Origin of the sequence: Niveispirillum sp. SYP-B3756 (assembly GCF_009495745.1) — a bacterium.
In the GTDB taxonomy this organism is placed as follows: domain Bacteria; phylum Pseudomonadota; class Alphaproteobacteria; order Azospirillales; family Azospirillaceae; genus Niveispirillum.
On record NZ_WIDQ01000007.1, the window covers coordinates 228,687 to 282,316 of the forward strand.

Consider the following 53,630-nt stretch of genomic DNA (forward strand, 5'->3'; position numbering starts at 1 on the left):
CGTTTCGCCCGCCTGTCCACCGAATCCGCCAATGCGGTGGCGGAGGCCTGCCTGGTATTCAACCGCCCCCTGAACAGCACCCGTGCCGTCAATTATGCCGATTATGTGCAACTGCCGGAGGGGGTGACGGCCGGTTTCCGGGTGGAGGGGCCGAAGCTCTGCCTCTCCGGTCTGGCCTTTGGGGCGGAGCATGAGGTGACCTTGCGCGCCGGCCTGCCGGCGGCTGATGGGGCCAAACTGGCCGATGATCAGAATGTCACCGTCAGCCTGTCCGACCGCGCGCCGGCGGTGGCGCTGGGCCAGGGCTTCATCCTGCCGCGCGAAATGGGCGATGGCCTGCCCATCACCACCGTCAATGTCGACCGGCTGGAGGTGAAGCTCTACCGCGTCGGCGACCGGATGCTGGCCCGGATGCGGCAGGATTTCGTCGATGAACGCACCTTCTATCCCTATGCCGCGCGTGAGGTGGAGGAGGATACGGGCAAGCTGATCTGGCAGGGGGAAATCCCGGTCAAGGGGCCGCGCAATGCCGCCGTCACCACCTTGTTTCCGCTCGCCGATGCCATCGGCAGCCGCGAACCCGGCGCCTATCTGCTGACCGCCCGCAATCCCGATGCGCCGCGTAATGACGGCGAGGATGAATATTATTACTCCGACAGCTATCGCCCGCAGGCGGGGCAATGGGTGGTGCAGTCCGATCTGGGACTGACCAGCTTTCGCGGTGATGATGGGTTGACGCTCTCCGTCCGGTCGCTGGGCAGCGCCAAGCCGCTGGCCGGCGTGCGCCTGTCCCTGATCGCCCGCAATAATGAGGTGCTGGGGGAGGCGCGGACTGATGCCAAGGGCATGGTACGCTTTGATGCCGGGCTGCTGCGCGGTGAAGGCGGCATGGCCCCCGTCATGGTCATGGCCTATCAGAATGATGGCGATTTCAATTTCCTGGATTTGCGCCGTCCCGGCTTCGACCTGTCCGACCGGGGTGTGGAAGGCCGCCGCCCGTCCGCCGCCGTTGATGCCTTTCTTTATACCGAACGCGGTATTTATCGCCCTGGCGAGACGGTGCAATTGACCGCCTTGCTGCGCGACCGGGAGGCGATGGCCCTGCCGGGCCGGCACCTGACCGTTCGCATCCGCCGTCCCGACGGCAAGGAACATCAGCGTTTCGATCTGGCCGACAAGGGCGGGGCGGCGGGCAGCCTGTCCGTGGTGCTGCCGGTCAGTGCCAGCCGGGGCCAGTGGGAAGCCACCGCCCATGCCGATCCGGAAGGGCCGGCGGTGGGGTCCGTGCGCTTCCAGGTGCAGGATTTCGTGCCCCAACGGCTGGCGCTTGCCATCAATAACAAGCCGGAACGGCTGGCCCTGGGCGGTGACCTGAGCCTGAATGTCAATGCCCGCTTCCTTTATGGCGCGCCCGGTGCCGATCTGGCCGGTGAAGCGCGCCTGACGCTGGAGCCGGACCCGGCCCCCTTCCCGGCCCATAAGGGCTTCACCTGGGGCATCCAAGCCGACCGGTTTGATGTGGAGCCGGTAGACCTGTCCATCGACAATACCGATGAAAAGGGTGACACGCAGGTCACCGGCACGCTGCCCGCTGGCCCGCTGGGCACCCAGCCGCTGCGCGCGGCGATTTCCGTCGCCATCCGTGAACCGGGTGGGCGCGCCACGTCGGAGCAGGTTTATGTGCCGGTGCCGGTGACGCCGGTCAGCATCGGCATCCGCCCCCGGTTCCAGGATACGGTGCCAGAAGGGGCCGAAGCCGGCTTCGATATTATCGCGGTGGATGAGGCGGGCACGATTGTGCCGGCCAAGGGCCTGTCCTGGCGGCTGGTCAAGGATACCTCCACCTGGCAATGGTTCCGCAGTGGCGGCACATGGAAATATCAGCGCGTGCCGCGTGAAAGGGTGATTGCCAGTGGCGCCCTCGATATCGGCACGGACCAGCCCGCCAGCGTGGCGCAGAATGTCAGTTGGGGCAGCTATCGCCTGATTGTCACTGATGATGCCAATGGGGCGGCAACCGCCTATAATTTCTACAGCGGCTGGTACGGCGAAAGCGGGCCGGACCGGCCCGACCGGCTGAAGCTGGCCGCCGACCGTGCCGGCTACAAGCCCGGCGACACAGCGCGGCTGCGGATTGACAGCGAGGCGGCAGGCGAGGCGCTGATCGTCATCGCCAATGAAACCGTGCACGAAACCCGCAGCGTCAGCGTCCCGGCGGGTGGCACCGACGTGGAAATCCCCATCGGTGCCGATTGGGGGCCGGGTGCCTATGCCCTGGTCACGCTCTACCGTCCGCTGACGGCGGAGCTGGGCCATGCGCCGGTGCGCGCCGTGGGGGTGGCCTGGCTGGGGCTGGACCCGGCGCGCCGCACCCTGGATGTGGCCATCGGCGCACCGGACAAGATCCTGCCGCGCCAGACCATCCAGGTGCCGGTGACGGTGAAAGGGGCCGGCAAGTCGGCTTATATGACCCTGGCGGCGGTGGATCAGGGCATTTTGCAACTGACCCGTTTCCCCACGCCCAAGCCGCAGGATTATTATCTGGCCAAGCGCGAACTGGGCGTGTCCATGCGCGATGATTATGGCCGGTTGATCCGCGCCCAAGGCCAGGGCGATGACCAGGGCGGCGACGGGTTCGGCGGCAAGGGGCTGGATGTGGTGCCCACCCGCACGGTGGCCCTGTTCTCCGGCATCGTGGCGCTGGATGGCGATGGCAAGGCCCTGATTCCGCTGGATATCCCCGATTTCCAGGGGGAATTGCGCCTGATGGCCGTGGCCTGGGATGCGACCAAGCTGGGCTCGGCCGAAAAACGCCTGACCGTGCGTGACCCGGTGGTGGCGGAATTGATCCTGCCGCGCTTCCTGTCGCCGGCCGACCAGGGGCGGGCGACGGTGCTGCTGCATAATGTGGAAGGCCAGCCGGGCCCCTATCGCCTGACCATCACCGCCAAGGATGCCGTTTCCGGTGGGCAGGAGACGCGGGAGATCGATCTGGCTGCCGGCCAGCGGCAGGTCTTCACCGTGCCGCTGACGGGCACCACAGCCGGCATCGGGACGGTGACGCTGGCCGTCAGTGGGCCGGGCGGCTTCCAGGTGCAGCGGAGCTGGCCCATCCAGGTCCGCCCGCCGCAATTGCCGGTGACGCGGGAAATGGTGGCCACTCTGGCACCGGGGGAGGTTTCCAACCTGCCGCCTGACCTGTTGGAGGGGTTGGTGCCGGGGACGGAAAAGGTGGCGCTCTCCATCTCCCGCTGGCAGGGCATGGATGTGCCGGGCATGTTGCGCTGGCTGGACCGTTACCCGTTCGGCTGTCTGGAACAGACGGTCAGCCGCGCCATGCCGCTGCTCTGGTTCAATGATCTGGCCTTGTTGACAGACAGGAAGCAGGACAAGGCCATTGGTGACCGTATCCAGGATGCTATCGACCGGGTGCTGACCATGCAGGATCCCGAAGGCGGTTTCCGCATGTGGGGCCAGTATGGTGATGCGGCCAACCCGTGGCTCTCCGTCTTCGCGCTGGATTTCCTCAATCTGGCCGCTGATCAGGGCTACGTGGTGCCGGGCGATGCGCTGGCGCTGGGTCGGCAATGGCTGACCGCGGCCACCACCCGATCCTATCCGACGGCGGTTCAGGCCTATGCCGCCTGGGTGCTGGCCCGCAAGGGGCAGGCCAATGCCGGCGACCTGCGTTATTTCCATGACAGCCGGATGCCGGATCAGGCCCTGGCCTCGGCCCATCTGGCCGCCGCCCTGGATGCCGTGGGCGAACGGGCCCGCGCCGGACAGGCGTTTGACACCGCCCGCAAGCAGTTGGCGCAGTGGGCAGCCAGGGCGGAGGCCGACCAGCAGGCGCTGGAACAGGCCCGCCGCACCGGCAAGAAGGCCAACCTGCCGGCCCGTACCGATGCCTATGGCAGCCGGCTGCGCGATACCTATGCCATCGCCTCCCTGCTGGCGCTGGATGGACGGGGGGCGGCCGTGCCGGCCCTGCTGGACACGGCCCAGTTGTTCGACACGCGGGCGGAGGAGACCAACACCCAGGAAAAGGCCTGGATGCTGCGCGCCGCCTCTGCCCTGGCCGGCAAGAATGCCAAGCTGGCGGTGACAGTGGATGGCAAGCCGGCCGGTGCCGGTGACCCGGTTTCCCTGCCGGTGTCGCTGGAACGGCTGCGCACCGGGCTGGTGGTTGCCAATCAGGGGGAGACGGGGCTTTACCGCACCTTGTCGGTGGAAGGCGTGCCGGTGGAACCGGTGCCGGCCCAGGCCTCGGGCATCAGTGTCAGCAAATCCTTCTTCTCCATGAGTGGGGAGGCGCTGGACCTGTCGCAGGTGAAGCAGAATGACCGCATCATCGTGGTGCTGGAAGGCGATGCCGGAGAGGCGATGGCCAGCGGCGATTATGCTCTGCTGGACCTGCTGCCCGCCGGGTTGGAGGTGGAAGGCGTGATCCGACCGGAACAGGCCGGCTATGGCTGGCTGGGGCGGATATCCTCCACCAACATCGCCGAGGGCCGCGACGACCGTTTCGTCGCCGCCATCTCTCTGCCGACATATGAGGATAATGAGACGACACCCGGCCCCAACGGGGTGCGGTTGAATGGCAGATGGGGCTTCCGCATCGCCTATGCGGTGCGGGCGGTCACCCCCGGTTCCTATGCCGTGCCGGCGGTTGTGGCCGAACATATGTACCTGCCTAAGATCAAGGCCCGCACGGCGATGGGACGGCTGGAGATTGCGGAGTGAAGAAAAGGCGGGTGGCGATAGCGTCAGCGGGTGTGCTCGCGCTGGGGCTGCTCGCCACCGATCTGGCCTTGCCGCCCGACCTGTCCCGCTGGGACAGTCGGTCGGTGGAGATACTGGATCATGAGGGCCGCTTGCTGCGCCCCTTTCCCACGAATGAGGGGGCGTGGCGGCTGACCACCAATCCCGATCAGGTGGACCCGCTCTATCGCGCCATGCTGGTGGCGGTGGAGGATCGCCGCTATGGCTGGCATCCCGGTGTCGACCCGCTGGCCATTGTGCGGGCGGGGGCGCAGGTGGTGCGGCATGGGCGGGTGATTTCTGGTGCCTCCACCCTGTCCATGCAGGCGGCCCGCCTGCTGTCCCCCAGCCCGCGCACCCTGGGGGCCAAACTGGCGGAGGCGGGGCGGGCGTTACAGTTGCGCCGGCGGCTGGGTGCCGATGGGGTGCTGTCGATCTATCTGACACTCGCCCCCTTTGGCGGGCCGTTGGAAGGGGTGCGCGCGGCCAGCCTTGCCTGGTTCGGGCGGGAGCCGGGGCAATTGACCCCGGCCCAGGCGGCGTTGCTGGTGGCCCTGCCGCAATCGCCCGAACGGCTGCGGCCCGACCGTTTTCCGGCAGCGGCCCAGGCGGCGCGGGCCAAGGTGCTGGACCGCGCCGTGGCCGCAGGCCTGATTGCCACCGATGTGGCCGATGCCGCCAAGGCCGAACCGCTGCCATCCTCAATGCTGCCCTTGCCCATGCTGGCCCCGCATCTGGCGGAAAAGCTGGCGGCGGATCAGCCGGGCGGTGCCCGCATCCGCAGCACCCTGCACAGCGACCTGCAGCGCGCCCTGGAAGGGGTGGGGCGGGCGGAACTGGCGCGGTTGGAAAAGGGCGGCGACCTTGCCGTGCTGGTGCTGGACAATGAGGATGCCAGCGTGCTGGCGCAGATCGGCAGCGGTGATTGGAAACAGCGCCAGTTGGACCTGTCGCGCGCCGTCCGCTCCCCCGGATCGGCGCTGAAACCCTTCATTTATGCCGTGGCCTTTGATGATCTGTCACTGCATCCCGGCACCTTGATCGACGATACCCCGCAGCGGTTCGGCGACTGGCTGCCGAACAATTTCGATGATGGCTTCCATGGCGTGGTGACGGCGCGGGAGGCGTTGCAGCGTTCCCTGAACATCCCCGCCGTGCGGGTGCTGGAACGGGTGGGGCCGGGGCGGCTGGCCGCATTGCTGCGCCTGTCCGGTGCCGAACTGGCCCTGCCGCCTGCCGCTGAACCCGGCTTGCCGCTGGCACTCGGCGGGGTGGGTATCCGGCTGGGCGATCTGGCCATGCTTTATGCCGCCTTGGCCGATGATGGCGTTGCCCGGCCGTTGCGCCTGCGCGCCGACCAGCCAGCCCCGACGCCTGTGGGCCGGCTGGTGGGGGCGGATGCGGCGCGTGCGGTACTGGCGGTGTTGCGTGACAGCCCCATGCCGGACGGGCTGGCCGGTGGGGCGGGGATCGCCCGGCGGCGCGTGGCATTCAAGACCGGCACGTCCTTCGGCTTCCGCGATGCCTGGACGGTGGGTGTGTCCAATGATTACACGGTGGCCGTCTGGGTGGGCCGGGCCGATGGCGCGCCCCGGCCCGGTGCGGCGGGGCGACAGGCCGCCGCCCCCATCATGTTCCGGGTGTTCGACCTGCTGCCCCCGGACGGGCCGGGCAGGCCGCTGCCCAACCCGGATCACGCCCTGTTCCGCAACCCGCCGCCGCCGGCATTGACCCGGTTGGATAGCGGCGGGATGGCGGCGAATACCCGCACCGAACCGCTGCGCATCCTGTTCCCGCCCGATGGCGCGGAGGTGGAGGCGCTGGCCGACGGTGTGTCGCTGTCGGCATCCGGGGGCCGCCCGCCTTACCGCTGGGTGGCGGACAATGTGCCGTTGCCCGATGACAGCCGGTTCTGGCAGCCGTTGGGTGCCGGCTTCTCCCGCCTGACCGTGATGGATGCGGCGGGCCAACGGGCCAGTGCCGCCATCCGTGTGCGTCTGCCGGGGGAGTAATGGCCCGGCCCCCTTGATCCCGCCTTGCCTGTTGCGCTGAAACATGGGAACTCCCTCGCTTCGCTGGCGGATTAGGGCGGTGGGACAGGGGGGGTGATGATGGATCGTGACAAGATCATATTGCCGCAGCAGCCGATATCGGCCTCACCGGAACAGGCGGCCCTGACACGGCAGCATCTGCTGCCGGCGCAGGACGCGATCTATGAATATCTGATGGGGCTGCGCGCGGAGATCGATCCGGTTTTGTCCCAACGCTTTCCCATGCGTTTCGGCAAGCCCTATCCGCTTGGCTGCTGCCTGGAAATCAGCAATATGGTGGTTGACGAACTGAACAAGCGAATCAACAACCCCACCCATGCCGGTCTCGCGGCCATCCGCGCCTTTGTGACGGCGGGGGGTAAGGTGCGCAGCATCTGGGGGGTGCTGCGCGAGTCTTATTTTCAGAACGCCATGCAGTTCGGTGATCTCTATGTCGATGTCTCCAACGACACCGTCACCCCCACCAAGCCGAAGGTTGAGATATTGCCGATGGCCGAATCCGGATTGGTGGCGATCCGCGATATCGACCATTTCATTCGCACAGCCGATAATTATTGGCAGATGAAAATTTACGCCAACCACGCGCTGCCGGGGCTGGCCCCTTTCATGCCGATGATCGGCATTTACAAGAATGGCGAGCCCAGCCTCCAATCAGCATCGGATTACATGATCGCCTTGATGTTGCTGGATCGCTTTCAGATGGCGGAAAGCTGGCTGCGCGATGGCCCACCCGCGCCAGCCCCGATCGTCGATGCGTTTCGGGATGCAGCCACCCCTCATTTACGCCCCTTGCCGGGGCAGGATGACCGGGAGGCTGCGATCCAGGCCTGTCAATTGTTGCGCGCGGTTCCCAGCAGCGATCTGTGGCATCAACGCGATGATCGCGTCCGCGATTATCTCCGGTTGATGGACGAGCTGGTCAAGCGGGGCATTGTCTCCGCGTCACCGCCGGGGGAGTGATGGCGGCCACATTGCGCCCCACGGACAACGGGCATCATCCGGGCTTTACAACTTCATCCTATTGAGGAATCCCCCCTATGAGCCTGTCCTTCTATGAAGCCTCCGTGCCTGCCCTGCGCCGGGGGCTGCTGGTGCTGGATAATCTGCTGGCCAAGGCGGAAGCCCATGTGGCCGAAACCGGCATCGATGCCGCCACGCTGCTGAATGCCCGCATTTCCCCGGACATGCACCCCTTTACCCGTCAGGTGCAGATGGTCAGCGACAGTGCCAAGGGCGCCGTGGCCCGCTTGGCTGGCATCGCCGCCCCTGCCATGGCGGATGAAGAACAGACTCTGGGCGAGCTGCGCCAGCGCATTGCCCGCACCATCGCCTTTCTGGACACGGTGCAGCCGGCGGACATTTCCGATGATGCCGGGCGGACGATTGTGCTGAAGCTGCCCAACGGGGAAATTCCGTTCACGGCCCAGACCTATCTGCTGGGTTTCGCCCTGCCCAACTTCTATTTCCACCTCACCACCGCCTATGATCTGCTGCGTCAGCAGGGGCTGGCGATTGGCAAGCGTGACTTCATCGGCCCGCTGGGCTGAGGGGGAAGGTCGTCAGCGACGGGCGGCAATATACGCTGCTCGTCGCTGGTCTCATCGGTGGTGGAGCGAATTGATGGATATAGCGGATTTCTTCACCGCGATGACGCTGGTGTTCGCCGCCTTGAAATTGCTGCCGCTGCCCTTGTTGCTGAAGGCGGCCAAACAGCCTGACATGCTGGCCCGTGCCCCCTGGCACAGCGCCCTTTACTTCACGTCCAAACTGTCGGGCGTTCTGGCTGTGGCCTTCGCGCTTGCCGCCGCCGCCAGTGCGCAGAGGGCGGGGGAGGTGGCGGGCCTGTCGTTGTTGCTGGTGCTGGGCACCGCGCTGACGGGATGGAGCATCTGGGCGCGGTTGCTGGGTCGCCCCTTTGGGCTGGCGGCATTGCGGCACCGCCAGCGCTGAACGGCCTCCACCGGTCTTCCTCAATCCCGCCAATAACCCCAGACGCTGGCCGGCGGTACATTGGCGATGGTGAAGCCCACCCGCTCGCCCTGGATGCCCAGTTCCTTGCGCTTCAGGGGGGAGCGGGCGGAATAGGTATAGGCGTAAAAGCGCCTTCCCTTGGGCATGATGGCGAAAATCTCGTCCACGATGGCGCGCTGCCCCTCTGTGGGGATCAGGATCATCGGGATGCCGCAGATGACGCTGCCCACCTTGCCCACCAGATGCGGCGGCAGCATCTTGCGCACATCCACCACATCGCCTTCCAGGATGTTCACCGTCGGAAAGTGGCGGCGCAGATAAGGGGCCAGTTCCGGGTCACGCTCCACCGTGTAGAGCCGGTTGGCCGGCACGCCATGTTCCAGCAGGGCGCGGGTGATGGCCCCGGTGCCGCCGCCAAATTCCACCACCACCTCATCCGGGCCGAACACAGCCTCGCTGGCAATCAGCCGGGAAAGCTGCGGCGAGGATGGCGTGATGGAGGCCATTTGCAGCGGCCGCGCCATCCAGCGCTTGAAAAACAGCCAGGCGGCGTTCGGCTCCTTGGGCGGGGCGGCTGCCTCGGCGCGGTCTAGCGGCATTTCGGGTCTGAACCCTCGTGGTTGAACCGTTTGGACAGCACACATGGCATGTGCCCTGTCGCAATGCAATGACAAGGCTGTGCGTTATCTTGAAGGGGCAACACATCCCGGCGATCGCCGGCTGTGCGTGCCCCCTTTTTGTCTCAACCCGCCAATCCTTCGGCCATGGCTTTTTCCATCTGTTCAGACAGATCCAGCCATTCCATTTCCGCCTCTTCCAGCTCCGCTGTCACGGTGCCCAGTTCGATCTGGATCTTGGTCACCTTGTCGGACGGGCCTTCATACAGTTTCGGGTCGGCCAGCTTGGCCTCCAGTTCCGTCTTGCGCTTGGTCAGCTTGGCCATGCGCTTGTCGATATCTTCGATCTTGCGGCGCAGGGGGGCCAGTTGCTGGCGCAGTTCGGCGGCAGCACGGCGTTCATCCTTGCGGTCGCGCGCCGGGGCCACCGCGGTCACCCCGGCGCTTTTCTCGGCCGCCCGCTCCGCCCGGCTCTTCTCCAACAACAGGCGCTTATAATCCTCCAGATCGCCCTCGAACGGCTGGCAGGTGCCTTCATTGACCAGCCACAGCCGATCCGCCGTCAGTTCCACCAGATGCGGATCGTGGCTGATGACGATGACGGCCCCTTCATACTCGTTCAGCGCCTCCACCAGCGCCTCGCGGCTGTCGATATCCAGATGGTTGGTCGGCTCGTCCAGCATCAGGATATGCGGCGCGTCGCGCGTCATCATGGCCAGCAGCAGCTTGGCCTTCTCCCCGCCCGACAGGCCGGAGATTTTGGTGTCCGCCTTGGGCTGGGTGAAGCCGAATCGGCCCAGATGCGACCGCGCCTGCCCTTCCAGGGTGCCCGGCGGCATCACCGCCTGCATCTGCTGCAGGGCCGTCCAGCCCAGGTTCAACTCATCGGACTGGTGCTGGGCGAAATAGCCGACGCGCAGCTTGCCCGACCGGAACACCTCGCCCGACAGCGGTGCCATGCGCCCGGACAACAGCTTCACCAGGGTGGATTTGCCATTGCCATTGGCGCCCAGCAGAGCGATGCGGTCATCCCCGTCAATGCGCAGATTTAGCCGCTTCAGAATGGCCTTGTCGCCATAGCCGGCCACCGCATTATCCAGCCGGATCAGCGGCGGGGCCAGTTCCTCCGGCGAGGGGAAATTGAAATTGACCGGCGTGTCGTCGATCACCTGGATGCGTGGCCCCAGCCGTTCGATGGCCTTCAGCTTGCTTTGCGCCTGGGTGGCCTTGCTGGCCTTGGCCCGGAACCGGTCGACGAAGGATTGCAGATGCGCGCGCTGCGCCTCCTGCTTGGCGGCCATTGACCTGGCTTGTTCCATCCGCATGGTGCGGACCTGCACGAACGTGTCGTAATTGCCGCCATAGGAGGTCAGCTTCAACTGGTCCAGATGCACGATGGTGGTCGGCACCTTGTTCAGCAGGCCGCGATCATGGCTGACGATCAGCATCGTGTGCGGATAGTTCTTAAGGTACTCCTCCAGCCACAGGGTGGCTTCCAGATCCAGATGGTTGGTCGGTTCGTCCAGCAGCAGCAGGTCGGGTTCGGTGAACAGCACGCCGGCCAGCGCCACGCGCATCCGCCAGCCGCCGGAGAAATCCGAACAGGGGCGCTGCTGCGCCTCTGCATTGAAACCCAGGCCGGACAGGATGCGGGCGGCTCGTGATTCGGCGGAATGCGCGCCGATATCGGCCAGCCGCGCGTGAATCTCGCCAATCCGCTCCGGGTCGGTGGCGGTTTCGGCTTCGGCCAGCAGGGCGGTGCGCTCGGTATCGGCGGCCAGCACCGCCTCAATCAACGTCGTCGACCCCGCCGGTGCCTCCTGCCGCACCCAGCCCATTTTCAGGCCCGAGGGCAGGAAGATGGAGCCGGCATCAGCATGGACTTCGCCAGCGATCAGGCGCAGCAGGGTGGATTTGCCCGTGCCGTTGCGGCCCACCAGGGCCACGCGGTGGCCGGCGGGAATGGTGACGCTGGCGCCTTCCAGCAAAAGCCGGCCGGCGATACGATAGGTGAGGTCGGTGATCTGCAGCATGATGGGGTGGGCTTTACCACAGGCGCGCCCTGTGCAGAAGCGGCACGCATATATGCTCTCACAGATTGGACATTGTAGGGTGACCTATACATCGGTATAAGGCCGCCCAAGTTTAACCGCTTAGGCCCAGGAGATTCCCATGGCTGTCGAACGGACGCTGTCGATCATTAAGCCCGACGCGACCCGCCGCAACCTCACCGGCAAGATCAATGCCCGCTTCGAGGAAAACGGTCTGCGTATCGTTGCGCAGAAGCGCGTTCAGCTGTCGAAGGCGCAGGCCGAGCAGTTCTACGACGTTCACCGCGAACGCCCCTTCTTCGGCGAGCTGGTGTCCTTCATGATCTCCGGCCCGGTGGTGGTGCAGGTTCTGGAAGGCGAAGACGCCGTTGCCAAGAACCGTGAGATCATGGGCGCCACGAACCCGGCCAACGCTGCCCCCGGCACCATCCGCAAGGATTTCGCCGAGAGCATTGAGGCCAATTCCGTTCACGGCTCCGACAGCCTGGACAACGCCAAGATCGAAATCGCCTATTTCTTCGCTGGCACGGAGATCGTCGGCTGATTTCAGCCTGACGAAAGGTGCGTTTTGGTGAAAAGCCCGCTGGGGAGCATCTCCCCGGCGGGCTTTTTGCTTTTGGAGGGGCACATGCGGGTATTGGTTACCGGAAGCAGCGGGCGCATCGGCAGGGCCATCTGGTGTGCCCTTGTGCGGGCTGGGTACAGTCCTGTCGGACTGGACAGAGCACCAGCCTCTACCACAGCCTTTGTTGGGGACGTTGGCGATCCGACGCTGGTAGCACAGGCGTTGACAGGTGTGCAGGCCGTTATCCATACGGCGGCCCTTCATGCCCCCCATGTCGGGTTGGTGACCGACGAGCATTTTCGGCGCATCAATGTGGATGCAACGGTTGCGCTTGCGGAAGCGGCTCGCCAACGGGGCATAGCTCCCTTCATATTCACCAGCACCACCGCCCTTTACGGCTCCGCAGTGCCGAGCAAAGGACCGGCGCTGTGGATTGATGAGAATACGGTGCCACAACCCCGTAGTATCTATCATCACAGCAAGTTGCAGGCGGAGGAAGCCTTAACAGCAATGGCCCAAGATGGCGGGCTGACAGTCACGATACTGCGCATGTCCCGATGTTTTCCTGAAAGCGCACCGATTATGGCGGTTTATCGTTTGCATCGGGGCATTGATGCACGCGACGTGGCCAGCGCCCATGTCGCGGCTTTGCATCGAACCGGGACTGACGTCGCGCGTTACATCATATCCGGTCAGCCGATATTCGAACCTGGGGATATGGCGTCATTGGGCAGCGACGCGGCTGCTGTATTGACCCAGGCGGCCCCTGATCTCGCAGCCGCTTTTTCCCAACGCTGTTGGCGGCTGCCGCTTCGGATTGACCGTCTTTATGATCCGGCCAAGGCCATCAGCGAATTGGGCTGGACGCCCCGCTATCGGTGGGATGAAGTATTGGCAGAACTGGATCGGGCCAGCTCGGAAGTTCTTCCCCCCGGAGCAGAGGGAAATGTTACATCAGAGTAACCAGGGTTATTGCTCATACCAAGATCCCGGCAACCGCTCTCCTCTGTGATACCAAGTGCCGGTTATCCCGCCTTGCTCTGTAACAGCCCGAACAGCGCCGAGATCGAAATCGTTTACCTCTTTTCCGGCACGGAGATCGTCGGCTGATTTCAGCCTGACGAAAGGTGTGTTTTGGTGAAAAGCCCGCCTGGGAGCATCTCCCCGGCGGGCTTTTTGCTTTATGGCCAGCGGCTTCCCTGGGCAACAGCCTGCCCCAGCGCCAGGGCGGCTTCCAGCGTATGCGCATGGGGGGAGGTGCCCAGCCGGGGATCAGGAACGTGGCTGGTATAGAAACTATGGTCGGCCCCTTCATATTCCATCACCTGGCAGGTGCGCCCCTCAGCCTGCGCATTGGCGCAGAAATGGCGGATGCTGGCGATGGGTACCTTACTGTCGGCGGTGCCATGGAAAATCAGCGTCGGGGGCAGGGCGCCCACATCCATGGCGATGGGTGAAATCCACCAGGCCAGCGGTTTCAGATAGAATGGGGCGGGCGTGGCCAGATCAACCACCGGGTTGAACAGCACCAGGGCGGCCGGCTTCTCCCCTTCATCCGCCTGCAGGGCCGTGGCCAGGGCCAGATGCCCACCGGCCGACCCGCCCGCCAGGATCAGCCTTTTCGGATCAATGCCAAGGCTGGCGGCATGATGGCGCAGCCATTCATAGGCATCTTCCGCATCATTCAGCGATTGCAATGCGTTGCTGCCATCCCGGCATTTCACCCGGTAATCGGCCAGGATGGCAGCGAATCCGGCCGCCACGAAGGCATCGGCCTGTTCTTGGAAAGCCGTGATCTCCCCCACCCGCCAGCTGCCGCCGAAGAAAAACAGGATAGCCGGGTGGGGGGCAGGCCCTGCATCTTCGGCCGGCTGGAAAATATGCAGCCGCAAATCCCGGTTGCCGGGATGGGCATAGGTGACACTGAAGGCGCCATCCAGACTGTCCGGCTGCGGGCGCACGCCCTCGCAACTGCCGGCCAGCACGCCGGCCACCGCCGCCTGCTGCTGTTGGGCTGTCACATTGTCTTCTGCCCGACGGCAGGCTGCCAGCCCCGTGGTGAGCAACAAAAGCCCCATAAAAGCGACAGCCCGGCTCTGCATCATTGTTTCCGAATAACATCCGCCCGTATGTATTGATCTTATTAGCAGGGCAGGGGATTTTTCAGCAATGTTTCCGATCCAGCGTCACGCCATCCGGGTTGTCCGGGGGATTGGCGGCGGCGGTGGGTGATGCCCCGTAGGGGGACGCCTCACGATGATCATGGATAAGCGCGGTTCCCAATTCAACGCCTTCTGCCTTGTTGTATCAACCGGCATTAATCGGGATCTACGGTCCTGATCAATGCTCCCGTCATGCTGCCTGGCCCATGCGCGCTCAAGGCAACTGAGTATTAAGTGACTGGAAAAGAATAGAAAGTTTCGAACGGACTCTGACTCTATCCTCACCGTCAGCCATGCTGCGGACCGGGGTCCAGTTCATAGGGCAAGGCGCTTGTCATTCTGAACCCCGGCCGCAGCATGGGTGAAGGCGATACTGAAAATAAAAGTGTGTAAAACACTGAAATTACAAAAATTATCTAGACAATTAATAAATTAAAATTATGTAATAATATTTTTTGGTTTTCATGAGTTAAAATATTATTTTTCTTTCTTTATGAATTTTATTAAAAATTATTATGAGTTATATAAATTTAAATACTTAATTTCCTGTAGTTTTTCTGGATTTATTTAACAGAATCCATATTTTTCTTTATGAAAACATTCAATTAACGCATGTGTGACCTTTATAACCACGAACATTATGGGCCGGGGGAATTAAATCAGGTTCCCCAACAACACGCCGATGGTGTGCCATGTCTCCACGTCTTGCAGTCGCTTTCACATCCTTGATGTTGACCTTTGCCGCTCCGGCCTTTGCCGAGGGGGCGCATACCCATTGGACTTATGAAGGGGCGGAAGGCCCTGTCGCCTGGGGCAAGCTTTCGCCCGATTTCGCGGCCTGCGAAGCCGGGCAGGCGCAATCACCGATCGATATCACAGGGGCCGTGCCGGCCCAACTGGGACCGATCGGCATCAGCTATCCCAAGGAAACGGCCAGCATCGTCAATAATGGCCATACCATTCAGGCCAATATCCAGCCCGGTGCCTCCATCGACCTGGAAGGCCAGCGTTATGATCTGGTGCAGTTCCATTTCCACCACCCAAGCGAGCATGAGGTGGCGGACAAGAAGGCACCGATGGAGCTGCATCTGGTTCACAAGAATGCCCAGACCGGCCAGTTGGCGGTGCTGGGGGTGATGATCGTGCCGGGCCCGGAAAATACCACCCTGACCCCCGTCTGGGCCGCGATGCCGATCAAGGAAGGGAAGGCTGACAAGGAACTGGCTCTGGACCTGGCCAAGCTGGTGCCGGCCGGCCATGATTATTTCCGTTATGAAGGCTCCCTGACCACCCCGCCCTGTTCGGAGGTGGTGCATTGGGTGGTGCTGAAACAGCCCATTACCCTGTCGCAGGCGCAGATAGACAAGTTCGCCGCCTTGTTCCCGGACAACGCCCGTCCGGTACAGCCGCAAAACCGGCGGTTCGTGTTGCAGACGGCGGAAAAGAAATAATCGGGGGCGAAGGGCCGGCATCCGTCATGCGGTGCTGGCCCTTCGCCTTAACATGGCCTTGCGCCGCCTCAGCCCGGCTTCACCTCAATCTTCTTGACCGTCTTTTCCGGCAGGGCAGCACGGGGGATGGTGACGGTCAGCACGCCCTTGTCGAATCCAGCCTCCACCTTTTCCTCGTCCGCCAGGAAGGGTAAGGTGAAACGGCGCAGGAACGTGCCGTAGGACCGTTCGACCAGATGATATTGGGTCTTCTCGTCCTTTTCCTCCCGTTCATCCTTGCGTTCCGCCTTCAGGGTCAGCATTCCGTCGGTGATGTCCAGGCTGATATCCTTGACCTCTATGCCCGGCAGTTCGGCGGTCAGCACCAGCCCCTTGTCATTTTCCACGACATCGACCTTGGGGGTGATGAAGCCGGTACCGGCGGTGGGCGGAACCGCCCATTCACGGGTGAAGCTGTCGAACAGCCGGTCCATCTCCCGGCGCAGGCTGGTAAATCCGTCTTCGGCGCGCTGCGCGACATCGTGGCGGCCGAACGGCATCAGGGATTTGAAATCCATGGCGGCACCTCTCGCTCTGGCAAATGGCGGAAAACCAGCCGGGCAGTGAAAAGATACCGGCACCCGGCCGATCTATCGGGACGAGAGTGATACTATGACGGGCTTTCCAGGGACGCTTTGATATGCGTCAAATCGGAAACGTTGGGGCAACGGTCAGGTCGGCCCCGCACGCACGCAGGGCAGCCGCGCTGTGCCGGTCTTCCTTTGCGTTTGCGTGAAGGCGGGGTGTGGGCTAAGACCGGTTACCGGTGTTGGGGGGCCACCCCCGGCCATTGGCATGTATGAAACATCGGTTCCTGCCCCATGAGCGATACGCCCACCAAGGCGCTGGCCGCCAAGGCATTGCTGCCTACCGGATTGCGTGACCTGCTGCCGCCGGATGCGGAGCATGAGGCGCAGATTGTTGGCCGCCTGCTGAAGGAATTTCATCGCCATGGTTATGAGCGGGTGAAACCGCCGCTGGTGGAATTTGAGGAGGGGCTGCTTTCCGGCTCCGCCGCAGCATTGGCCAACCAGACGTTCCGCATCATGGACCCGGTCTCCCAGCGCATGATGGGTGTCCGGTCGGACATGACGCCCCAGGTGGCGCGCATCGCCGCCACCCGGCTGCGCAAGGCTGCCCGGCCGCTGCGCCTGTCCTATGCCGGCCAGGTGCTGCGCGTGAAGGGCAGCAGCCTGCGCCAGGAACGCCAGTTCGGCCAGGTCGGCGTGGAACTGATCGGCCCCGACCGGGCCGAGGCAGATGCCGAAATCGTCCTGCTGGCCGCCTCGGCCCTGGCTGCCGTGGGCGCCAAGGGCGTTTCCATTGATCTGACCGTGCCCACCCTGGTGCCGGCCGTGGCCCAGGCCCTGAACCTGACCGGTGATGATTATGACCGCCTGCGCGCGGCCCTGGATCACCGGGATGCCAAGGCGCTGGCGGAGGCTGCCGGCCCCCATGCGGACCTGTTCAGCGCCATTCTGGGCGCCAGCGGCCCGGCCCCGGCGGCCGTCGAACGGCTGGCCGCCATCGAGCTGCCGCCGGTGGCAGAGGCCGCCCGCCAGCGCCTGACCGAGGTGGTGGCGCTGATCGGCAAGGCGGCACCACATCTGGCCGTGACCATCGATCCGGTGGAAATGCGCGGCTTTGAATATCAAACCGGTGTCAGCTTCACCCTGTTCGCGCGCGGTGTGCGCGGCGAGGTGGGGCGTGGCGGGCGTTACCGCACCGGCGGTGACAACCCCGTGGGGGAACCTGCCACCGGCCTTACCATCTTCACCGACACGGTGTTGCGTGCCATCCCCGGCCCCCAGCCGGTGCGTCGCGTGCTGTTGCCGCTGGGCACGGATTATGCCGAGGCGTCGGCCCTGCGCGCCCAGGGCTGGCACACGGTTGCCGCCATGGATGCCAGCGATGATCTGACGGCGGAGGCGAAGCGGCTGGGCTGCTCCCACCTGCTGCGCCAGGGCGTGCCGGAAGCGTTATAACCTGATTTAATGTCCATGGAGCGGTCCCCTCCCAGGTGCGAGGGGGCTGTTCCCTTGCGAAAAGAGCGGAGAGAATCATGGCCAATGTGGCGGTCGTCGGTTCCCAGTGGGGCGACGAGGGCAAGGGCAAGATCGTTGACTGGCTGTCCAGCCGTGCCGACGTGGTGGTCCGCTTCCAGGGCGGCCACAATGCTGGCCATACGCTGGTGATCAACGGCGTCGTTTACAAGCTGTCGCTGCTGCCCAGCGGCGTTGTTCGTCCCGGCAAACTGTCGGTGATCGGCAATGGCGTGGTGGTCGATCCCTGGGCCTTGCTGCGGGAAATCGACGCCATCCGGGAAAAGGGCGTGGAGATCACGCCCGACACGCTGCTGGTCGCGGAAAACTGCGCCCTGATCCTGCCGCTGCACAGCGCTGTGGACAAGGCGCGCGAGGAAGCGCGCGGCGTCAACAAGATCGGCACCACCGGTCGCGGCATTGGACCTGCCTATGAAGACAAGGTGGCCCGCCGCGCCATCCGCGTCTGCGATCTGGCTGACGAAGCCGTGCTGGAACAGAAGGTGGAACAGCTGCTGTTCCATCACAATGCCCTGCTGCGTGGCCTCGGGGCCGAGGAGTTGAAGCAGGAAGAGGTGCTGGCCCAGCTGCGCGAAGTCGCTCCCCGCCTGCTGCCCTACAGCGCCGTGGTCTGGAAGCGGCTGGATGAAGCCCGCCGCCAGGGCAAGCGCATCCTGTTCGAAGGCGCCCAGGGCGCCATGCTGGACGTGGATCACGGTACCTACCCGTTCGTCACCTCCTCCAACACGGTGGCCGGCAATGCCGCCGCCGGGTCGGGCATGGGGCCGGGCTTGGTCGGCTATGTGCTGGGCATCACCAAGGCTTACACCACCCGCGTCGGCTCCGGCCCGTTCCCCACGGAACTGCTGGATGAGACGGGGGAGAAGCTGGGCATCCGTGGCCATGAATTTGGCACCGTCACCGGTCGCAAGCGCCGTTGCGGCTGGTTTGACGCCGTGATGGTGCGTCAGGCGATCAAGACCGGCGGTATCACCGGCATCGCCCTGACCAAGCTGGACGTGCTGGATGGGTTCGATGAGCTGAAGGTCTGCGTCGGCTACGACTATCAGGGCGAGGTGATCCAGCACCTGCCCGCCGGCCAGACGGCACAGGCCGAGGTGAAGCCGGTCTATGAGACGTTCGAGGGTTGGAGCGAAAGCACCCAGGGTGCCCGTTCCTGGGCCGACCTGCCGGCGGCGGCGGTGAAATATGTCCGCCGGATCGAGGAACTGATCGAAGCGCCGGTGACGCTGCTGTCCACCAGCCCGGAACGCGACGACACGATCCTGATGAAAGACCCGTTCGAGGGCTGATACCAAGCCGCCCAAAGGTTGACCTTTAGGCGGCTTTGAAGCCGGCGACCGCCGCTCAGCACCTCGTGCCCGCGTGAGCCAAGGGCGCGGATGCGCCCGCCCGGCGCCCGAGGAAACGCAAAATCTCCCTTGATCGGTCACGATCAAGGGAGATGGGTGTTACTGCACCTCTTTTTCGACCGTGGCCCCGGTCGGCACAGGCGTTGCCACAGCGGCCGGGGCGGCCTTGGCCTGGGTGATTTCCGCCAGACGGTTGCGATAGCTGGTCACCGCCCCCCGCACTTCCTGTTCCACCACGGCAATGTTGGACCGGCGGGAGGTGGCGGCGGCGATACCGATAGCGGCGGCCAGCAGAGCCGGCATCCCGCCGGCCGGCTTGTCCGGTGCCGCCTTGAAGGCCTCCAGCGTGGCGCGGATGGTGGTGGCGTAGGTTTCCAGCGTCGGCCGCAGGTCCGAATCCGGCCGCAGCCGCCGCATCAGATCATCCAGCACCGGGCCGATGCGCAGCAGGTGGTCGGCCGCCATCTTGTCGCCGCCGGCACCGGCGCCCGGTGCGGCGAATTCAGCCAGGAAAGCCAGCTGGAAACCGCCGCGCACCACCTTCTGTACATTGATGGCCTCCAGCGCGTCGGCCACAGCATCATTGATGCGGGCCTTGTCGAACAGGCCCGTTACTTTCAGGCGCAGGCTGTTGGGCACGTTGAACAGGGGGATCTGCAGCCCTTCCCGCGGCTGGCGTCGCCGGTCCGGGCCGATATAATCGGCCGTGACGACAAAGCCCTTGCGCCCGTCGATCAGGTTGGTCAGCCGGTCTTGCACCTGCTTGGCGCTGAACGGCTTCACCATCAGATCATCGGCCCCCGACGCGGTGAAGCGCATCATCAGCGGCTGGGTGGGCTGCCAGGTCATGGCGATGATGCAGAGGAAGGGATTATGCGGCTGCTGCGCATGGCGCAGATTCTGCACAAAGCGCAGCCCCTCCGGCTCTGCCGCGTCGGCATCGATGAACAGCAGGTCCGGTGGGCTGGCCAGCAGCGCTGCCGGCACATCGGTGGTGTTGGGCAAATCGGTGATCTTGTCGATACCCAACCGGGACAGAATACCCCGCAGCAGACGGCGCGTATTGCTGTCCTTGTCGACGATCATCACCTGGATGGGACGGAAATCAATATCAGGCATGGGCCGACCCTTCCGGACCGGTATCGGCTGCAACTGCCGGGTCCGCGATATTATCCACCAATTGATAAAGCCAGCAGCTGCGGCCGGGCAGGGTGACCGGCTGGCCGGTCACGGGCAGCAGCGGGCCGGGACTGGCCGTCGGTTCCCCCGTGGCGGAACCGGTATCCAGCAGACAGTGCCAGGCATTGCCCCCTGGCACGGAAGGCAGAATGAAGGGCACGGGTTCCGGCGTGGCATTAACGATCAGCAACAGCACCTCATCCAGCAGCGGCGCGCCATCATGGCCGGGATGCACCCCCGCCCGCCCGTTCAGCAACAGGCCCAGGCAGCGGGCCTGGCTGTCGCGCCATTGATCCGGCGCCTTTTCCGTGCCCTGCGGGTTGATCCAGGTGACATCCTTGACGCTGTGGGCCGAGACCTCCCGCCCATGCAGGAAGCGGCCGCGCCGCAGCACCGGGTGCTGGCGGCGCAATGTTGTCAGCCGCGCGACAAAGCGGGTCATCGCTCGGCCGGCAATGCCGGTGCCCTCCCAGTCCGTCCAACTCACCGGGTTGTCCTGGCAATAGGCGTTGTTATTGCCCTGCTGGCTGCGCAACAGCTCATCCCCTCCCAGGATCATCGGCGTGCCCTGGGAAAACAGCAGGGTGGCCAATAGGTTGCGGGCCTGCCGGTGGCGCAGCGCCAGGATGGCGGGGTCATCCGTCGGCCCCTCTACCCCGTAATTGGCGGAGAAATTGGCATCGTGCCCGTCGCGGTTGCCCTCCTGATTGGCCTCATTGTGCTTCACCTCATAGGCGTTGAGGTCGGCCAGGGTGAAGCCATCATGCGAGGTGACGAAATTGATGCTGGACCAGGGGCGGCGGTGCCCATGGTCGAACAGGTCGGCCGATCCGGTCAGGCGCGCCGCCAGTTCCGGCAACATCCCTTCATCCCCGCGCCAGAAACGGCGGGTGGTGTCGCGGAATCGGTCGTTCCACTCGCTCCAGCCTGACGGGTATTGCCCGACGCGATAGCCGCCGGGGCCGATATCCCACGGTTCCGCGATCATCTTTGCGCCGGCCAGCAGCGGGTCTTGCCGCACGGCATCCAGAAAGCCGCTGCCGGGGTCATAGCCATGGGCCTCGCGGGCAAGGGTTGTCGCCAGATCGAAGCGGAAACCATCGACATGCATTTCCCCAACCCAATAGCGCAGACTGTCCATCACCATCTGCAACACGCGGGGGTGGGCAAGGTTCAACGTGTTCCCCGTGCCCGTATGATCCTGATAGAAGCGCTTATCCTGCGGTTGCAGCAGGTAATAGCTGGCATTGTCGATACCGCGGAACGACAGGGTGGGGCCCAGATGGTTGCCCTCGCCCGTGTGGTTATAGACGACATCCAGAATCACCTCGATCCCGGCATCATGCAGGCGGGCCACCATGCTTTTGAATTCACGCGTCGACCGCCCGGTCATATAGCGTGGTTCGGGTGCGAAAAAGCCGATGCTGGCATAGCCCCAGTAATTATGCAGCGACCGTTCCACCAGATGCCGGTCATCGGTGAAGGCATGGACGGGCAGCAGCTCCACCGCCGTCACGCCCAGCCCCTTCAGATGGTCGATCATGGCCTGGCTGGCCAGGCCGTTGAAGGAGCCGCGCATTCCCGGCGGCACATCGGGATGGTTCAGCGTCTGCCCACGGACATGCGCTTCATAGATGATGGTGTCGGTCCAGGGGATGTTGGGGCGGCGTTCGCTGCCCCAGGTGAAGGCCGGGTCGATCACCCGGCATTTCGGCATCCCGCGCGCATTGTCGCGCCGGTCCAGCGAGAGATCTTCCTTGGCCGCCCCGACGCGATAGCCGAAATGCGCATCCGACCAGCGCATCGGTCCTTCCAGCGCCTTGGCATAGGGGTCCAGCAACAGCTTGTTGGGGTTGAACCGGTGCCCGCGCGACGGGTCATAGGGCCCATGCACGCGATAGCCATAAAGCTGGCCGGGCCGCGCATCAGGCAGATAGGCGTGCCAGACATCATCGGTGCATTCCGGCAGGGTGATCCGTTCAATCTCCCGCACGCCATCGCTGGCGAACAGGCAGAGTTCCACCTTTTCGGCATGGGCGGAAAACAGGGCGAAATTCACCCCGAAACCGTCCCAGGTGGCCCCCAGCGGATGGGGACGACCCGGCCAGACGGTGCTTCGCGCAGCCCCTGTTGTTCGCATCCCCGACCCTGCCCCTTTATGACGCCGCTCTGCCGGCCTTGATACCGGTAGCTCTTCGCTCTGCACAATGCCAACAGCCGGGGGCTGCGCCAAGCCCTGCTTATGCAAGTGCCGCATAACCGCGCTTCAACCCAGGGGAAGGGGAGGGGGTTACCTTCCCGTTTCCCCAGCGGGGCGGCTGTTGCTGGTGATCTGCCGGTGCAGCACGGTTTCGCGGTGGATGATGTACAGCCCGGCCGCCACCACGATGGCGCCGCCGATCCAGATGGCCTTATCCGGAATATCACCGAACAGGAGATAGCCGAACAGCACGGCCCAGATCATCGCCGTATATTCGAACGGGGCCAGCAGCGACGGGCTGGTCAGTCGGAAGGCCTGGGTGAAAGCGATCTGTGCCACGCCGCCGATCACCCCCACCATGATCAGCAGCAGCCATTGCCAGCCCTGCGGCGTGCGCCATTCCGGGATCATGGCGATGGCGGCCATGGCCGACATGGTGGTGACGAAATAGAAGGTGATGGCGGCATTGCTTTCCGTCCGCGCCAGCACGCGGACATAAAGCATGGTCAGCGCATAGAAGGCGGCAGCGGCCAGCGGCACCAGGGCCGTCAGCGTCAACATGCCCTGTCCCGGCCGCAGCATGACGATGACGCCGGCAAACCCCACCAGTACGGCCAGCCAGCGCCGCCAGCCCACCTTTTCCTTCAGCACCGGCACCGACAGGGCCGTCATGAACAAAGGCCCGGCAAAGCCGATGGCATAGGCATCGGCCAGCGGCATGATGGAATAGGCATAGAAGAAGCAGAAGGCGGCAGCGATGCCGATCAGGGCCCGGCCAACATGCGATAAAAGGTGGCTGGTGCGCAGCGTGCCCAGCCCGCCCGACCGTACCATCAGCACGGCAATGGGGATCAGGGAGAAGAAACCCCGGAAGAACATGATCTGCCAGGTGCCGAAATCTGCCGTCAGATACTTGATGACAGCATCCATCACCGCGAAGCAGAGAATCGCTACCTGAAACCAGGCGATGCCGATCAGTGACTTGCCGCCCATGGTCAGGCTCCCTCGGCCACCGGCTGGGCGGCCACCTGCCGGCCCAGCCGCGTTTCACGGTACAGGATATAAAGGCCCGACGAGATCACGATCGCCACGCCGATGAACAGGGTATGGTCCGGCATATCCCCGAAGAAGGTATAGCCATAGAGCACGCCCCAGATGATCTGGGTATATTGGAAGGGGGCGGCCACGGCGGCCGGCACCTTGCGGAACGCCGTCAGCAGGCAGACAAAGGCGATGCCGCAGACGGTGCCGCCCAGGGCCGACAGGCCCAGATGCGGCCATGTCGGCATTTTGCCCAGCCAGGGCATCATGCTGCCATAGACCAGGGTGCTGGCCAGCGTGGAATAAAAGGCGAAGGAGACGCTGCTTTCCGTGCCGCGCATCAGCCGGGAAATCAACATGCCGATGGAATAGAAGAACGCCCCGCCCAATGCTGCAAAGGCCGCCGGGTTCAACAGCCCGCTGCCGGGCCGCAGCATCACCATCACCCCCAGAAAGCCAATGCCCACGGCCGTCCAGCGCCGCCAGCCCACCTGTTCCTTCAGCACCGGCACGGCCAGGGCGGTGATGAACAAGGGTGCGGTGAAGGCCAGCGCATAGACATCGGCAATCGGCATCTGGGAATAGGCATAGAAGCCCAGAAAACCCGAACAGATGCCGCAGAGCGCGCGGGCGGCATGGAAGTGCGGCCGGCGGGTGCGCAGGTTGCGCCACAGCCCGCCGGTTTTCAGGGCATAGAGGATGATGGGGATGAAGGCAAACAGGCTATTGAAGACAATGACCTGTGGCACGGCATAATGCTTCACCAGCATCTTCACCGTCACATCCATGATGCTGTAACCGGCAAAGGCCAGGAAGGCCAACAGGATACCCAACGGAAAATTCTCCTCCTGGGAGAACCCGGCGGATGCTGTGGAAGGTGCGGCGGACATGGGGAAACAGACCAGACGGCAGGGGTGGAGGCTGGCGATGCTTGCCAGCGCCTCTGCCTGAAAATACGCTGCGCCGGGGCAGGGGGATAGCGGGACTGCCGCATGTCGCCCCTGCGGGCGAAGGGGGGCTACCGGCTTGGGCCTAACCGCCGGTTGTCGAAAATACCCAAAAACATGCTTCATGCTCTTGATATCATGATGGTGGCATCATGAAAAACCCGCCGAATTTCTTCGGCGGGTCATATCGTTGGTATGGTGCGCGAAAATCAGACCACCAGTTCTTCCACCTTGTCTTCCTGTTTGCCGCCCTTAGGCTCGGCATAATCGAAGGACAGGCCCTTGCCTTCCTTGTTCAGCACTACCCACACGGCACCGCCCTTGGACAGGCGACCGAACAGCAGTTCCTCCGCCAGCGGTTTCTTCACATGTTCCTGGATGGTGCGGGCCAGCGGACGGGCCCCCATCACCGGATCGTAGCCTTCCTTGGCCAGCCATTCGCGGGCATCGTCCGACAGGTCGATGGTCACGCCACGGTCGGAAAGCTGGGCCTCCAGCTCCATGATGAACTTGTCCACCACCCGGGTCACCGTTTCCGGGCCCAGATTGCTGAAGGGGATGATCGCATCCAGGCGGTTGCGGAATTCCGGCGAGAACGCCTTGTTGATCGCTTCCTTATCCTCACCCACCCGCGCCTCCCGGCCAAAGCCGATGGCGGGTTTGGCCATGTCGGCAGCACCGGCATTGGTGGTCATGATCAGGATGACGTTGCGGAAATCGACGATCTTGCCGTTATGGTCCGTCAGCTTGCCATGATCCATGACCTGCAGAAGGATATTGTACAGATCGGGATGCGCCTTCTCGATCTCATCCAGCAGCAGCACGCAATGCGGATGCTGGTCGATGGCGTCCGTCAGCAGGCCGCCCTGATCAAAGCCGACATAGCCCGGCGGGGCACCGATCAGCCGGCTGATCGTGTGGCGCTCCATATATTCGGACATATCGAAGCGGACCAGTTCGATCCCCAGCGTGCGGGAAAGCTGCTTGGCCACTTCTGTCTTGCCCACCCCGGTGGGGCCGGAGAACAGATAATTGCCAATCGGCTTTTCCGCATCACGCAGGCCGGCGCGGGCCAGCTTGATGGCCGACACCAGCGCCTCGATCGCCGTATTCTGCCCGAAAACCATCGTCTTCAGGTCGCGCTCCAGGTTCAGCAGCGTCTCCTTGTCGTCGCGGCTGATGGATTTCGGTGGGATGCGGGCGATCTTGGCCACCACCGCTTCCACATCCTTCTGGGTGATGGTCTTCTTGCGCTTGCTTTCCGGGATCAGCGCCTGGGCCGCCCCCACCTCATCAATCACATCGATGGCTTTGTCGGGCAGCTTGCGGTCACCAATATACTTGGCCGACAGTTCCACCGCCGAGCGGATGGCATCCTTGGTGTAGCGGATCTTGTGGTACGACTCGTAATAGGTCTTGATCCCTTCCAGGATCTTGATCGCATCCTCAATCGACGGCTCATTGACGTCGATCTTCTGGAAGCGCCGCACCAGGGCGCGGTCCTTCTCGAAATAGGAGCGATATTCCTTATAGGTGGTGCTGCCGATGCAGCGCAGCGCACCCGATGCCAGGGCCGGCTTCAGCAGGTTGCTGGCATCCATCGCCCCGCCGCTGGTGGCCCCGGCGCCGATGACGGTGTGAATCTCGTCGATGAACAGGATGGAGCCTTCCAGCGCCTCCAGCTCCGAGACCACGGCCTTCAGCCGTTCCTCAAAATCCCCGCGATAGCGGGTGCCGGCCAGCAGGGAGCCCATATCCAGCCCGAAGATGACGGCATTTTTCAGCACGTCGGGCACTTCGCCATGGACGATGCGGCGGGCCAGCCCTTCGGCGATGGCCGTCTTGCCGACGCCGGGATCGCCGACATAGAGCGGGTTGTTCTTGGAGCGGCGGCAGAGGATCTGGATCGTCCGCTCCACCTCCTGCTCCCGGCCGATCAGCGGGTCGATCTTGCCGCCGGCGGCCTTTTTGTTGAGGTTGACGCAATAGGCTTCAAGCGCTTCAGTGCCTTTCTTCACGACCTTCTCCGCCTGGGCGTCATCGTCGGCGCCGGAAACGCGCTTTGTCTCTGCGCGTCCAGGGGCTTTGGCGATGCCGTGAGAGATGTAATTGACCGCGTCGAAGCGCGTCATTTCCTGCTCCTGCAGGAAATAGACGGCATGGCTCTCGCGTTCGGAGAACAGGGCGACCAGCACATTGGCACCCGTCACTTCCTCACGGCCGGAGCTTTGCACATGAATGGCGGCGCGTTGCAGCACGCGCTGGAAACCGGCGGTGGGCTTGGCATCCTCCGACCGGCTGGTGACAAGGTTGGACAGCTCGCTGTCGAGATATTCGATCAGTTCGGCCCGCAGCTTGGTGACATCCACCCCGCAGGCCCGAAGGACGGCCAACGCGTCCTGATCCTCGGTCAGCGCCAGCAGAAGATGTTCCAGGGTTGCGTACTCGTGACGCCGCTGGTTGGCGTTGCCGAGAGCCCGGTGCAGCGTCTGTTCGAGATTACGCGACAGCATGAGGCGCTAATCCTTCTCCAGGGTACATTGCAGAGGATGCTGGTGCTGGCGGGCGAAATCCATCACCTGCGTCACTTTGGTTTCCGCCACTTCATAGGTGAACACACCACAGACGCCGACGCCACGGCGATGCACCTGCAACATGATCCGCGTCGCCTCGTCCCGGTTCTTGTTGAAGAACCGTTCCAGCACGTCGACCACAAACTCCATGGGAGTGTAGTCGTCGTTCAGCATCAACACCTTGTACATCGAGGGTTTTTTCGTCTTGGGCTTGGCCTTTACGACCACGCCCGTCACGGTCCCCTCATTCCCGTGCTTGTCATGATCCGCCATGATGCTCAACAATCACTTAAAATCCCCGGGTATCCTGAAGGATCATATGAAATGAACAGGCCCGGTTGGAAGGGCTGAATCGCAGCTCTGACACTCCTTTCGCCGATTCTTTTTCCCCTTGAAATGATGCCCGGAGACACCAGTGCCGGATAAACACCCGGCAAAGCCATTTGGCCCCTGGCATTAAGGCAAAAAAACGGCCCGGCGACGGGGTGTCGCCGGGCCTGTCCCAAAATGCGGGAAGAACTATACCAATCTGCCTTGATCGTGACCGAGCCAGGGAGAGTTCGCGTTCCCTCATACGCCGGGCGGCGGCATCCGCCGCCTTGGCTTACGCGGGCATGAGCCCGCGGGCCGGCGGTCGCCGGCCTCCAACCCGCCGAAAGGTCAACCTTTCGGCGGGTTGGTATTATTTTTCCGCTTCCAGCGGCAAAGCCAGGAACTGCTGTTCACCCTTGCGGTCGACCAGCAGCAGCACCGCCTTCTGGCCGGCCTTGCGGGCGGCATCCACCTTGGCCTGGACGTCCGCCGGCGTTGCCACCGCCTGCTGGCTCACCTCCAGCAGCAGATCGCCCGGCCGCAACTGGCGGGCCTGGGAAGCGCTGCCGGGGGTGACCTTGGCGATGACCACACCCTTGGCATCTTCGGCCAGTTCATACTGGCGGCGCAGGGCCGGCGTCACCGGCGACAGGGTCAGCCCCAGCGCTTCCACCTGGGTCTGCTGTGCCTTGGCTTCGGGCTTGGCCTGTTCTTCTTCCTCGGCTGCCTCCGGGTCCACGACGCTGGCCGGCAGCTCGGCCAGCGTGACGGTGACATTCTGCTTCACCCCCTTGCGGGAGATGGCGACCGTCACCTTCTTGCCCACCGGGGTTTCGGCCACCATGCGCGGCAGGGCGCGGTTATTGGCAACCTCCTTGCCATCGAAGCTGAGGATCACGTCGCCCGGCTTCAGGCCGGCGGCAGCGGCGGGACTGCCATCGCTGACGGTGCCGACCAGGGCGCCCTTGTCGCTGGGCAGGCCCATGCTTTCGGCGATGGCGGGCGTCACGCTCTGAATCTGCACGCCCAGCCAGCCGCGCCGCACCTTGCCGCCCTTGCGCAATTCTTCAATCACGGTGCGGGCCATGTTGGCGGGGATGGCAAAGCCGATACCCACGCTGTCGCCGGTGCGGCTGAAAATGGCGGTATTGATGCCGACAATCTCGCCCTGCACATTCACCAGCGGGCCACCGGAATTGCCCTGGTTGATGGCGGCATCGGTCTGCAGGAAATCATCGAAGCGGCCGGCCCCGATATCGCGGGCGCGGGCGGAAATGATGCCGGCGGTGACCGTGCCGCCCAGGCCGAACGGGTTGCCGATGGCCACCACCCAGTCGCCCACCTTCAATTCATCGCTGTTGCCCCATTTCAGGGCGGTCAGCTTCTGCTTGGATTCCACCTTCAGCAGGGCCAGATCGGTCTCCTTGTCGGTGCCGATCAGCTTGGCCTTCAGTTCCGTATGGTCGGCATCCTGGAAGACGACGGTAATCTCGTCGGCGCCATCGATCACATGGTTATTGGTAACGATATAGCCGCTGGCATCAATGATGAAGCCGGAGCCCAGCGATTGGGCGCGGCGCGGCTTGCCCTGGTTCTGCTGCTGGCGTTCGTAGAAATCCTTGAAGAATTCCTCGAACGGGGAACCGGGCGGGAATTCCGGCATCGGGATGGGGGAGCGCCCGCCCGGCTTGGCCTGGATCGTCTGCGAGGTGGAGATGTTCACCACCGCCGGCAGGGTCTTTTCCGCCAGCGGCGCAAAGCTTTCCGGCGCGCCGCGTTGGGCCAGCGCCACGGAGACATCACCAAAAATCAGGGCCGCCGCCATGAAGGGCAGGGCCACAGCCCGCCGGAACGACAGGCGGCCGAGGGACGGGGAAAAATGCGTCACGTCAATCTCCATGGGCATGTATCCAGCGCCCCGGCCGATGGAATAACCGGCCCTGTCAGGGACACCCCGGCAGCCCCGCCCTGACAACCGGGCTACCGATGCGCAGGAATATAGGCTGCAATGGCCCAACAGGCGAAGAAATCCTTGCGGGGTAGGCGAACTGGCCCCAAGGCCGGGTTCTGGGGTGGCGCCCTCGGCTCTTTTACGCTATATCCATTCAAGCATAACGGAACCCTCTTGCCAGGATGTTGCCCGCCATGTCGCTTCTTCGCTGCCCCGTGATTGCCGGCCTGCTGGCTGGGTTGCTGCTGATGCTGTCGCCCGTGCCCAGCCCGGCACAGGAACGGCCGGTCACCATCTTCGCCGCCGCCAGCCTGAAGACGGCGCTGGATAATGCCCTGGCCGATTACAAGGCCAAGGGCGGGGCGGCGGCCACCGTCTCCTATGCCGCCTCCTCCGCCCTGGCCAAGCAGATCGCAGCAGGGGCCCCGGCGGATATGTTCATTTCCGCCGATCAGGATTGGATGGACCATCTGGCCAAACAGAACCTGATCCGCCCGGAAAGCCGGGTGACGCTGCTGGGCAACCAGCTGGTGCTGGTGGCAAAGGCCGGGGCCAAGCCCGGCACCATTGCCGACCTGCCCGCGCTGTTGGGGGCCGATGGCAAGCTGGCCATGGCCGATACGGCCGGCGTGCCCGCCGGTAAATATGGCAAGGCGGCACTGACCAAGCTGGGCCTGTGGGACAAGGTGCAGGGCCGCATTGCCCAGGCCGAAAATGTGCGTGCGGCATTGGCCCTGGTGGCGCGGGGGGAGGCACCGGCCGGCATCGTCTATCTCAGCGATGCGCGGGCCGAACCGGGCGTGTCTATCGTTGCCACCTTCCCGCCCGCCAGCCACGCCCCCATCGAATACCCCGCTGCCTTGCTGGCCAGCAGCCAGGGCGGGGCAGCCAAGCTGCTGGAATTCCTTTCCAGCCCGGCGGCACGGCGGCATTTTGAGGAACAGGGATTTACGGTTCTGGTGAAGTGAAACCAAAGCGGCGAAGGGCGCCCGGCGTTTGAGGGAGATTAGGACAAACCTTGGCGGACTGGTTTACAGCAGAGGAATGGACGGCCATCGCGCTGTCGCTGAAGGTGGCGGCCTGGGCCACGCTGGTCAGCCTGCCCCCCGGTATCGCGGTGGCCTGGCTGCTGGCGCGACGGCCCTTTCCAGGGCGTATCCTGCTGGATGGGCTGGTGCATCTGCCGCTGGTGCTGCCGCCGGTCGTCACCGGCTATATCCTGTTGATTCTGTTCGGGCGGCAGGGGCCGATTGGCAAATTGCTGGCGGAAATCGGCATTGTGCTGGCCTTCAACTGGACCGGGGCGGTGCTGGCCTGTGCCGTCATGGCCTTTCCCCTGCTGGTGCGGGCCATCCGCCTGTCGCTGGAGGCGGTGGATACAAGGCTGGAGCAGGCCGCCGGCACGCTGGGGGCCCCGCCCTGGGCCGTGTTCGCCACCGTCACCCTGCCGCTGGCCTTGCCGGGGGTGGTGGCCGGCGCCATCCTGTGCTTTGCCAAGGCATTGGGGGAGTTCGGGGCCACCATCACCTTTGTGTCCAACATTCCCGGTGTCACCCAGACCCTGCCATCGGCCATTTACAGCCATTTGCAGGTGCCGGGCGGCGACGGGCCGGCGCTGCGCCTGACCTTGGTATCGGCGGCGATTGCCATCATCGCCCTGGTGGCCAGCGAGTTGCTGGCCCGCCGGGTACGGCGGCGGGTGGAGGGGACGGATGCTTGATCTGGACCTGACCTATCGGCGCGGCGATTTCACCCTCGCCGCCCGTTTTGCCGCCGGGCCGGGCCTGACCGCCATCACCGGCCCATCCGGGGCCGGCAAGACCACCTTGTTGAACCTGATCGCCGGGCTGCTGCGCCCGCATAGCGGTGACATCCGGCTGGACGGGACAGCGTTGACCGATCTGCCGCCGCATCGCCGCCGCATCGGCTATGTGTTTCAAGAGGCGCGGCTTTTCCCGCATCTCAGCGTGCGGCAGAACTTGCGCTATGGAAGGCTGTTCACCCACCACCCGGCCCCGGCCCCGGCCCCGGCCACGCTGGCCGACATTACCGACCTGCTGGATATCGGCCCGCTGCTGGACCGTCGCCCGCGTGACCTGTCAGGCGGGGAGAAGCAGCGGGTTGCCATCGGCCGCGCCCTGCTGGCCGCCCCGCGCCTGATCTTGCTGGATGAACCGCTGGCGGCGTTGGACGCGGCACGCAAGGCCGAACTGCTGCCCTATCTGGCCCGGCTGCACGATCAGACACGCCTGCCCATGCTTTATGTCACCCACCATCCGGGGGAACTGCGCGGACTGGCCGGCGGCTGGTTGCGGGTGGAAGGCGGCATGGCCACCCCTGCACCCGCCCCGGATCAATAACCAGCGCTGCCCACTTGCGGACCGGGGGCCACGCCCAGCGCGCCCAAAATAGCATCCAGCAGGCCGGAGGCACCAAAGCGGAACGTGTCCGGCCCCACCCAGCTGGGCCCGCAAATCTGGTCCGCCAGGGCCAGATATTCCGCCGCCGTTTCCAGATCGCGGATACCGCCCGATGCCTTGAAGCCGACGCGGCGGTCAGCGCCCTTGGCCGCTTCCAGCATGATGCGGGCGGCACTGGGCGTGGCCCCCGCCGGCACCTTGCCGGTGGAGGTCTTCAGGAAATCCGCCCCCGCCGCCACGGCGATGGCGGCGGCCCGTTCAATGAAAACCGGCTTGGCCAGCGACCCGCTTTCCAAGATCACCTTCATGGTGGTCTCGCCACAGGCCGCCCGGCAGGCGGCCAGATGCTCGGCCGCGCGGCGGCCGTCGCCCATCATCACATCGGCATAGTTCATCACCACATCGATCTCATCCGCCCCGTCGGCCAGGGCACCGGCGATCTGGGCCGCCACCTTTTCGGCGCCGAAACTACCGCCGGGGAAATTCACCACGGTCGCCACCTTCACGCCTGTGCCGGCCAGAATCTGTTTTGCCTGCGAAACAAAGCTTGGCCACAGGCAAACAGCGGCAACATTGCCCACCGACGTCACCGCCTTGGCACAGAGAACCGCCGTGCTGTCGGCATCGTCGGTATCATTCAGGCTGGTCAGGTCCAGCAGCGGCAGGCAACGGCGGGCAATGGCGGCGGAATCTATTCCGCTATCGAAATCATGCTTCATTTGTTTAGAAACCCAGATTGTCGGGGCCGAAGCTGAAGGGCAGCAACTGCCCCAGCGTGAAGCTCTGGCGGAAAGCGCCGGCATCAAAGACATGGATGGGCGTGTCGGGGCCGGCGGCGAATTCGCGGATGCGCTGGCGGCAGCCGCCGCAGGGCGTGCACATCACGCCCGATCCAGCCTCCCCGCCCACCACTACCAGTTCGATGATCTTGCGGTCGCCCGATGCGATCATCAGGCCGATGGCCGTCGCCTCTGCGCATTGACCCTGCGGATAGGCCGCGTTCTCCACATTGCAGCCGGCATGGATGCGGCCGCTTTCAGAGCGGATGGCCGCCCCCACCTTGAACCCGGAATAGGGCGCATGGGCATTCAGGCGGGCGGCCCTGGCGGCCTGGAACAGATCATCGGCGATGGCGATCATGGGCATGTCGGATGGCTGGTGGCTGGATTTTTGCCCAGCATAGGGCCAAGCCCCTGGCATCACCATCTTTAATCCCAAAGTCGGGGCTGGCGGGCAGCACCGGCTTGGCCCACACTGGAAAAAAAGCCCTGGGAGAGTGCCACGGCACTTGGGAGGAACCATGATTGCCACCATCCTGACGCCCGCCATCATGGAACTGGGCGGGGGTGCCATTGCGCGGGCGGCGTCCGTGCTGCACCGGCTGGGCGTGCGCCGGCCGCTGATCGTCACCGATCCCTGGATGCGGGACAGCGGCACGGTGGAAAGGCTGCTGGCCCCGCTGCGCGATGCCGGCTTCCAGCCCGGCCTGTTTGCCGACACCGTACCCGACCCCACCGTTACGGTGGTGGAACAAGGGGCTACCATCCTGCGCGGGGGTGGTTATGACGGGATGCTGGCGTTGGGCGGCGGATCGCCCATCGATACGGCCAAGGCCATGGGCGTGCTGGCCGCCAATGGCGGGGCGATGCGCGATTACAAGGTGCCCAACCTGATCCCGCTGGCCGGCCTGCCGCTGGTGGCCATCCCCACCACCGCCGGCACCGGATCGGAGGTGACGCGCTTCACCGTCATCACCGATGCCGCCACCGATGAAAAGATGCTGATCGCCAGCCCGCTGCTGGTGCCCAGTGCCGCCATCATCGATTATGAACTGACGCTGAGCTGCCCGCCGCGCCTGACCGCCGATACCGGGATTGATGCGCTGACCCATGCCATTGAGGCCTATGTCAGCGCCAAGGCCAACCCGTTTTCCGACAGCATGGCGCTGGCCGCCATGGGCCGCATCGCCCCGCATATCCGCACGGCCGTGGCCGAACCCGGCAACCGCCCCGCACGGGAAGCCATGATGCTGGGCGCCACGCTGGCCGGCATGGCCTTTTCCAACGCATCGGTTGCTCTGGTGCATGGGATGAGCCGACCCATCGGCGCCTTTTTCCATGTGCCGCATGGGCTGTCCAACGCCATGCTGCTGCCCGCCGTCACCCATTGGTCACTGCCGGGGGCGCCCACCCGCTATGCCGATTGCGCCCGCGCCATCGGGGCCGCCGATCCGGCGGACGGTGACGATGTGGCGGGGGAAAAGCTGGTGATGGCGCTGCGGGCACTGAACGCTGACCTGAAGGTACCCAGCCCGAAGACCTATGGCATCGATCCCACCCGCTGGAATGGGTTGCTGGAAACCATGGCCGCACAGGCCCTGGCCTCCGGCAGCCCCGCCAATAATCCCCGCGTGCCGGATGTGGCGACCATGGTGGCGCTGTACCGCGAAAGCTGGGGGTGAGGGGATTTTGGCCTTTCTGTGCAAGAAACCCTCAACACTCCCCGTCACCCCGGGGAAGGCCGGGGTCCAGAATCAGGGGCGCTTCGCTCTACGAACTGGACCCCGGCCTTCCCCGGGGTGACGGTAAATTACCGACTCTCACCCCTGCCGTGGCGGGATCAGGCCCTTGGCGCGGGCGGCGTTGGCGGCCTGCACGGCAAAGCCATAGACGGCCGCACTGAACGGGGCCTGGACCTGGGGTGTCTGCCACTGGTCCATTTCCTGATACATGCGGCTGGCCTTGTTCCAGACCTCCACGCCGACCTTTTCCACCAGCGGCTTTTGCAGCTCATACCAGCGCAGGGCCAGCCGCTGGGCGTGTTCATCCTCCGGGGCTACCTTGCAGGCGATGGCCGCCTCAATCTCCGCCACCAGATCGGCCCATTGACGGGCATAATCAGCCTCCCCTTCCGGGCCAAAGGCTGCCTTGGCTAGTCGCCATTTCTCCTGTTCCTCCGGCGTATAATACCGATCCAGCACCGGCTTCCAATTCTCTTCACTCATGCTCTGCTCTCCCAGCTTGATCAGGTCGCACAGGGCATCAACGGACAAGCATTCCCCATCAGAAAGCCGGCGGCGCGCGGCACGCAGCAGGCCCAGGCTCTGGGCCAGATTGCGTTCGGTCTGTTCCAATGCGTCGATTTGCGCATCAATCAACCGCGCCGGATCAAAGGGCCGCCGGTCCAGCAACTGGCCGATCTGGCCCAGCGTGCAGCCGGCCTTTTTCAGCAGCAATATCTGCTGCAGCCGCGCTACGTCGCCCGCCTGATAAACCCGCCGCCCGGCCTGGGTCCGCACCGGGTTGATCAGCCCCTCAGCCTCATACAGCCGCAGGGCCCGCACCGATATGCCGGACCGTTCCGCCAACTCACCAATGGATAATGCCTTGTCCATCTTCATGCTCCTTGCCCGTCCCTTGTCGGACCTGACGCTGCGTCAGGAGCAAGCGGGAAAATGCAGGCGGCGGAAAAGAAAAAGCCCGCCGCTGGTTTCCCAGGGCGGGCTCTGTTTCTCACACGGGGCTGGATTAATCCGCCGTCACGATCTTCGGCTTCGGCAGGTCCAGCTTGATGTGCAATTCCTTCAGCCGATCCGGGGTGGTGGCGTTGGGGGCCTGCATCAGCAGATCTTCGGCGCGCTGGTTCAGCGGGAAGACGATGACCTCGCGGATGTTCGGCTCATCGGCCAGCAGCATCACCATGCGGTCGATACCGGGGGCCGAACCACCGTGCGGCGGGGCCCCCAGCTTGAAGGCCGACAACATGCCGCCAAACTTGGCTTCCAGCACCTCCGGCGGGTAGCCGGCGATTTCGAACGCCTTGTACATGATTTCCGGCTTGTGGTTACGGATGGCGCCGGACGACAGCTCCACCCCGTTACACACAATATCGTACTGATAGGCGTTGATGGTCAGCGGATCCTGGTTCAGCAGCGCGTCCAGCCCGCCCTGCGGCATGGAGAACGGGTTGTGGCTGAAGTCGATCTTCTTCCGCTCTTCATCATATTCGAACATCGGGAAATCGACGATCCAGCAGAACTTGTAGGTGTCCTTCTCGATCAGGTCCAATTCCTCGCCGATGCGGGTACGGGCCAGACCGGCCAGCTTGGCGGCGGGGCCGGCCTGATCGCAGACGAAGAAGACGGCATCGCCATCCTGCAGACCCACCACCTCGCGCAGGGCCGCCTGTGCGGCTTCCGGCACGAACTTGGCAATGGGGCCCTTGCCGCCGGCGGCTTCAAACAGGATATAGCCCAGGCCGGGCGCACCCAGGCCACGGGCCCAGTCGTTCAGCTTGTCGAAGAAGCTGCGCGGCTTGTCGGCCACAGACGGGGCGCGGATGGCGCGGACAACGCCGCCATTGGCGATCACGCCCTTGAAGGCCTTGAATTCCACATCATCGCGCTGGAACACCGCCGTCACGTCGGTGATCACCAGCGGGTTGCGCAGGTCCGGCTTGTCATTGCCATATTTCAGCATCGATTCGGCGTAGGGGATACGCACGAACGGGTAGGAGGAGACGGTGCGCTTCACGCCGGTGAAATCGCTGAATTCCTCGAAAATGCCGTGGATGACGGGTTCGATGGCGGCGAACACATCTTCCTGGGTGACAAAGCTCATCTCAAAATCGAGCTGGTAGAACTCACCCGGCGAGCGGTCGGCGCGGCTGTCTTCATCGCGGAAGCAAGGCGCGACCTGGAAATAGCGGTCAAAGCCCGACACCATCAGCAGCTGCTTGAACTGCTGCGGCGCCTGCGGCAGGGCATAGAACTTGCCGGGATGGTTGCGGGACGGAACCAGGAAATCGCGGGCACCCTCTGGGCTGCTGGCCGTCAGGATCGGGGTCTGGAATTCCACGAAACCCTGTTCGATCATGCGGCGGCGGGCCGACGCGATGACGTGGGAGCGCAGCAGAATATTCTTCTGCATCTTCTCCCGGCGCAGATCCAGGAAGCGATAGCGCAGGCGCAGTTCTTCGCCGGCATCCTGTTCGCTGTTCACCTGCAGCGGCAGCTGGTCGGCGGCGGACTGAACGTCCAGGTCGCGGACCTTCACCTCAATATGGCCGGTCGGCAGCTTGTCATTCACGGTGTCATCGGTGCGCACCACCACTTCACCAGTGATGGTCACCACCGATTCCAGGCGCAGACCGTCCAGCACCTGGAAATGCGGGGACGAGGTGTCGACCACGCACTGGGTGATGCCGAAATGATCGCGCAGATCGATGAACAGCAACTGCCCATGGTCGCGTTTGCGGTTGATCCAGCCGGACAGGCGGACATTCTGGCCGGCATGGTCCGGGCGGAGTTGGCCACAATTATGCGAGCGATAGGCGTGCATGGTGGGTCGACCTTGGGTGCAGATGGGCAATAGAAAGGGTGGCCGTCCGGCACGGGGCCGGCACGGTTTGCGCCACACCACACCGGACGGGGCGTGCTTGTCAAGCACCACCCGCGCGGCGCTGCTACCCTGTCAGCCGCCAGCGTTGAATGATGGCGTCCAGGCTGCCATCCGCGACCATGGATTGGCGCGCCGCCTCCAGCCGTTGCGCCTTCTCCCCCCGATCGCGCGGCAGGGCGATATAGTGGGGCGACACCGACAAGGGGGTCGCCAGGAACCGTATCTTGTCGCTGATACCCTCCTGCTTCGCCTTCCAGGCCAGGGCCAGCCGGTCCCCCACCACCAGATCGACGCGCCCCGCCACCAGTTTCAGCAGGGAAAGCTGATCGGTGCGGGCGGGATCGCGGGTAAAGTGGGTGGCGTTGTCGAAGGCCGCCCCATAATGGTTGCGCAGCGTGGTGCCCACCGTCAGCCCGGCCAGATCGTCCAGCGTCTGGAAGGTGATGGGGTTGTCCGCCCGAACAGCAAAGGCAATCTCTCCGTCGCGGAACGGCCCGACCATCAGAAAATCGCGGAAGCGCTGTTCGGAGGGCACCAGCCCGAACAGAATGTCACAGCGTCCCTGTTCCAGCCCCACCATGGCGCGAGACCAAGCCATCTGCTGAATGTCATAGGGGGGGCCCGCCCGCTCCAGCATGGCGCTGACCAGTTCCACATCCAGCCCGGCCGGCCCCTTGCCCGGCATGTTCCAGCAATAGGGCGGGAAATCATCGGTACAGAAGACAATCCAGGGGGCCGTGACGGCTCTTGTCTGACCACCACCGGCCAAAGCGAACCCTGCCGCTGCGATCAACAGATCTCGCCGCTGTAAACGCCGCCTTCCCGCGACTGCTGATGGCTCTGGCCCTGCGTCCGGCATTGATTATCGCCTTTCACGCGCACCGTCCGGGCCATTCTATACGCATGTCGGAGGGGCGGATACCTATACGCATGACCGCTTGCTGAATATCGCTGTTCGACAGCGGCAAAGGGCTGTTGTATCAATGGCTCCCATGACTCTGATCACGACCACCGACGACCTCGCCGCCTTTATCGACCGTATCCGTGACGAAGAATACGTCACCGTTGATACGGAGTTCATGCGGGAAAAAACCTATTATCCCCAACTCTGCCTGGTGCAGGTGGCTGGCCCCAACGATGCCGCCGCCATCGACCCGCTGGCACCGGGGATCGACCTGCAGCCGCTATTCGCGCTGATGGATGATCCCAAGGTGTTGAAGGTGTTCCATGCCGCCCGGCAGGATCTGGAAATCTTCTATAACCTGACCGGCAAGGTGCCCGCCCCGCTGTTCGACACGCAGGTGGCGGCCATGGTCTGCGGCTTTGGCGACAGTGTCGGGTATGAGACGCTGATCACCAAGCTGACCCCGGCGCGCATCGACAAATCCAGCCGCTTCACCGACTGGTCGCAACGCCCGCTGACCGACCGGCAATTGACCTATGCCTTGTCGGACGTGACGCATCTGCGCCCGGCTTATGAGAAAATCCGCGCCAAGCTGGCCCGCACCGGGCGGGCGGAATGGCTGACGGATGAAATGGCCATCCTGACGGAGCCGGCGACATACCGCACCGAACCGGAAGACGCCTGGAAGCGCCTGAAGGTGCGGACGGAAAAGCCGCGCTTCCTGGCCATTCTGAAGGAAGTGGCGGCCTGGCGGGAGCGGGAGGCGCAGCGCAAGGATTTGCCGCGCAACCGCGTGCTGCGGGATGAGGCGCTGGTGGAAATCGCCGCCCACGCCCCCACCAATGCCGACGATCTGGGCCGCACGCGCGGGCTGGGCAGCGGCATGGCACAGGGCCGCTATGGCACGGAAATCCTGGCCGCGGTACAGACGGCACTGGCCATCCCCGACGCCAACCTGCCCCGCCCGGACCCGCGCCCGGAACCGCCCCCCGGCATCGCCCCGATTGTGGAGCTGTTGCGGGTGCTGTTGAAAATGGTCTGCGACGATAATGAGGTGGCCAGCCGTCTGGTCGCCAATTCCGCCGACCTGGAAGCCATCGCTGGCAATGACGATGCCGATGTGACGGCCCTGAAAGGCTGGCGCCGCGACCTGTTCGGGGAGGCGGCGTTGAAGCTGAAACGAGGGAAACTGGCGCTGGCGATCACCGGGAAAAAGGTGAAGCTGGTGGAGTTGGAGAAGTGAGGAAAAGGGGCTGGGTGATCCGACTTTAATGCATGGACAAAAAAAGCCCGCCACGGTATGATGGGGCGGGTTTCATAAATCTCGGGCAAAGATATTTTATTGTATTTTTATTATTTCATGCTCATCAAGATTGCTATACAGTTTATATGTTGTGCTTCTGCAGAAGCTACCCGTTAACACTCCATACGCCACCGTTCGAGTTTTGGATGATCTTGATTGCATCCGATTTACTAAAACTTAACGAAAATGCATGATGCACACTAAGTATGCTTTCCTGAAGCTCCTGATCATCTTCAATTAATTGGACGTTAAGCCCGATATCTTTGCAGTCATCGAACATGAAATGATAGCCATGGCTGCTCGTTTTTCTCATATCCATTAACTTGTCAACCACTGACTCAGCTGACAGGCTTGGATTCGAAGCGGATTTTAGCATACCATTTTCTAGCCATGACTTTACGAAGCCGCGAGTTACATCTCGCGCCCTCTCACAGTTCCCTATAAATCCGGGAGGGTACTTAGAAAACACGTGCTGCCAAACCATCTGCTTCAATGGCTCATGCTTAATTTCCTCGATAGCACGGTCAATTTCTTGCAGCACAACAAGAGCGGGCAAACCGTTAACTTGTGGGTCGGTCGGGCCAAGGCATGCGTGCTTGGCCATCAAGACCGTATGGCTTGCACAGGCAATCATTGTTCCGGCAGACAGAGCGATTTGAGGAACAATAACCCTGATATCACGAGAGAACATCTTAAAGAGATATTCTACGATTGCTCGTGTAGCCTCAATATCTCCGCCGGGAGTATGGAGGACAATATCTAATCCACGATCTCTATCTAGCCCATGAATAGCCGACATGAAGCCATTCATATCTAGGTCGGAAATCGGCATCTCCGCGTGATACAAACCCTCAGGGCTACGCCTCTGAAGCCAACCAGAATAGTATGCTATGACTGGGCGCTTAACTTTAGCCTCTAGAGCGTGAAGGTACTTCTTCCGAACATCGTCACAGGCAGATTTTCCTGCTGTCGAATCAATCTCGTGATTGATCTCGTTCCACGTCGGCATCCTTCCCCCTAGTTACTGTATAAGAAGAAACAGTGACAGGGGTGTATAAACCAAACGGGGAGAGAGAGGAAATTGAATTATTCCATCCGGTAGCGCCTTTGAATGGAGATGCATGAACGCCAGCGGCATTCGCAACCATTTTGCCATTGGCTATGACCATCCCTGCGAATGTTTCGCGGTCAATCACGGTTGATCTCCAGCGTCAAGAGAAATCCTTATTCTTACCTACGTCGTTATACGGTCAGGTTGCACAAAAGGGCAATAGGCCTGTGGGTTATGGGGATAATTGTCAACAGGTTTCTTGGGGAATTTGAAAATTGTCCACAATTTATCCACAGACACTCACAAAGTTATCCACAATTCGGATATCTTCATGTCCGAAGCTATGACCGTTGGCATGTGGGTCCACCAATCCCCTGTCGGCGAAGGAAACGCCCATGGCCGCCACGTTTGAAGCATGGATGCGGCAACTGTGGAAAATCTCCGAATACGAAGGCGTCCCTGAACTTGTAGGTGATGACGAAGACCATTGACCCGCTTTCGACGCTGTGAGTACGCCGGTCGAGACTTGGCGCGGGCTTGCCGAGAAGCTAGATCCCCCCAGCTGCTCTCACGCAACGCTCGAAGAGATGGCCCCGATAGGAACCCCACCAGTTACTGGCATATCCGCTTTCAGGTACCCTGGACGCCCATGTGAACGACCATATTGGGACACAAAGCAGACACCAGAAGGGGCAATTGGTATGGATGCGCCGGTAGAGATGCGAATGAAGCATTATGCTGTAACGCCTGCGCTCCTCCTCCCTCCACCCCCAAGTAAGGAAAGCCCCCTACCCGCCCCGCCCCTTTCCCGATTCCTCGCCCCTGTCACCACCACCCCCGATAGGGCTGCGGAGAACGTTCCGGAATCATCTGCGGAACGAAGCTGAATCAACGCGGACTCCCCCGTCGGGGCACGTCCCCGCCGCCGCCCCGCCTATCCTTACTTGGCCCCCACAGCATCACCGGAAAAACCGGCCCCGGTGGTGACACCGGGGCCGGCTGTCCTCACAGCTTGGCGGACAGCGAGATGCCGAAGGTGCGCGGCTCGCTCACCACCGGGGCCATGAAGTTCTCGATCACGCCCTTCACATTGGCCTCGTCCGTGATGTTGCGGACAAAGGCGGTCAGTTCATAGGCATTGTCCGGCGCCCGGTAGCCCAGACGCAGACCACCTTCAAAATCATTCTTGCTGCAGAATTCGGCCGGTTCATACAGCACGAAATTGGTTTTGCCGGTGAAGGCGAACAGCGTGCATCCCCGGCCCCGGGGCGATTTCGCTGGGGCGCAACCCCCCATGTTTGCTTTCTGCATCGCCCCCCCAAATAATCCCCCCTTGCCAGCCCCCCGGCGCTGAACGATGGTGAGCGCCGATATCACCCCAGCCAGGTTGCCCTTTGGTTCGCCGCACCCGCCCCGTTCCCAGCCCTGCCAAGCCCCCGCGCAAACGCGCGGGATTGGTGCCGGCTGACGGGTCGGCGCTGCTGCTGGCCGCCGCCGCTGCCCTGGCGGCACAGCAGCGCCGGCATGTGGCGGCCATTGCCGGGCTGGTGGTGCAATCCTATTGGGCCGCCCTGGAAACGGGGCTGCCCATTGCGTCACCACCGCCGGAACTGCCGGCCCGGCTGCCGGCTGGGCTTGATGAGGCGATGCGCGAACAGGCAACCCGTTGGGGGGCCGATCTGGCGCCGTTGCCCGTGCCGCTGGTCTGCGAAAAGCTGGGCAATCTCTATGCCGGCCTGTTGTCGTCCGAACATCGCGCCCGGCATGGCGTGTTCTACACCCCCGCCGCGCTGGCCTCCTGTCTGGCGGATCAGGCGGAAGGGGCGGGGCTGGATTGGGTATCGGCGCGGGTGCTGGACCCGGCATCGGGCTGCGGAGCCTTTCTGGTGGCCTGTGGGCTGCGCATGGCCGGCGCCCTGCGCAAGGTGGAGCCGGCCCTGGCCGCCCGCGCCATCGCTACCCGGCTGCGTGGCTGGGAACTGGACCCGGTGGCCGCCTGGATTTCTGTGGTGATGCTGGAGGCGGCCTTGCTGCCGCTGCTGCATGGCACCGGCCAGCGGCTGGGCGATTGCGTGCAGGCCGGCGACAGCCTGGAGCGGGGGGAGGAGCCCTGCTTCGATCTGGTGATCGGCAACCCGCCCTATGGCCGTCAGGTGCTGCCCAAGCCGGTGCGTGCCCGATTCGCCCGCAGCCTGTTCGGCCATGCCAATCTTTATGGCGTGTTCATGGATCTGGCGGTACGGCTGGCCCGGCCCGGCGGGTTGGTCTGTTTCCTGACCCCCAGTTCGTTTTTGGGCGGTGATTATTTCAAGCATCTGCGCCGCACCCTGGCTGAGGAAGCGCCGCCCCTGCGGCTGGATTTCGTCGAACAGCGCAAGGGCGTGTTCGACAATGTGCTGCAGGAAACCGTGCTGGCAACCTATCGCCGGGCCGGTGGCGGTGTGCGGCGACCGCGTCGGGCGGAAGTGCGGATGATCCAGATCGCCCAGGGCGGCGGCATCGGCCTCTGCCCGGCTGGCCATTTCACCCTGCCGGCGGATGTCACCGCGCCCTGGATTCTGCCCCGGCACGCGGGGGAAGCGGAATTGGCGGCCAGCCTGCGCGCCCTGTCGCACCGGCTGGCCGATTGGGGCTATGGCGTCTCCACCGGCCCGCTGGTCTGGAACCGGCACAAGCCGCAGATCGGGGAGGTGAAGGGCCGGGGTGCCATTCCTCTGGTCTGGGCGGAAAGCATCACGTCGGATGGGCGCTTTGCCTATCGCTGCCAGAAGGCCAATCACAAGCCCTGGTTCACCCCCGGCCCTGGCGATGATTGGCTGGTGATCCGCCGCCCTTGCGTGCTGTTACAGCGGACCACGGCCAAGGAACAGGCCCGCCGGCTGATCGCCGCTGAAATGCCGGCCAGCTTCATCACCCCGCATGGTGGGGTGACGGTGGAAAACCACGTCAATATGCTGGTGCCGCGTGTGGCCCGCCCGCCCGTCTCGCCCGCCGTGCTGGCGGCCTTCCTGAACAGCCGGGCGGCCGATCGGGCCTTCCGCTGCCTGTCCGGTTCTGTTGCTGTATCGGCGTTTGAGCTGCAGGCCATGCCGCTGCCCGATCCCAAGGCCCTGGCGCCGCTGGCCCGGCTGGTGGCGCAGGGGGCGACGCGGGACGCATTGGATGCCGCCTGTGATGCGCTGTATGGCCTGTGACCATGGGTCTGCCGCCGCTGCTGGACCGGGCGGAAATCGCCCGCCGCCTGAAACTGATCTTTCCGGAAGGCACCCCGGAGCGCGATAAATGCGTGCGCGACGCCGCCGCCGCCACGGTGGGGGCCTTCCTTTATATTGGTGCGGTGGAAGGGGCGGATATCTGGGGCAACCCGGTGCATGTGGTGCGCATGGGCGAAACCCGGCTGCTGTTCGCCGCCGAGGATGACGCCCGCGCCGCCTATGCCAAGGCGGCCACCGCCATGGGCAATCGCTGGTATCAGGATAATAGCCGCGAGCAGGTGCGGGATGAGGTGATTCGCCAGGGATTGATCCCTAGTGGCGCCATCATTGAACGGGCGGGCGTGCCCACCACCTCTTCCAAGCCGCGCTATGCCCTGGCGGCGCGCTTTGCCGCCTTGTTCAACCCCGGCCTGACGGGGGAGGCGTTTGAAGCGGCGGCGGCGGCCTGGGCCACGGCCACGCTGAACGCCGCCGCGCGGGCGCGCATCAATTCCCTGCGCGTCAGCACCGAAAGCGATGCCGAGGATGTGCTGGTGCGCTTTCCCAACCGGGAGACGCGGTTGCTGGCCCCCGGCCCCAGTTCGCTGATCGCCAAGGCGGTGGTGGAGGAATTCGCCCCCCGCTTCCTGGCCGATCCGGTGGTGCTGTGGTTGAGCGAGAGTGCCGCCAAGGTGGCCGCGCGGGATGAGGGCTGGATCAAGCGGCTGGGCCTGCGCATCACGCCCGACCGCACTTTGCCCGACATCATCCTGCTGGATCGCGGCCATAGCGCCGATGATCTGATGCTGGTCTTTGTGGAGGTGGTGGCCACCGATGGGCCGGTGACGGAACAGCGCGCCCAGGCCTTTCTGGAAATCGCGCGGGAGGGCGGATTCGGCCCCGCCCATGTCGCCTGCGTCACCGCCTTTCTGGACCGCTCCCGGACAGAAGTCAAAAAGGCGCTGCCCTCGCTGGGCTGGGGCAGTCAGGTCTGGTTCGCGTCGGAACCCGAGCGGTTGATGCGGCTGGACCCGGCACCCGCCCGGCTGCGCGGGTTATCCGTACCCTGATTGCACGCATCCCCCGTGAACCTTTTGCCCAGCGCCGCGACTACCAAGTCAGAGAAGGGGAGGGGCGATGGCACAGGATGAACAGGATGACAGGGCCGATCTGCTGCTGGTGCTGCGGTGCCAGTTGGGGGAGGCGGCGGCCTTTGACGGGCTGGCCCGGCGTTGGGCCCAACCGCTCCAGCGTTATCTGACAAGTTGGACAAGTGATGGCGATGCGCTGGCGGACCTGAGCCAGGATGTCTGGCTGCGGGTTCTGCGCGGCCTGCCGGGTTTGCGCCAGCCGGATCGGTTCCGGTCCTGGCTGTTCGGCATCGCCCATCGCACGGCGATGGACCGGTTCCGGGCAAAATACCGCCAGCCACCACCGATGCCGGAAGAGGCAGCGGATCAAGTCGCCGCTGATGATTCGGGTGGGGATACTGCCGACAAGGAGGCGTTGTTGGCCGGACTCGACCGCGCGCTGGACCGGTTGGGGCCGGTGGAGCGCCAGACGCTGACGCTTTTCTATTTGGAAGACATTCCCCTCAACGAGGTTGCCCGCATCACTGGCGTGCCCGCCGGGACGGTGAAATCACGCCTGTCGCGGGGCCGCGCGCAACTGCGCGCCATCATGAAGGAGCAGCAAGCATGACAAGGGCAGACAGCGCACAGATCGAAGAACGCCTGATTTCCCAGGGCCGCGCCATGCTCAGCGGGCCGGGGCGCTGGGGGCATGTGGCCTTGCTGGCCGCAGCTCTGGCCATGGCGGCCACGCTGGGCAGCCTGCTGGCCACGGAGCCGGGCCTGCCGCTGCGTACCGTCACCGCCCTTTCGGTGATGCTGGCCATGGCGCTGGCCTGGGTTGCCTATGCGGTTTGGGTGCTGGCGCAGCGCCGTCCGCTTTATGGCCGGCACCGGCTGGTGGCCAGTGCCATGGGATGCGGCTTTGCCGGACTTTATACCGCTGGTGCCGCCGCCCTCTGGCTGGGGGCCGATAGGCCGGGGGCGGGGCCGGCGGCAGGGCTTGGGCTGGCGATGCTGGCTGTTGGCCTGCTGCTGCTGATCCGGGCACGTCGGCAGGTACAGGCACTGGAGGCATGGCGCCGCCGGTTGGAAGGCGGGGCCTGAACAGCCGCTGCAATGATCCCGGCGCGGGTGCCACCAAGCACCCGCGCCGGGATATTGTCATCAGAACCCGGCCGGGGCGGCGATACCGCTGGCGGCCAGTTCGGCCTTGATAAAGTTCTTCAGCCGTTCCAGCCCTTCGGCAGTGAAGGCCTCGGCACGGGCGACCAGCACGTCCTGGGTGTTGGAGGCACGCAGCAGCCACCAGCCATCCTTGGTCTTCACGCGCACGCCGTCGATGTCATTCACCTCGTCGCCGCTGGCGGCGGCCGCCGCCTTGACGCGGTTCTTGATCTCTTCGACAGAGGCGAACTTGCGCTCTTCTGATACCTGGAAGCGGACTTCCGGGGTGTTCAGCACGTCCGGCAACTCATCGCGCAGGGCGGACAGGGTGCCCTCCCGGCTGACCTGACCGATCAGACGCACGCCGCAATAGGGCGCATCATCATAGCCGTAATATTTATCGGCAAAGAAGATGTGGCCCGACATTTCGCCGGCCAGCGGGCTGTTGGTTTCGGCCATCTTGGCCTTCAGCAGCGAATGGCCCGTCTTCCACATCAGCGGCGTGCCGCCGCACTTGGCGATCTGGTCAAACAGGGTCTGACTGGCCTTGACGTCAGCGATGATGGTGGCACCGGGATGGCTGCGCAGCACATCCTTGGCATAGATGGCGACCAACTGGTCGCCCCAGACGATGCGGCCCTTTTCATCCACCGCCCCGATACGGTCGGCGTCGCCGTCAAAGGCGATGCCCAGATCGGCCCCCAGTTCCTTGACCTTGTGGATGATATCCTCAAGGTTTTCCGGGATGGTCGGGTCGGGGTGATGGTTGGGGAAATCGCCGTCAATATCATCGAACAGCAGCGTGTGCTTGCCCGGCAGTTTGGCGACCAGACGGCGCAGGATTTCGCCAGCGGCACCATTGCCATTGTCCCAAACGACGTTCAGATCCTTGACGCCATCATAATCCTGCAACAGACGCTCAACATAGGCGTCCTGGATATCGATGGTTTCTTCCGTGCCATCGCCGGTGGCGAAATCACCGGCTGCTGCGATGGTGCCGATCTCCTGGATCTGCGCGCCATAGACGGGGGCCTTGCCCATCATCATCTTGAAGCCGTTATAATCCGGCGGATTATGCGAGCCGGTGATCATCAGACCGGCATCCAGCTTCAGGTGGCGTACGGTGAAATACAGCATGGGCGTAGGGCCCAAGCCGATGCGCACCACATGCAGACCGGTGGATTTCAGCCCTTCCACCACGGCCTGTTCCAGTTCCGGGGAGGAATGGCGGCCATCATAGCCGATGGCGACCTTGGTGCCGCCCTGGCGAACAACCTGGGTGCCGAAGCCGCGCCCGATGGCGCGGGCGTCGTCGGCATTCACCGTCTTGCCGATGATGCCGCGGATATCATATTCGCGCAGCACCGTGGGGTGGAACTGATGCGCCAGGGTCATGGTTACGTCACCTAGGATCTGGTGGTTGTTTGGTTCACGGTCATATGGGGGTGCCGACGGATCGCCTTACGAAGGTGCCGCCGATACCCTTGGTTTTTTCAATGGTCCCGATGGGTTTTCTTCAACCGGCCCGGACGACCGACGCAATAATAGGCGAAACCAAGCATTTCCGCATCTTCCGGGTTGAAGATGTTGCGCAGGTCTACCAGCAAAGGCTGGGCCATCTGCTTGGCGACGCGGCCCAGATTGATCATGCGGAATTCGTTCCATTCCGTCAGAACAACAGCGCAATCCGCCTGTTCCAGGGCACCATAGGCATCTTCTGCCCAAACCACACCGGGCAGCAGCTTCTCCGCCTCATGTCGACCGGCGGGATCATAAGCGGCAACCGTGGCACCGGCCGCCTGCAGGGCAGGGATAATATCCAGCGCCGGGGCATCGCGCATGTCATCAGTGTTGGGCTTGAAGGTCACGCCCAGAATACCGACACGTTTGCCCTGAACCGACCCGCCGCAGGCGGCGATGATGCGGTCGGCCATGGCCTTCTTGCGCTGGTCGTTGATGTCCACCACGGTTTCGATGATGCGCAGCGGGCTGCCATAATCCTGCGCCGTGGTGACCAGGGCCAGCGTATCCTTGGGGAAGCAGGACCCGCCATAGCCGGGGCCTGGATGCAGGAACTTCTTACCGATGCGGTTATCCAGGCCGATGCCCTTGGCCACATCATGTACGTCCGCCCCCACCTTTTCGCACAGGTCGGCGATTTCGTTGATGAAGGTGATCTTGGCCGCCAGGAAGGTGTTGGCGGCATATTTGATCAGTTCCGATGTCTCCAGGCTGGTGAAGACCATCGGGGTTTCGATCAGGAACAGCGGGCGGTACAGCGCCCGCATCACCTGCCGGGCCCGGTCGCTGTCGGTGCCGATGACCACGCGGTCGGGCCGCATGAAATCTTCGATAGCCGAGCCTTCGCGCAGGAATTCCGGGTTCGACGCCACGTCGAAATCGGCTTCCGGGCGGGTCTTGCGGATAATGCGCGCCACTTCCCGGCCCGTGCCGACGGGTACAGTGCTTTTGGTGACGATGACCGTGTAATCGTCCGGGTCCAGCGACTGGGCAATCTCCGCCGCGGCCGCATAAACATAGGAAAGATCGGCATGGCCGTCGCCGCGCCGCGACGGGGTGCCGACGGCGATGAACACTGCATCCGCCCCGGCCACCGCACTGGGCAGATCGGTGGTGAAGGAAAGCCGGCCCGCCTTGGCGTTCTTTTCCACCAGCGCTTCCAGCCCCGGCTCATAGATGGGGATTTCCCCCCGGCGCAGCCGTTCGATCTTGCCTTCATCCTTGTCGACGCAGATCGTCTCCACACCGAATTCAGAGAAGCAAGCCCCCGAAACCAGCCCGACATAGCCAGTTCCAATCACTGCGATCCGCATTCAATCCCCCGTCCCGCCGGGCAAGAACTACACTAGGTTCTATAAAGACATAAAAGGGCGGTCGCTGACATCCCCCTGTCAGGTTGACCGCCCTTGATCGCTTTTACAGCATGTCCTTCAAGGCCGCGCGCACCTTGTCGGCCATGTCTGGCCGTTCCAGCGCATAGGCGACATTGGCCAGCACGAAGCCCAACTTGTCACCGCAATCGAAGCGGCGACCTTCGAACTTGAAGCCGTGGAAGGGCTGCTTGCCGATCAGTTTGGCCATGGCGTCGGTCAACTGGATTTCGCCGCCGGCCCCCTTTTCGAACACGGACAGGTGCTGGAACACCTCCGGCTGCAGGATGTAGCGGCCCTGGATGGACAGGTTGGACGGGGCCTTGGCCGGCTCCGGCTTTTCCACCAGCCCCTTCACGGCGACAAGCTGGCCGTTCTCGCTGGCGATGTCCAAGATGCCGTATTTGTTCGTCTGTTCGCGGGGCACCTCAAAGACGGACAGCATGTTGCCGCCCACCTTGTCATAGGCATCCATCATCTGGGCCAGACACGGGCGGTCACCCAGCACCTGTTCGTCGGGTAACAGCACGGCGAACGGCTCATTGCCGACGAATTCGCGCGCGCACCAGACGGCATGGCCGAGGCCCAGCGGTTCAGCCTGACGCACATAGGACAGGAAGCCGGACTGGATCTGAATCGCCTCGACGATCTTCAGCAGATCATCCTTGCCGCGGCGGCGCAGCGTTTCATTCAGCTCGTAATTCAGGTCGAAATGGTCTTCCAGCGGGCTCTTGCCCCGGCTGGTGACAAAGCAGAACTGCTCAATTCCGGCAGCCTTCGCCTCGTCCACCGCGTGCTGGATCAGCGGGCGGTCGGCAAGTGGCAGCATTTCCTTCGGGATGGCCTTGGTGGCCGGAAGGAAGCGGGTCCCCAGACCCGCGACAGGAAATACGGCCTTGCGCACTTTTTGGGGCATCTCGGTCCCTGCTGAAAAAGCCAAAGAAGATGAAAGGCGGGCGGACAATCCGCCACGCCCTGTTGTGCCACGCGCCGCGAACGCCCGCAACATGCCCGCAGAAATGCGGCGACGAAACAGGCGGGCGGAGCCGGCCGCCTTGATCAACGTTACAGCGGTCCTTCTGTTCCGCCCATTGATCCTTGTCAGACTGGTACCAAATTCAGTGATGTTTGCGCGGAAACGGGTGGTCAAGGCCATTTGCCAGCGGGGTTGGACATGCTAATCATACAATGGATAGGTTTTCCGGCAACTTCGTGTCAAACGGCCATGGTTGTGACAGACAGCCATGGTATTTTGATTTATTAAGGGAACCACCCTGTTGATTTGATAGCACGCGGGTTCTGCCTGTCCGGGTTCCATCCGCTGGCTGCAACAGGGAAAGTGCCCCATGACCCCGGTATTGGGATTGACGATGAATATCCTGATTGGCGACGATCATCTTCTGTTTCGTGAGGGCCTCTGCCGCCTGCTGCAGCAGTTGGATGAGAAGGCCACCTTCGTGGAGGCGGGCACCTTTGACGCGGTGCTGGAACTGGCGAAGGGCGACCAGGATTTCGACCTGATCCTGATGGATCTGCAGATGCCGGGCTTTCCCGGTTTCTCCGGCGTACAGGAAGTGTGCGAGAATCAGGCCGGCACGCCGGTGGTCATCGTCTCCGCCTCTGAAACGCAGGCCGATGTGCGCGCGGCGCTGGATGCCGGTGCGTCGGGCTATATCCCGAAAAGCTCCAGCGTGAAGATCATGCTGAGCGCGCTGAACCTCGTCTTCTCCGGTGGCATCTATGTGCCGCCGGCAGCCCTGCTGGGCGATGGGGCCGGGGTGGGGGCATCCGTGCAGGCGGGTTCCGCCGGCGGTGGGGCCCCTGTCGGCAATGCAGCCGGTTCCCCGGCCCTGACACAGCGCCAGCGCGATGTGCTGCGCTGCCTGCGGGAGGGTAAGTCCAACAAGCAGATTGCTTATGAGCTGGGCCTGTCCGAAGGCACGGTGAAGATCCATGTCACGGCGGTGATGCGGTCGCTGGGGGTGCGCAACCGCACCCAGGCGGTGATCGCCTCTGCCGATATCCTGCCCTGAATCATAAGGGCGCCTTTCCGCGCGATATCCTGATTATGAGCATTGATGATGTGACGGCCCCGACGGCAACGCCGCTCGGGGCCACCGCCTATCTGGCGGTTGAAGAATTCCTGGAACCGCTGCTGGCGGAATTGGGGGAGGTGCAGTCGGTGCATGGGCGGTTGGTGCTGGCCGAAGGGCCGCCGCGCCCCGTCGCCTGGGCGCAGAATATCTGGTACGATCCGGTGCTGATTCCCATCAGTTCCATCAAGCAGGGGGCCAAGGCCCTGCGCGCCATCCAGCGCAACTGGGCGCTCTATGGGTTCCAGCATCACCGCCGGGCCCAACTGATCCAGGATAATCTGCCCCATGTCTCGGCCAAGCCGCTGAATTTCTTCACGGCACCGCCCACGGCCCCGCTAGGGTCATGGACGCTGCTGAACGAGAATACGATCCTGGCCGCTGCCCATTGTTCCAGCCCCTTCCGCAATGGGGAGATCGAGTTCATCGAGGATAAGGCGACACCGCCCAACCGCGCCTATCTGAAACTGTGGGAGGCCTTCACGCGCATTGGCCATACGCCCAAGCCGGGGGAAATCTGCCTGGATCTGGGCGCCTGCCCCGGCGGCTGGACCTGGGTGATGCAGACCTGTGGGGCCAGTGTGATCGCCATCGACAAGGCCCCGCTGGACCCGCGCATTGCCCGCCTGCCCGGTGTGACGGAGCGGCGGGAAAGTGCCTTTGGTCTGAAGCCTGCCGATATCGGGCCCGTGGATTGGCTGTGCTGTGACGTGATCTGCTACCCGTCCAAGCTGCTGCGCATGGTGCAGGGCTGGTTGGAGTCGGGGCTGGTGAAGAATTTCATCTGTACCTTGAAATTCCAGGGGGAGACGGACCATGAAACCGCCCGCGCCTTCGCCGCTATTCCTGGCAGCCAGTTGGTGCATCTGTGCCAGAACAAGCACGAGCTGACCTGGATCCGGCTGGACGCTAAAGCCAGCTGCGTTTAGTCGAACGCAGCTGGCTTTAGCTGAGTCTGCCTACGAGCGGATTCACGCCAAGAGGTGATGTCACCTTTTGGCGATCCGCTCTAGCCGCAACTGAAGATCATTCCGTGAAGGCAATGATCTTCAGTTTCCCCAATCACCCGTTCCGGCACCGTAATCATCGATGGCAGCCAACATGGTTGCCACCTGATCGCGTTCCTGCGCTGTCAGTTCCGGGCGCCAGACATCGAACAGCAGGATGACGCGCGTCTGATCACTGTTGTTCCAGGCCTCATGCTCGATCGTGTCATCGAACAGCCAAGCCTGCCCCTCCCGCCATTCCCGCGTCTCATTGCCGACCCGGAAGCCGCAGCCGGGCGGGACGATCAGCGGCAGATGGCAGATCAGCCTTGTATTGACGAAGCCGGTATGCGGCGGGATGCGAGCCCCCGGTTTCAGCCGGGAAAACAGGATGGAGGGGGAACGACCCCGGATGCGGGGCAGGGGAAGCCCCGCCAGCGCCGCCGCCGTGGCGGGGCAGCGGGCGATATTATCCGCCTGTGGCTCCCCATGTTTCCAGAGATAGAAGGCGCTCCAGTCCTGGCTGTCGCGCAGGCCTGACTGGTCGATTTCCGGCTGGTCGCCGCTGCCGCTTTGCAGATAGGGCTGGAACGGTTCCGGTCCCTGCATGATCGCCAGCAACTCTGCCCGGATGGCGTCGGTGGCAGCTTCCAGTTTTTCCAGCCAGGGGAACTGTTCCCGCTCGTAGAACTGGATATGCGGCAGTTCCGGGAACAGATAGGCCTGGGGCTGCTGCATATAGACGGTGCGCCGGCCGAACAGAATATCCAGCGACCGGGTAAAGCGGCCGCTGGAGTGGGCCGGGTCGAAGCCCGCAGCACCCAGCCGTTCCTGCAGGAAGCTCTCAAATTTCTGCGCATAATCCTGGCAGCGGCCCTGCGCCCGCCACAGCTCAGCCGCCAGATCGGCCGGTGTCTGGGCGGCGGGGGGCGCCAGCTTCAAGGCCTCGCGGTAGAAGGCGACGGCGGACCGGTCATTGCCGCGCGCGGCGAACAGGTCGCCTTTCAACAACAGGGCACGGCAATTGCGCGGATCACGCGCCAGCACCTTATCCAGGCTGACCGCCAGCCCGTCCAGATCCTGGGTGCCGCGCTGGGCATGGGCCAGGGCCAGCCAGATGCCGGCATCATCCAGCCCGGCGGCGATGGCACCCTGGAAAGCGGCTTGCGCCGCCGGCCAATCCCCCCGTCGGAACGCCTCCATCCCCGCCCTGCCCAGGCCTGCCGCACTGCCACCAATAGCCATGTAACGTTCCCCCTTTGCGCGGCAGCATGGGAAACGACAATGCAATGATGGTCAATGGTAGAGTGGCAGAAGAAAGCGGCACGGACAGGGGCGCAAGGGGCCACGCCATCGCTCTCTTCCGCGTCTGCCCGGATGTTGTACCAACCCGCCTAAAGGTTGACCTTTAGGCGGGTTGAAGGCCGGCGACCGCCGGCCCGCCGCGCGTGCGGTGCCAAGCCAAGGGCACGGAAGTGCCCGTCCGGCGCATGAGGGAACGCAAAATCTCCCTGGATCGGTCACGATCAAGGGAGGGGTCTGTTGAAGAAGCCGATTGCTGATCTGATGATTTGCAGTCTGGTCAGACGGTAAATGTGTTCAGAGTTCTGTTTGGCAGGAGCCAACAGCGCAAGATCAGCAGCAGATAGGCGGCCAGGCGCTTGAGGTTGACCGCAGCGGCGGCGAGGTATGCCTGGATTTGCATGTTGTCGAGACCGCGGCGGACGGCGCGGCCCAGTCCGTGCCAGGTCTTGGCCTCACCATGGTAGCCTTCGACGCGGATACGGTGGCTGCGGTAGAGGGCTCTTTCATGGTCGCCCCATCGGGCATATTTTCGTCGTGCGCGCAGTAAGGCGTCGTGGTTCT

At 63.7% G+C, this 53,630-nt stretch carries 45 protein-coding genes (1 of these 45 only partly in view); 21 read left to right on the forward strand and 24 right to left on the reverse strand.

Translation table 11 applies throughout. The features are described from left to right. The 5 genes from GE253_RS16145 to GE253_RS16165 all read left to right on the forward strand — a co-directional run. Positions 1-4,743: the 3' portion of an alpha-2-macroglobulin gene (locus tag GE253_RS16145; RefSeq protein ID WP_153205171.1), read on the forward strand. It extends 231 nt beyond the left edge of the window; 4,743 of the gene's 4,974 nt are visible here — the last part of the coding sequence; its start codon lies beyond the left edge, outside the window; its stop codon occupies positions 4,741-4,743. Between the two features lie 11 nt (positions 4,744-4,754). After that, entirely contained in the window at positions 4,755-6,773 is a 2,019-nt protein-coding gene (gene pbpC, locus GE253_RS16150; RefSeq protein ID WP_348770877.1) for a penicillin-binding protein 1C, read from the forward strand. A gap of 96 nt (positions 6,774-6,869) precedes the next feature. Continuing rightward, positions 6,870-7,772, forward strand: coding sequence for a hypothetical protein (locus tag GE253_RS16155; RefSeq protein ID WP_153205172.1), 903 nt, complete (start codon positions 6,870-6,872; stop codon positions 7,770-7,772). Between the two features lie 77 nt (positions 7,773-7,849). Beyond that, the gene (locus GE253_RS16160) at positions 7,850-8,359 is read left to right on the forward strand and encodes a DUF1993 domain-containing protein (protein ID WP_153205173.1); all 510 of its coding nucleotides are present in this window, start codon (positions 7,850-7,852) and stop codon (positions 8,357-8,359) included. A 73-nt stretch (positions 8,360-8,432) separates the two neighbouring features. Next, positions 8,433-8,762 (forward strand): hypothetical protein, encoded by a 330-nt coding sequence (locus GE253_RS16165; RefSeq protein WP_153205174.1) that lies wholly within the window; start codon positions 8,433-8,435, stop codon positions 8,760-8,762. 20 nt (positions 8,763-8,782) lie between these two features. Here the strand turns inward: GE253_RS16165 and GE253_RS16170 are convergent, their stop codons facing one another. Beyond that, the gene (locus GE253_RS16170) at positions 8,783-9,382 is read right to left on the reverse strand and encodes a phospholipid methyltransferase (protein WP_153205175.1); all 600 of its coding nucleotides are present in this window, start codon (positions 9,380-9,382) and stop codon (positions 8,783-8,785) included. Positions 9,383-9,525: 143 nt separating this feature from the next. Beyond that, on the reverse strand, positions 9,526-11,433 hold the full coding sequence (locus GE253_RS16175; protein WP_153205176.1) for an ABC-F family ATP-binding cassette domain-containing protein: 1,908 nt from the start codon (positions 11,431-11,433) through the stop codon (positions 9,526-9,528). 139 nt (positions 11,434-11,572) lie between these two features. Here GE253_RS16175 and ndk point away from each other — a divergent pair, with 139 nt between their 5' ends. Both ndk and GE253_RS16185 read left to right on the forward strand, forming a co-directional pair. Next, complete coding sequence (gene ndk / locus GE253_RS16180) at positions 11,573-11,995, forward strand: nucleoside-diphosphate kinase (protein ID WP_089286069.1); 423 nt, start codon at positions 11,573-11,575, stop codon at positions 11,993-11,995. Between the two features lie 27 nt (positions 11,996-12,022). After that, the gene (locus GE253_RS16185) at positions 12,023-12,979 is read left to right on the forward strand and encodes an NAD(P)-dependent oxidoreductase (protein ID WP_211101489.1); all 957 of its coding nucleotides are present in this window, start codon (positions 12,023-12,025) and stop codon (positions 12,977-12,979) included. Between the two features lie 218 nt (positions 12,980-13,197). On the opposite strand, the gene GE253_RS16190 is transcribed toward GE253_RS16185, so the two are convergent. Next, positions 13,198-14,121 carry an alpha/beta hydrolase gene (locus tag GE253_RS16190; RefSeq protein ID WP_153205177.1) on the reverse strand — a complete coding sequence of 308 codons (924 nt, stop codon included), beginning with the start codon at positions 14,119-14,121 and terminating at the stop codon, positions 13,198-13,200. Positions 14,122-14,906: 785 nt separating this feature from the next. Here GE253_RS16190 and GE253_RS16195 point away from each other — a divergent pair. Further along, on the forward strand, positions 14,907-15,629 hold the full coding sequence (locus GE253_RS16195; protein ID WP_247878690.1) for a carbonic anhydrase: 723 nt from the start codon (positions 14,907-14,909) through the stop codon (positions 15,627-15,629). A gap of 68 nt (positions 15,630-15,697) precedes the next feature. Here the strand turns inward: GE253_RS16195 and GE253_RS16200 are convergent, their stop codons facing one another. Next, positions 15,698-16,186, reverse strand: coding sequence for an Hsp20/alpha crystallin family protein (locus GE253_RS16200; protein WP_153205179.1), 489 nt, complete (start codon positions 16,184-16,186; stop codon positions 15,698-15,700). 303 nt (positions 16,187-16,489) lie between these two features. Here GE253_RS16200 and GE253_RS16205 point away from each other — a divergent pair, with 303 nt between their 5' ends. Then, the gene (locus GE253_RS16205; RefSeq protein WP_153205180.1) at positions 16,490-17,653 is read left to right on the forward strand and encodes an ATP phosphoribosyltransferase regulatory subunit; all 1,164 of its coding nucleotides are present in this window, start codon (positions 16,490-16,492) and stop codon (positions 17,651-17,653) included. Positions 17,654-17,730: 77 nt separating this feature from the next. Further along, positions 17,731-19,023, forward strand: a complete 1,293-nt coding sequence (locus tag GE253_RS16210; protein WP_153205181.1) for an adenylosuccinate synthase — start codon at positions 17,731-17,733, stop codon at positions 19,021-19,023. A gap of 159 nt (positions 19,024-19,182) precedes the next feature. Here GE253_RS16210 and GE253_RS16215 read toward each other — a convergent pair whose 3' ends face one another. The 7 genes from GE253_RS16215 to GE253_RS16245 all read right to left on the reverse strand — a co-directional run bounded on the left by GE253_RS16215 (position 19,183) and on the right by GE253_RS16245 (position 29,235). Then, entirely contained in the window at positions 19,183-20,202 is a 1,020-nt protein-coding gene (locus GE253_RS16215) for a response regulator (protein WP_153205182.1), read from the reverse strand. Next, positions 20,195-22,402: a glycogen debranching protein GlgX gene (gene glgX, locus GE253_RS16220; protein ID WP_153205183.1), complete on the reverse strand. Its 2,208-nt coding sequence runs from the start codon at positions 22,400-22,402 to the stop codon at positions 20,195-20,197. Before glgX ends, GE253_RS16215 begins: the two co-directional genes overlap by 8 nt. 150 nt (positions 22,403-22,552) lie before the next feature. Continuing rightward, positions 22,553-23,455 carry a DMT family transporter gene (locus GE253_RS16225; protein WP_153205184.1) on the reverse strand — a complete coding sequence of 301 codons (903 nt, stop codon included), beginning with the start codon at positions 23,453-23,455 and terminating at the stop codon, positions 22,553-22,555. A gap of 2 nt (positions 23,456-23,457) precedes the next feature. Further along, complete coding sequence (locus GE253_RS16230; RefSeq protein ID WP_173012676.1) at positions 23,458-24,393, reverse strand: DMT family transporter; 936 nt, start codon at positions 24,391-24,393, stop codon at positions 23,458-23,460. Between the two features lie 266 nt (positions 24,394-24,659). After that, on the reverse strand, positions 24,660-26,963 hold the full coding sequence (gene clpA, locus GE253_RS16235; protein WP_153205186.1) for an ATP-dependent Clp protease ATP-binding subunit ClpA: 2,304 nt from the start codon (positions 26,961-26,963) through the stop codon (positions 24,660-24,662). A 6-nt stretch (positions 26,964-26,969) separates the two neighbouring features. Beyond that, complete coding sequence (gene clpS / locus GE253_RS16240) at positions 26,970-27,296, reverse strand: ATP-dependent Clp protease adapter ClpS (RefSeq protein WP_089287647.1); 327 nt, start codon at positions 27,294-27,296, stop codon at positions 26,970-26,972. Between the two features lie 409 nt (positions 27,297-27,705). Beyond that, complete coding sequence (locus GE253_RS16245; RefSeq protein WP_247878691.1) at positions 27,706-29,235, reverse strand: DegQ family serine endoprotease; 1,530 nt, start codon at positions 29,233-29,235, stop codon at positions 27,706-27,708. Between the two features lie 245 nt (positions 29,236-29,480). On the opposite strand from GE253_RS16245, the gene modA reads away from it, so the two are divergent. Genes modA through GE253_RS16260 form a run of 3 tightly spaced genes read left to right on the forward strand, consistent with a single transcriptional unit; the run spans position 29,481 to position 31,646 of the window. Then, entirely contained in the window at positions 29,481-30,254 is a 774-nt protein-coding gene (gene modA, locus GE253_RS16250; protein WP_153205188.1) for a molybdate ABC transporter substrate-binding protein, read from the forward strand. Positions 30,255-30,304: 50 nt separating this feature from the next. Continuing rightward, positions 30,305-31,006, forward strand: a complete 702-nt coding sequence (gene modB / locus GE253_RS16255) for a molybdate ABC transporter permease subunit (RefSeq protein WP_153205189.1) — start codon at positions 30,305-30,307, stop codon at positions 31,004-31,006. Beyond that, positions 30,999-31,646 (forward strand): ATP-binding cassette domain-containing protein, encoded by a 648-nt coding sequence (locus GE253_RS16260; RefSeq protein WP_153205190.1) that lies wholly within the window; start codon positions 30,999-31,001, stop codon positions 31,644-31,646. Before modB ends, GE253_RS16260 begins: the two co-directional genes overlap by 8 nt. On the opposite strand, the gene deoC is transcribed toward GE253_RS16260, so the two are convergent. Together deoC and cdd are read right to left on the reverse strand one after the other, a co-directional pair. Further along, complete coding sequence (gene deoC, locus GE253_RS16265; RefSeq protein ID WP_153205191.1) at positions 31,640-32,425, reverse strand: deoxyribose-phosphate aldolase; 786 nt, start codon at positions 32,423-32,425, stop codon at positions 31,640-31,642. The two genes, GE253_RS16260 and deoC, sit on opposite strands and share 7 nt — an antisense overlap. Before the next feature lie 4 nt (positions 32,426-32,429). Continuing rightward, a complete protein-coding gene (cdd, locus tag GE253_RS16270) occupies positions 32,430-32,852 on the reverse strand; it encodes a cytidine deaminase (RefSeq protein WP_153205232.1) in 423 nt (140 codons plus the stop codon). Between the two features lie 154 nt (positions 32,853-33,006). Here cdd and GE253_RS16275 point away from each other — a divergent pair, with 154 nt between their 5' ends. Next, on the forward strand, positions 33,007-34,167 hold the full coding sequence (locus GE253_RS16275; RefSeq protein WP_153205192.1) for an iron-containing alcohol dehydrogenase: 1,161 nt from the start codon (positions 33,007-33,009) through the stop codon (positions 34,165-34,167). A gap of 138 nt (positions 34,168-34,305) precedes the next feature. On the opposite strand, the gene GE253_RS16280 is transcribed toward GE253_RS16275, so the two are convergent. From GE253_RS16280 to GE253_RS16290, 3 genes are all read right to left on the reverse strand, one after another. Continuing rightward, positions 34,306-35,100: a MerR family transcriptional regulator gene (locus GE253_RS16280; protein WP_173012677.1), complete on the reverse strand. Its 795-nt coding sequence runs from the start codon at positions 35,098-35,100 to the stop codon at positions 34,306-34,308. 133 nt (positions 35,101-35,233) lie between these two features. Next, a complete protein-coding gene (gene aspS / locus GE253_RS16285) occupies positions 35,234-37,045 on the reverse strand; it encodes an aspartate--tRNA ligase (RefSeq protein WP_153205194.1) in 1,812 nt (603 codons plus the stop codon). A gap of 124 nt (positions 37,046-37,169) precedes the next feature. After that, positions 37,170-37,898 carry a transporter substrate-binding domain-containing protein gene (locus GE253_RS16290; protein WP_173012678.1) on the reverse strand — a complete coding sequence of 243 codons (729 nt, stop codon included), beginning with the start codon at positions 37,896-37,898 and terminating at the stop codon, positions 37,170-37,172. A gap of 199 nt (positions 37,899-38,097) precedes the next feature. Here GE253_RS16290 and rnd point away from each other — a divergent pair, with 199 nt between their 5' ends. Continuing rightward, positions 38,098-39,252: a ribonuclease D gene (rnd, locus tag GE253_RS16295; protein WP_153205196.1), complete on the forward strand. Its 1,155-nt coding sequence runs from the start codon at positions 38,098-38,100 to the stop codon at positions 39,250-39,252. Between the two features lie 166 nt (positions 39,253-39,418). Here rnd and GE253_RS16300 read toward each other — a convergent pair whose 3' ends face one another. From GE253_RS16300 to GE253_RS16310, 3 genes are all read right to left on the reverse strand, one after another. Then, the gene (locus GE253_RS16300) at positions 39,419-40,144 is read right to left on the reverse strand and encodes an ATP-dependent Clp protease proteolytic subunit (RefSeq protein ID WP_211101490.1); all 726 of its coding nucleotides are present in this window, start codon (positions 40,142-40,144) and stop codon (positions 39,419-39,421) included. 142 nt (positions 40,145-40,286) lie between these two features. After that, complete coding sequence (locus GE253_RS16305) at positions 40,287-40,508, reverse strand: hypothetical protein (RefSeq protein WP_153205197.1); 222 nt, start codon at positions 40,506-40,508, stop codon at positions 40,287-40,289. A gap of 860 nt (positions 40,509-41,368) precedes the next feature. After that, positions 41,369-41,674 (reverse strand): hypothetical protein, encoded by a 306-nt coding sequence (locus GE253_RS16310; RefSeq protein WP_153205198.1) that lies wholly within the window; start codon positions 41,672-41,674, stop codon positions 41,369-41,371. 83 nt (positions 41,675-41,757) lie between these two features. On the opposite strand from GE253_RS16310, the gene GE253_RS16315 reads away from it, so the two are divergent. The 4 genes from GE253_RS16315 to GE253_RS16330 all read left to right on the forward strand — a co-directional run bounded on the left by GE253_RS16315 (position 41,758) and on the right by GE253_RS16330 (position 45,734). Next, positions 41,758-43,557, forward strand: coding sequence for an Eco57I restriction-modification methylase domain-containing protein (locus GE253_RS16315; RefSeq protein ID WP_153205199.1), 1,800 nt, complete (start codon positions 41,758-41,760; stop codon positions 43,555-43,557). A 2-nt stretch (positions 43,558-43,559) separates the two neighbouring features. Beyond that, a complete protein-coding gene (locus tag GE253_RS16320) occupies positions 43,560-44,627 on the forward strand; it encodes a BsuBI/PstI family type II restriction endonuclease (RefSeq protein ID WP_153205200.1) in 1,068 nt (355 codons plus the stop codon). A 67-nt stretch (positions 44,628-44,694) separates the two neighbouring features. Continuing rightward, entirely contained in the window at positions 44,695-45,258 is a 564-nt protein-coding gene (locus GE253_RS16325) for a sigma-70 family RNA polymerase sigma factor (RefSeq protein WP_153205201.1), read from the forward strand. Beyond that, complete coding sequence (locus GE253_RS16330) at positions 45,255-45,734, forward strand: hypothetical protein (RefSeq protein WP_153205202.1); 480 nt, start codon at positions 45,255-45,257, stop codon at positions 45,732-45,734. The genes GE253_RS16325 and GE253_RS16330 overlap by 4 nt, the downstream gene beginning before the upstream one ends. A gap of 60 nt (positions 45,735-45,794) precedes the next feature. Here the strand turns inward: GE253_RS16330 and GE253_RS16335 are convergent, their stop codons facing one another. The 3 genes from GE253_RS16335 to galU all read right to left on the reverse strand — a co-directional run bounded on the left by GE253_RS16335 (position 45,795) and on the right by galU (position 49,601). Beyond that, positions 45,795-47,189: a phosphomannomutase/phosphoglucomutase gene (locus GE253_RS16335; protein WP_153205203.1), complete on the reverse strand. Its 1,395-nt coding sequence runs from the start codon at positions 47,187-47,189 to the stop codon at positions 45,795-45,797. 98 nt (positions 47,190-47,287) lie between these two features. Beyond that, a complete protein-coding gene (locus tag GE253_RS16340; protein ID WP_153205204.1) occupies positions 47,288-48,628 on the reverse strand; it encodes a UDP-glucose/GDP-mannose dehydrogenase family protein in 1,341 nt (446 codons plus the stop codon). Positions 48,629-48,731: 103 nt separating this feature from the next. Continuing rightward, the gene (galU, locus tag GE253_RS16345) at positions 48,732-49,601 is read right to left on the reverse strand and encodes a UTP--glucose-1-phosphate uridylyltransferase GalU (RefSeq protein ID WP_153205205.1); all 870 of its coding nucleotides are present in this window, start codon (positions 49,599-49,601) and stop codon (positions 48,732-48,734) included. A 454-nt stretch (positions 49,602-50,055) separates the two neighbouring features. On the opposite strand from galU, the gene GE253_RS16350 reads away from it, so the two are divergent. Beyond that, positions 50,056-50,718, forward strand: coding sequence for a response regulator transcription factor (locus GE253_RS16350; protein ID WP_153205234.1), 663 nt, complete (start codon positions 50,056-50,058; stop codon positions 50,716-50,718). Between the two features lie 35 nt (positions 50,719-50,753). Then, on the forward strand, positions 50,754-51,707 hold the full coding sequence (locus GE253_RS16355) for an SAM-dependent methyltransferase (protein WP_153205206.1): 954 nt from the start codon (positions 50,754-50,756) through the stop codon (positions 51,705-51,707). Positions 51,708-51,827: 120 nt separating this feature from the next. Here GE253_RS16355 and GE253_RS16360 read toward each other — a convergent pair whose 3' ends face one another. Both GE253_RS16360 and GE253_RS16365 read right to left on the reverse strand, forming a co-directional pair. Further along, entirely contained in the window at positions 51,828-53,009 is a 1,182-nt protein-coding gene (locus GE253_RS16360; protein WP_153205207.1) for an aspartyl/asparaginyl beta-hydroxylase domain-containing protein, read from the reverse strand. Positions 53,010-53,346: 337 nt separating this feature from the next. Continuing rightward, positions 53,347-53,630: transposase (locus tag GE253_RS16365; protein ID WP_173012679.1), on the reverse strand; the 284-nt coding region annotated here is incomplete at its 5' end.

Bases quoted from the DNA above. Each gene is read 5' to 3' on its own strand.
- GE253_RS16155 (WP_153205172.1), top strand. From the start codon at position 6,870: ATGATGGATCGTGACAAGATCATATTGCCGCAGCAGCCGATATCGGCC.
- GE253_RS16160 (WP_153205173.1), top strand. From the start codon at position 7,850: ATGAGCCTGTCCTTCTATGAAGCCTCCGTGCCTGCCCTGCGCCGGGGG.
- GE253_RS16165 (WP_153205174.1), top strand. From the start codon at position 8,433: ATGGATATAGCGGATTTCTTCACCGCGATGACGCTGGTGTTCGCCGCC.
- GE253_RS16170 (WP_153205175.1), bottom strand. From the start codon at position 9,382: ATGCCGCTAGACCGCGCCGAGGCAGCCGCCCCGCCCAAGGAGCCGAAC.
- GE253_RS16175 (WP_153205176.1), bottom strand. From the start codon at position 11,433: ATGCTGCAGATCACCGACCTCACCTATCGTATCGCCGGCCGGCTTTTG.
- ndk (WP_089286069.1), top strand. From the start codon at position 11,573: ATGGCTGTCGAACGGACGCTGTCGATCATTAAGCCCGACGCGACCCGC.
- GE253_RS16190 (WP_153205177.1), bottom strand. From the start codon at position 14,121: ATGATGCAGAGCCGGGCTGTCGCTTTTATGGGGCTTTTGTTGCTCACC.
- GE253_RS16195 (WP_247878690.1), top strand. From the start codon at position 14,907: ATGTTGACCTTTGCCGCTCCGGCCTTTGCCGAGGGGGCGCATACCCAT.
- GE253_RS16200 (WP_153205179.1), bottom strand. From the start codon at position 16,186: ATGGATTTCAAATCCCTGATGCCGTTCGGCCGCCACGATGTCGCGCAG.
- GE253_RS16205 (WP_153205180.1), top strand. From the start codon at position 16,490: ATGAGCGATACGCCCACCAAGGCGCTGGCCGCCAAGGCATTGCTGCCT.
- GE253_RS16210 (WP_153205181.1), top strand. From the start codon at position 17,731: ATGGCCAATGTGGCGGTCGTCGGTTCCCAGTGGGGCGACGAGGGCAAG.
- GE253_RS16215 (WP_153205182.1), bottom strand. From the start codon at position 20,202: ATGCCTGATATTGATTTCCGTCCCATCCAGGTGATGATCGTCGACAAG.
- glgX (WP_153205183.1), bottom strand. From the start codon at position 22,402: ATGCGAACAACAGGGGCTGCGCGAAGCACCGTCTGGCCGGGTCGTCCC.
- GE253_RS16225 (WP_153205184.1), bottom strand. From the start codon at position 23,455: ATGGGCGGCAAGTCACTGATCGGCATCGCCTGGTTTCAGGTAGCGATT.
- GE253_RS16230 (WP_173012676.1), bottom strand. From the start codon at position 24,393: ATGTCCGCCGCACCTTCCACAGCATCCGCCGGGTTCTCCCAGGAGGAG.
- clpA (WP_153205186.1), bottom strand. From the start codon at position 26,963: ATGCTGTCGCGTAATCTCGAACAGACGCTGCACCGGGCTCTCGGCAAC.
- clpS (WP_089287647.1), bottom strand. From the start codon at position 27,296: ATGGCGGATCATGACAAGCACGGGAATGAGGGGACCGTGACGGGCGTG.
- GE253_RS16245 (WP_247878691.1), bottom strand. From the start codon at position 29,235: ATGGAGATTGACGTGACGCATTTTTCCCCGTCCCTCGGCCGCCTGTCG.
- modA (WP_153205188.1), top strand. From the start codon at position 29,481: ATGTCGCTTCTTCGCTGCCCCGTGATTGCCGGCCTGCTGGCTGGGTTG.
- GE253_RS16260 (WP_153205190.1), top strand. From the start codon at position 30,999: ATGCTTGATCTGGACCTGACCTATCGGCGCGGCGATTTCACCCTCGCC.
- deoC (WP_153205191.1), bottom strand. From the start codon at position 32,425: ATGAAGCATGATTTCGATAGCGGAATAGATTCCGCCGCCATTGCCCGC.
- cdd (WP_153205232.1), bottom strand. From the start codon at position 32,852: ATGCCCATGATCGCCATCGCCGATGATCTGTTCCAGGCCGCCAGGGCC.
- GE253_RS16275 (WP_153205192.1), top strand. From the start codon at position 33,007: ATGATTGCCACCATCCTGACGCCCGCCATCATGGAACTGGGCGGGGGT.
- GE253_RS16280 (WP_173012677.1), bottom strand. From the start codon at position 35,100: ATGGACAAGGCATTATCCATTGGTGAGTTGGCGGAACGGTCCGGCATA.
- aspS (WP_153205194.1), bottom strand. From the start codon at position 37,045: ATGCACGCCTATCGCTCGCATAATTGTGGCCAACTCCGCCCGGACCAT.
- rnd (WP_153205196.1), top strand. From the start codon at position 38,098: ATGACTCTGATCACGACCACCGACGACCTCGCCGCCTTTATCGACCGT.
- GE253_RS16300 (WP_211101490.1), bottom strand. From the start codon at position 40,144: ATGCCGATTTCCGACCTAGATATGAATGGCTTCATGTCGGCTATTCAT.
- GE253_RS16310 (WP_153205198.1), bottom strand. From the start codon at position 41,674: ATGCAGAAAGCAAACATGGGGGGTTGCGCCCCAGCGAAATCGCCCCGG.
- GE253_RS16320 (WP_153205200.1), top strand. From the start codon at position 43,560: ATGGGTCTGCCGCCGCTGCTGGACCGGGCGGAAATCGCCCGCCGCCTG.
- GE253_RS16325 (WP_153205201.1), top strand. From the start codon at position 44,695: ATGGCACAGGATGAACAGGATGACAGGGCCGATCTGCTGCTGGTGCTG.
- GE253_RS16330 (WP_153205202.1), top strand. From the start codon at position 45,255: ATGACAAGGGCAGACAGCGCACAGATCGAAGAACGCCTGATTTCCCAG.
- GE253_RS16335 (WP_153205203.1), bottom strand. From the start codon at position 47,189: ATGACCCTGGCGCATCAGTTCCACCCCACGGTGCTGCGCGAATATGAT.
- GE253_RS16340 (WP_153205204.1), bottom strand. From the start codon at position 48,628: ATGCGGATCGCAGTGATTGGAACTGGCTATGTCGGGCTGGTTTCGGGG.
- galU (WP_153205205.1), bottom strand. From the start codon at position 49,601: ATGCCCCAAAAAGTGCGCAAGGCCGTATTTCCTGTCGCGGGTCTGGGG.
- GE253_RS16350 (WP_153205234.1), top strand. From the start codon at position 50,056: ATGAATATCCTGATTGGCGACGATCATCTTCTGTTTCGTGAGGGCCTC.
- GE253_RS16355 (WP_153205206.1), top strand. From the start codon at position 50,754: ATGAGCATTGATGATGTGACGGCCCCGACGGCAACGCCGCTCGGGGCC.
- GE253_RS16360 (WP_153205207.1), bottom strand. From the start codon at position 53,009: ATGGCTATTGGTGGCAGTGCGGCAGGCCTGGGCAGGGCGGGGATGGAG.